The sequence below is a fragment of the Algoriphagus sp. genome (assembly GCF_046296635.1).
Classification (GTDB): Bacteria; Bacteroidota; Bacteroidia; order Cytophagales; family Cyclobacteriaceae; genus Algoriphagus.
Map to the genome: position 1 here is coordinate 57,672 of NZ_JBKBKZ010000019.1, position 43,531 is coordinate 101,202.

Genomic DNA, 43,531 nt, shown 5'->3' on the forward strand with positions numbered 1-43,531 from the left:
GCTTGGGTGATAATGCCAAGGGTAAGCGCGTCCTTAAGGTTCTGAGGATTGGCGTCGTATCCTGTGATGATGAGCTCAGGGAATTTTTGTCTGGCTCCCAAACCGAAAGAACCTCCCAAAAGGCCAAGACCAATGATGTGTATTTTTTGCATAGTCGTTATGATTTGATGCGATTGATAGCTTCCAGGATTTTGAATTCGGGCATGCAAAGCGAAATTCGGACATAGCCTTCCCCTGCAGGTCCGAAAATTCTCCCCGGAGTGATAAATATATTTTTCTCGTAAAGCAGGAAATCTACCAGTTCGTCGGCAGTTTTTCCCTCTGGGACTTTGCACCAAACGAAAAGCCCAGCAGTATCTTTTTTATAGCTCAGATTCATCTGATCGGCAAGTTTCCAAACCAAATTTCTCCGATTTTGATATTGTTCATCCAAATCAGAAAACCAATTTTTTCTTAAACTCAAAGCTGCTATGGCTCCTTTTTGGATTCCAAGAAACATGCCTGAGTCCATGTTGGATTTGACTTTGAGCACAGCCTCAACCCAATCTGCCCTGCCGCAAAGCATTCCCACTCTCCAACCCGGCATGTTAAATGTTTTACTCAGCGAATTCAATTCCAAGGCAACATCCTTTCCTCCAGGAATGGATAAAATACTTAGTGGTTCCGGGTTCAGTATGTGGCTGTATGGATTGTCATGAAGCAAAACGATGTCATGCTTTTTTGCGAAAGCAAGCAATTCGGTGAAAATTTCTATGCTTCCGATAGCCCCAGTTGGCATGTGTGGATAGTTAATCCACATGATTTTGACCTTACTCAGATCAAGCATTTCCAAGTCTTCCAGATTTGGTCGGCCTTTTTTCTCCAAATCCAAACTGTAAAAAATCGGTACAGCACCTAGCAAATCCGTCACAGAAGTATAAGTCGGGTATCCTGGATCAGGAATCAAAACTTGATCTCCAGGATTCAGAAACGCCATACTGAGGTGCATGATGCCTTCTTTGGAACCCATCAGCGGAAGGATTTCCTTCTTGGGATTTAAGGTCACGTGATATTCTCTTGAGTAGAACTCTGCCATTGCTATCCGAAGCTCCGAGATGCCTTGGTAGTTTTGATAGCCATGTGCTCGTGGATGCTCCACCGTGCTTTTCAGCGAATCAATCACCATTCGATCCGGCGCCAAATCTGGGCTTCCAATTCCCAAATTGATCACAGGTTTACCGTCTGCTATGAGTTGATTTACCTCTCTTAGCTTCGCTGAAAAGTAATACTCTTGGACTGTTTCCACTCGATTTGCAAAACCCTTCATGCCTTTCTGCTGGTATATTCTCCGAAAATTTTCACTCCTCCAAAATCCATTTCCGCCAAGCGCATTGCCTCTTTAAACTTAAAATAATCATCAAATTCTGCATCTATAAAAAATGCGTATTCCCATGGTTTTTCGATCACTGGAATGGACTGGATTTTACTCAAATCAAGTCCTTTTTCAGCAATCATTGTCAGAAGTTTGGCCAATCCACCTTTTTGGTTTTGAATGGTTACCTTAAATGATGCCTTATTTGGGATTACTTTTGATTTGATTTTTTCTTTTTGCAAAATAATGAATCGGGTAAAGTTGTCATGGATAGTCTGGATATCGCGAGACAAAATCTCCAATCCATAAATTTCGGCCGCTATTTCACTGGCAATGGCAGCCACTCCTGACAACTTTTCCTCCAAAATCCGTTTGGCTACCGAAGCCGTATCCACATCATCAAATTGCTGAATTTGAGGATACTTCGCTAAAAATGCCTTGCACTGCAAAATTGCCATAGGATGAGAGCGGACTTCTTGGATTTCCTCGATTTTTTGTCCTGGCAAAGCCATAAACTGATGTGCAATCGGCAGATAAAACTCATCCCGAATGCTCAATTCATAGCGGTCGATCAAGTCGTAATTGGGCAGAATAGCTCCTGCAATAGAGTTTTCAATCGCCATTACCCCAAAGTCAGCTTCGCCTTTTGCGATGGATTTAGCGACAGGTTCAAAGGTGTTGAAGGGGATAATCTCAGCTTCTGAGCCAAAATTAATCAAGGCAACTTGATGGTGAAATGATCCCGGAACGCCTTGAATGGCAATTTTCAAACTCATAACTCCACTTGTTTTTCCCTGGAAATTGCAAGCAATTCACAATGTTTCCAGAAACTTGGATAAGATTTGTTGACTACTTCGGGATCTTCTATCAATACATCCGTTTTGGTCAAAAGAGGCATAAATGCCATCGCCATCCGATGATCATCATAGGTGTGGATTTGCACTTGGCGTGGCATGGTCACAGATGGGATGACTTGGTAGACTCCCGGTTCGATTTCTTTTAGGTCGGCATTGAACTTGGCCAATTCCTGCTGTAAGGCGAAGATTCGGTCGGTTTCTTTGATTTTCAAACTTTCCAATCCGGTGAAAATCGCATTCTGACCTAGGATAGCGCAAGTCACAGCCACCGTTTGAGCCAAGTCTGGACAATGCGTGAAGTCCCAGTTTTTCAGCCCTTTTACAGCTTGTTTTTTGAGTAAAACTCCTCCTTTTTCAAAGGTGCTTTTGATTCCAAGATGATCCATGATCTCCACGATCTTGGAGTCACCCTGCAAACTGTTTTCTTTCAAGCCTTCCAGAAAAAATGCTCCAGAATCCGCACAGGCTAATAAACTGAACCAATAGCTAGCTCCAGACCAGTCACTTTCCACAGCAAAAGTGGTAGGTTGATAGCTTTGATGCGAGACTTTGATTTTGTTGTTTTCCCAAGTGTAGTTGATCCCAAACTGAGCCATGAGCTCCAGCGTCATTTCAATGTAAGTTTGGCTGCCGACTTTTCCTTCGAGTTCGATTTCCAAACCCTTCGGTAAGATAGGGGCAATCATCAGCATTGCGGAGATGTACTGACTGGAAACGTCTCCTCGGATTTTGACTTGATCTGATTTTTGCTCAGGAAGACCATGGATCGCAAGCGGGGGATAGCCTTCGATATTCAAATAGTGGATTTCAGCACCGATGGTTCTGAGCGCATCCACCAAAATTCCAATGGGACGCTCGCACATTCTGGCAGTTCCGGTCATGACCTTTTTCTGATTGGTTACCGAAGCATAAGCCGTCAAAAATCGCATGGTCGTTCCCGCATCAAGTACGTCAAACAGTGGAGGATTTTTCTCCAGCAATCGGATCATGGTCTGCGTATCTCTTGCTTCGGCGAGGTTTGTAATTTTATTTTCGCCTTCAGTCAACGCATCAATCACCAAAGCACGATTGGATTCACTCTTGGAAGAGGGTAGTGGAATGCGCGAAGGAGTGAATTCGCTTTTTTGGTTTAGGCGAAGGAGGGTCATGGTTTGAGTAGTCAAGGCTCAGGCCGTTTTAAGATTGTGATAGTATAGGATTGCTTCCCTGATTTCCTCGCGTTTGATCGGAATATTATAATCGCAATCACCTATTGAATTCAACAGAGAGAAAAGTAGGGTGCTTCCTTCGTTCTTTTTGTCCTGAAGGCAGAGATCCAGAATTGGGTCCAGTTGATCTGTCGAGAAATCAACTTTCCCGTAAATCTGAAGCATCATTTTGGTCAGTTGATTCAATTCCTCGAAACTGAAACCGATTTTCTGAAATGAGAGAAATCCCTCACAAATCATCCCCAAAGCAATCGCTTCTCCGTGAAGTAGGTGATTTTCGGAATCCAAAAAATAGGATTCAAAAGCATGTCCAATCGTATGTCCAAAATTCAGGATTTTCCGAAGTCCAACTTCTTTTGGGTCCGCTTGGACTACAGCCTTTTTGATCCCAACGGAGTGCATGATCAAACTTTCCCAATCTTGGTTTTCCCAGTTTTCGGATTTTAGTTTTTCGAAGTAAGCTTTGTCACGAATCAACCCATGTTTTAGAATCTCAGCATAACCGGATCGAAGTTCTGCCTGTGGCAAAGTTTTTAAAAATTCAGGAGCGATGATGACCGTCTCAGGTTCATTAAAGACTCCCAAATGGTTTTTCAACCCATTAAAATCTACTCCCAATTTTCCCCCGACACTTGCATCTACTTGCGAAAGCAGGGTAGTAGGTATATTGATGAATCTGATTCCGCGTTTATATAAGCTGGCGCAAAAGCCACCCATATCTGTAATCACCCCACCTCCAAGATTCAGCATCAGCGCTTTTCGATCCAGTGATGCTTCAGTCATTTCTGCCCAGATTTTGGAGCAGGTTTCCAGATTTTTGTTGATTTCTCCAGGGTTGACACTTATAAAAACAGAGTCATTTGTCAGTGCCTCAAAAATTGTTGGCAGACAGTTCGACTGAGTGTTTGCATCCGTCAAAACTACCAAGCGGGAGTAAGATAGACTTGCTAAGGCTCCTGAAAGGGTATTCGCAGCTTCGGAAGTGAAAATTATGGGATCCAAAATGAAAGGGAGTTTTTCAAATTTAAAGTTAAGGAAAGCAGCCGCTAACAGGGACTGCCTTCCAAGTTTGAGAGCAGATTATTTTTTAATAGGCTCAGCCTCTCGCAGTTGTTTTTCTTGTCGTTTTACTGATTCCTCGTGGATACAATAAAGCAACTCCTTCATGAATTTTTCGCTCAGTTTTTTTGCTACCCCTTTAGTTGTGCGGCTTTCCATTACATCTTTCCAGCGATCTGACTGAAATACAGTCAAGTGATGCTCCCGCTTGTGGGCCCCTATTTGATCAATTATTGCAAATCTTTCCTGAAGTATGTCTAATAGTTGGTCATCCAAATGGTCCACCGCACGACGAAGATCCTGAAGTCTTTCATCAGGTTTCATGTTTTCCAAAGGCGTTTTGAAATCAATCGAGCTGATCATTTCTCGCAGTCTTGCCGGCGTTACTTGCTGTTTGGCATCAGACCAAGCTTTGTCCGGATCGTGGTGAGTTTCGATCATCAATCCATCCAAACCAAAGTTCATCGCACTTTGAGCAACTTCGAGAAGTCCCTCTCTTTTACCCATGATATGTGATGGGTCATTGATTACTTCCATTCCGGTCCACTCACGCTTGAGGTGAATTGGCATAGACCAGTTTGGCTTGTTTCTATAGCGCTTATCGTAGGCATCAGAGAATCCACGGTGAATTGCAGCAAGTTTATCGATGCCTACAGCGTACATTCTTTCCAATGCGCCCATCCAAAGTTCAAGATCCGGATTCATCGGGTTTTTGATCATCACAGGAATGTCGACACCTCGAAGTACTTCTGCAATTTCCTGTACTGCGAAAGGATTGACTGTGGTTCTAGCTCCAATCCATAGCACATCCACTTTATGCTTCAGGGCTAGTTCGGCGTGTGAAGCATTGCCAACTTCGACTGTAATTGGGATGTTGAGATGATGACGGACGATCTCCATCCACTTCAAACCTTCTTCACCTACACCTTCAAAAGATCCTGGTCTTGTTCTTGGCTTCCAGATCCCTGCTCTGAATAGCTGAGGAATCATGTGGACTTCTTTCATCTCTTTGCAGATCTGTTCGATCTGTTCTGGAGTTTCGGCAGAGCAAGGTCCTGCGATGATCAGCGGGTTAGTCAATCCCAATCCCCAGTCTTTAATTTGTTTGTGCGGCTTCATAGATTTGTGCGGTTTAAATGAAAAAAGCCCGACTCTTTCGAATCGGGCTTTTGTGTGTTTTATTTTCTTTTAGTTTTTGGCTAGCATATACACAGCTCCGATTCGATTTTGGCTTCGAAAGTAAAAATAGAAGAAAGTAAAATAGATCGCTGCTGTGATTAACATGTTTCAAATGTAACGGAGTGATTTTTAAATACAAAATTATTTTTTTGTGATTATGTTGAAAAGTTTTGATCGAAAGACTCAATTGTTTGCGATTATTTTAATTTCAATACTTTCGAAAGTTATATTCAGAATATTTGATCGAAGTTTTTGATTTGACTTAATTTTAATTTTTTAAATTAACAAAAGAAAAATTTTATTTTAGGTTTAGATTAATTCAGATCGTTTTGAGAATTGATAAGAACAATATTAGCCCCATTAATCGTTACCTATCTAAGATTGGGTTAACTAAGATTTATGAATTATCGTGATTTTTTTGAAATCAGGCCAGACAAGAGATTTGGTCGACCATGCCTAAAAGGTATGCGGATAAGTGTTTATGATGTTCTCAACTGGTTGGCCAATGGTATGACCAAAGAAGAAATAATGAATGATTTTGAGGAGATCTCCGAAGAAATGATCAATGCATGTTTGGAATTCGCTGCCGATAAAGATCATTCCTTAATTCTTTCAACCTGAAGCTTTTTTTGACCAAAATATATCTCCCAAGATCCTGAAAGGCACTATATGGTAAGAAGTACCTCTCCTGCATGTAAGGTATGTAGGATTAGAAGACTCATCGGATTTAGATATTTTTCTGTTTGTCAAAGCAAATGGGTATTCGATCGTTACCTTTGATTCAGATTTTTTCGACCTGAGTTTGATAAAAGGTCACCCACCAAAAATTATTTGGATAAGAACAGGAAATCTTACCACTGATTCAATTTTAAAAGATTCTTTTGAAGTATTCACAACAAATCTTTGAATTCATTCAATCAGAAAGCGAGGGAGTTTTGGAAATAATTTCACGGTAATATTTCGAAGTACGACCTTCCCAAATCCCGAACAAAAGCAAAGCGCCTGAGGTTTTTTTGATATCTTTGCCACCTTATTTGAGTGATATGCCCGTCATACCCAAAATTTCTTTTGAAAATCTGGAAGTAGCATTTGCTTCTAAAAGCAATGCCGATCTCAGGAAAATGTACCTGATTTTTGCTACGCTAAACAATAATCTCATCTCTGACCTAGGAATCGGTCTGGCGAATCTAGCTTTCAAACTCAAAATCCCTGTCAAAGGAATCATGAAGAAAACCATGTTTGGGCACTTCTGCGGGGGAGAAACCATTGCTGAAAGTATTCAGGCCTGCAAGCATTTGGCGAAATATGGGGTTCATTCAATCCTGGATTTGTCAGTGGAGGGAAAGGGAGATGAGGAAAGTTACGACGCCACGACTGAAGAAATTTACCAGACTCTAGTAGAATCTGCCAAGACAGATTACATGCCTTTCGGAGTATTTAAAGTAACAGGTTTGGGCAATTATCACCTAATGATCAAAATTCAAAATGGCGAACAACTCACAGGCGAAGAGTTGGTGGCATTTAACCGAATGAAAGCTCGGGTAGATCGGCTTTGTAAAGCTGCACATGATTTGGGATTGAAGATTCTGGTGGATGCAGAGGAAAGTTGGTTCCAAAATGCGATTGATGACTTGGCTTATGGGGCCATGGAAAAATATAACAAAGAGCGCTGCGTGGTGTACAATACGTATCAGATGTATCGTCACGATTCTTTGGAGCGGTTAAAGAAATCAGCTGAGATTGCAAAAGCCAAAGGTTACCTATTCGGAGCAAAGCCTGTTCGTGGAGCTTATATGGAAAAGGAGCGAGAGCGTGCCGAAGAAATGGCCTATCCTGATCCCATCCAACCGGATAAAGCAGCGACTGATCGGGATTACAATGCAGCCATAGCGTATTGTGTTGAGAATGGGATTTACCTCGTCTGCGCTTCTCACAATGAGAAAAGCAATCTGGATCTGACCCATTTGATGAATCTTCGCGGAATCGATCCAACTTCTGATCGGGTTTATTTCTCTCAGCTTTACGGAATGAGTGATAATATTTCTTTCAATTTGGCAAAAGCCGGGTACCGTGTGGTGAAATACGTGCCATATGGTCCAGTGGAAAAAGTAATGCCATATCTTACTCGTCGTGCTTCCGAAAATACCTCGATCGCTGGTCAAAGCAGCAGAGAGTTTGATCTGATCAAGCGGGAGATGCGAAGGAGGAGGAGTTTGCAGTGAGAAGTGGTCAGTTTGCAGTGGGTGTCAGGCTGACACTTCGACTCCGGTCAGTGTGACAGTAGACGAAGTCATTTTAGTTAGGAGTAAGTAGTAATTAGTGAATAGTAAGTGGTGTTGCGATAATTGGATGGTTTTAATCATCGGACATCGGTCATCCGACACCCGACAAAAAAAGAATTTCAATTATCAAAAATAGAAAATGCAACTTTTGAGCGAACAGGAACTCGAACGCAGAAAAGACCGGGAAGAATTGATGGCCTTAGGGATCAATCCCTATCCGGCTGAGTCTTTCCCAATCAACGTCACTGCGGAGGATATCCATAAAAACTACGAAAACAGAAAAACTGACCATAAGAACATCTCCATCGCAGGTCGTCTGATGAGCCGTAGAATAATGGGTTCGGCATCTTTTGCCGAGATCCAAGACTCCACTGGAATACTTCAGATCTACGTTCGTCGGGATGATATCTGTCCGGACGATGATAAAACTCTATATAATACAGTTTTCAAAAAGCTTCTTGGATTAGGCGATTTCGTTGGGGTGAAAGGCTACATTTTCACTACTCAAACTGGTGAGATCTCTCTTCATGTCACGGAATTGAAGATTCTTTCCAAGTCTGTTAAACCACTTCCAGTGGTGAAGCGGGACGAAGAAGGTAATGTCTATGACGGATTTACCGATCCCGAGCTCCGCTACAGACAGCGCTATGTGGATTTGACTGTAAATCCAGAAATCAAATCAACGTTCGTCACCCGTGCCAAAATTATCTCCAACATGCGTCGATACTTTGATGATCACGGATGGCTGGAAGTGGAAACCCCGATCTTACAAAGTGTGCATGGTGGTGCAGCTGCGAGACCTTTTTCGACGCATCACAATACGCTGGATATGCCACTTTTTCTGAGAATTGCCAATGAATTATATCTGAAAAGATTGATCGTCGGTGGTTTTGAAGGAGTATATGAGTTTGGAAAAATGTTCCGAAATGAAGGAATGGACCGCACGCACAATCCGGAATTCACTTCCATGGAAATCTATGTGGCCTACAAAGACTACATCTGGATGATGGAAATGGTGGAGGAGTTGCTGGAGAAAGTGACTGAAACCATCCATGGCAAGACCGTAGTAAAAGTAGGGGAACGAGAGATTGACTTTGCAGGGCCTTACCGAAGACTGACGATGTATGATTCCATTTTGGAATTTGCAGGAGTGGATGTGAGTGAACTTGATGAGGCCGGAATACGACAGGTTTGTGTGGATTTGGGGATTCAAGTGGACAACTCCATGGGTCGCGGCAAGTTGATTGACGAAATCTTCGGTGCCAAAGTGGAGGAGCATCTGATCCAACCGACTTACATCACGGATTATCCGATTGAGATGACGCCTTTGGCGAAAAAGCACCGCAGCAAGCCGGGATTGGTGGAGCGATTTGAGCTTTTTGTCAATGGAAAAGAAATAGCAAACGCCTATACTGAGCTAAATGATCCAATCGATCAACGCGAGCGTTTTGAAGAGCAGTTGAAATTAGCAGCGAGAGGTGACGACGAAGCCATGGCAATGGATGAGGATTTCCTTCGTGCCTTGGAATACGGTATGCCTCCGACTTCAGGTTTGGGGATTGGCATCGATCGATTGACGATGCTTTTGACAAATAAGACTACGATTCAAGAAGTGCTTTTCTTCCCTCAGATGAGACCTGAGAAAAAAGCTGTAGAAATGACCGAGGATGAAAAAGTGATTTTTGAACTCTTGAGTAAAAATCATCCTGCATCACTAGCGGAATTGAAAACCCAATCTGGCTTAAGTGGAAAGAAATGGGATATTTCCATGAAAGGACTTTCACAAAAAGGACTGGTGAAAGTGACTAGAGAAGGGGAGAAATTGACTATTGATTTGGTATAAGGATTTCTAAATATGAGAAAAACCGAAGGTGACTTCGGTTTTTTTGTGTTTTTGGCACAAAGATTTTTTTCAACGCAAAGACGGAGAAGCCGCAAAGAAAAAACGCAAAAAGGGGGAAGATGAAGTTATTCAATATTAGAGCCTCGACTTATAATCCAATTTTTTCCATGCCCATTTTCGAAACTAGATTTTCGATCACGTGATTTTCTTGGTATCTATAGACAAATTGGAACCAAAAATGACAAACAATCCAAATTCCGAACAAATAAAGATATAGCCAATTTGGCTTTTCAAACATTGGGAGGATTGCATAGAATCCGATAAACATAGCAGCGATTAGTTAATGCTCTACTCTTATTTTTGTTTTGAAATTTATTTTCAGTCGATTGTCCTCAATCTGGCTTAAAAAAGCTTTCACGCTGATTCCAAATCCAAATGAACCTATAAATAAGGTACCGTATGAGACATCTGGGGACAACTCAATCTCGTCAAAAGTCACCACCTCGTAGTTGATGGATTTTTGATCTTTAAGAAATTTGAAAAAAAAATCTTCTCTTGATCCTTCAAAAACAAAGCTTTTGTCAATTTTCAGAAGCTCAATAATTTTTCTCATTGTCCAATATTGGTTGTGCCCCAACTTCCATTTGTTTTTTGATTTTCTGCAGAAAATACATCGAAAATTTGCACGAATAAACTCCTTTTGAATCAAAATTTATTTCGCTTGAATCAAAAAATCGGTTTAGAACTAGGGAATCTCAAATTTTCATCGTTCGTTCTTATATTTGATTATGTTAAAATTGAACCCAAAACAACAAAGCCAGCTAGATGCCATCTGCAAGAAGCATTTTGTAGCAAACTTATTTTTGTTTGGTTCGGCTGTTTCAGACTCTTTTTCAGCTTCAAGTGATGTGGATTTGGCGGTTTTATTTTCTGAAAACCTTTCACCTATTGAGCATGGGGAAGCTTTTTTTGCTCTTAAAGATGAATTGGAGACCTTGTTTTTGAGGAAAGTGGATTTGGTTTCCTACAGGGTAGTAAAGAATCCTGTTTTCAAGCGTGAACTGGATGAAACGAAAGTCGAGCTCTATGCCGCCTAGTAAGATTTTGAAATTCATCCTTGACATTGAATCAGTGATCCAAGAATTGGAGCAAGTGATTGAAATAAACTCTAGGGATTACTCAAAATTCAGTTCAAATTTTATGGCTGTAAGAACTGTAGAACGGGATTTGGAAATTGTTGGCGAAGCAGTTAGAAAGATTACTCTCCTTGATCCAACTATTAAGATTTCAAGCTCTAAACATATTATCGGGTTACGAAATATGATAGTTCATGCATATGATTCAATCGATCCAACTACACTTTGGAAAATTTTGATGAAGGATCTTCCAATTTTAAAGGAAGAAATTAGAAATATAAAAAATAAGTAGATTATCCTTTTCCAAAATTCTGGATACAGGAAGGTTTCCAATAGAATGATTATTCAGTAATTGAAATTATTTATATTGAATTGTTATGAAGTCTAGATTGATTTCCTTTTTATTTTTTATGTTCTCGATAAATTGTGCCTCAAAAAAGGAGATAGTCCATAAATCCTATAATCATTTAGTAGAAAAGTTAGTAAATGACTTGATTAAAAGTGGACAGCTTGATAATCGAGCTTCAATAATCGGGCATACTTATCCTTTTGCATACTATACTTAGAAATAGATTTCCACCATCAGATTTATGGGGATGGTAGAGCCTTTGTATTTGAATTGAAGAAAGGATCTTGGAAAAATGTAAAGTTCATTCCAACTTGGATTAGGTAAAAGCTGATCCAGGAGACGTTTTTTCCGCCGCTTTGTGTGCCTGCTACTCACAGCTATCCATATGCAAATGGTTAATTGTTTTCCTTAAATTTTCAGCAATAATCTGATTGTCAAATCATTTCATTAATTCAAATAAATTAAAAACAAACGTGATTGATGACACTCACGTGGGCAAAAAAGACTTCACATTTGTATTTAATAACTAACTGAATAGGGATAATCGAAGCTTCAAAGAGTTGGGCAAAAAAACACGTGAGCGGACACTCACGTGGGCATGAAAACTAATATTGTAAATTGGCTCAAAATCTGATTTTTAGGACATCTTCCGTCGCTTGTGCTGAGCGGAGTCGAGGCATCGGTCTTCCAGCCCCTAAGCTTTTGTAAATTCGTCTATTGATAGAATATCGGATAATCAGATAAATTTCCTACTTCTTCTGACTCTCAGCGTAACCAAATACTTTCTTCAGCAATGGGCTGGTTCGGGCATTGATGTTTTCACGGATTTTAAGCTCTTCTTTGGCGATTTCAAGAAACAGTCCGTCAATTGCTTTTTGAGTTACGTAGGCTGTCAAGTCTGTGTCTACTTTTTTCACGAGAGGAATTCGATTGTATTGGGTCATCGCATCACTCCAGTATCTGGTAGCGTCCACTTTCTTCAAGCTGGTATCGATGATAGGTGAAAACCTCTGAGTGAGGGATGAGGTGGTGCTACCTTTGAAATACGTCGTTGCAGCATTTTGCTCTCCAAGCAGGATTTTTTGCACATCCTGAAAACTCATCTGCTTGATGGCATCGGTAAAAATTGGTTTGGCAGCAATAGCAGCATCTTCTGCGGCTCTGTTTAAGCTGGTAATCACCTGATCTACCATCGATCCCATTCCAATAGAACGAAGGGTGTTTTCAACATTTTTCGCTTCCTCTGGAAAAAGGATTTTAACATCCAAATTCCCCAAATAACCATTTTCAAGTGAAAGTCGCTCCGCACTGATTCCGGTTCCTTTTTCCAAAGCCTCTTTCAGGCCCATAGAAATCTCAGCCGTAGTGGGGTTGGAATTCACTTGTTTTAAAATATCTGTGATTTGGGCAGAGGAACAACTGGCCTGAAATAGGAGTGCTCCAGAGAATAAGATCCCAAGGGAAAGTCTTTTGAATGATCGCATAAATTGATTTTTCGGTAATTTCCTAGAGGAACGAAATAATCGTGCCATTAGGTTTTTGAGTTTGTAAAAAATAGAATAGTATGCTTTAAAAACATAAATTAACATCGAAAAATTTATGATTTTTCAACAATATGGAAGTGTTATCGATGATTGGCAGTTCTTCATTTAAATGATTACCCTGTTTTAGAAATAATTTTCGAGAAAGTAATTTTGAATTAAACCCGAAAAATCAATGAGACCATACATTTTCTTCATCATGTTAATATCCCCCTTTGTTTTGAAATCTCAAACTGGAATTGAAAAAAACGGGGTTGTTGAAGTCGAGGCGGAAAATTTTAACAATCAGACATTGGACGAAATCAGAAAATGGTATCTCATAAAAGGCAAATCAAATCCAGATACTTTAGAGTCCAGAAAATTAAAAGAGGCATCGGGCAATTCTTATATAAAAATCCTGCCGGATACCCGTATAGGTCATAGTGACCCTTTGATTAATGGTGAAAATTTCAGCAATGAACCCGGAAAAATGGCAATCATATCCTACTCAATAGAATTTCAAAACACAGGGAGATATTATGTATGGGCTAGGGTGTTTTCTACAGGAACTGAAGACAACGGTGTTCATGTGGGATTAGATGGGGAATGGCCTGAATCGGGGCAAAGAATGCAATGGTGCGAGGATAAATTTAGTTGGACATGGGCAAGTAAGCAAAGAACCCAGGAGGAGCACTGTGGTGAAGAAAGATTAATTTACCTTGACATTGAGTCTGCCGGGATTCATCAAATTATGTTTTCCATGCGTGAAGATGGGTTTTCGATGGACAAATGGCGGATGGTTCTCAATTATGATCAAACCTATGACTACTAATTACCCTATCACCTTAAGGCTTTTTTTTATCCTTTGCCTACCAATATTTCTATCTTTTTCCTTTTCAAATGGAAAGGATCCACAAACCGATGATGAGAATCCAAGAATACGGCCCTATGTAAAGAATCCCAGTTATTGGCAATATAAAAATCAACCGGTTTTATTACTTGGAGGAAGCTCAGATGACAACCTTTTTCAACAAACTTCCCCGGAATTGATTGAAGAACTTGACAGACTGGTTCAATTTGGAGGAAATTATCTTCGCTGTACCATGTCGAGTAGAGATTCGGGAAATGTATTTGCTTTTGCTATTGACCCAAAATCCGGATTGTTTGACCTAAACAAGTGGAACGAGGAGTATTGGAGTAGATTTGAATATTTTTTAAGTGAAACCCAAAAAAGAGAGATAATTGTTCAGGTAGAAATTTGGGAAACCTATGATTTTTATTCACGAAGTTCGCATGTTATTGATGGACAAACAGCATGGGGAAGAAATCCTTTCAATCCAAAAAACAACATCAATTATACCGCCCAGACATCTGGGTTGCTTGAGGATTTTACTTCCAATGGCTTTGAGTTAATTAACTCATTTTTCAACACCGTCTTGCCTCTTGTCATTCCTTTTGATTTTGAAAAAACCTATACTGTATTGGCATTTCAACAAAAGTTTGTTGACAAATTATTGTCAATAAGCCTTAAATATGACCATGTGTTGTACGTAATTGATAATGAGACTAATGCAGATCCAAAATGGTCGATCTATTGGTCACAATACATTAAGGATAAGGCTGAACAGGCACAAATACAGATTGAGGTTACTGAAATGTGGGATACTTTTGACCCCACGGGCGGTGCCGTTCCAGACGCTATAGTACAAGATCCTGCCAACCACTTTTTTACTCTAAGGTCTGGGGTAGCCAACACTTTGTACGACACGGAAAATTTTTCATTCGTAGATATTTCAAATCATAATGCGCAAGTGGGTGAAACGCATTATGAGACTGGACTTTATGTTTGGAATGAAATACAAAATTCCGGCAAAATAAGGCCCATAACCAATACCAAAATATATGGCAATCTTGGTGGGTGGGCAGGCAATATGACTGATGCGCAGGAAAGGTTTTGGCGTAATATTTTTGCTGGATCTTCATCAGTACGTTTTCATAGACCCACTGTAGGAATCGGACACAGTGATTTGGCCCTGTCACATATAAATAGCATGCGTATGCTGACAGAAACAATAGACATATTTACTTGCAAACCGAGTAATGGTTTGATGACTGGTAAGGAACCTAATGAAGCTTACTGTTTGGCCAATGAAAACAGTGAAATCCTTGTTTTCTTTCCAAAAGGGGGAGAAGTAGTATTGAATCCTACTAAGGGCAGGTATGAGGTACAATGGATGGATATATTAAGCTCGATATGGCTTCCGTCGACATATCTCGATCTTCCAGGCAACCTAATTACTCCATCCGATGGTTTCTGGGCAGTTAAAGTCAAGAAAATAGATTAGTTGAAAATAAACCCAAGGTCAAAAAACCTAAAATTCCTCTTCTCCAAATAGATGGTACATTTTGAAACCAAGAAAATTTCTAAAAAATTAATCTGGAATAAATTTCTTTATTTTTAATATTTTGTCCAATTTTTATGCTTTTAATTTTTAAAATTGCAATAAATTCACGTTTTTGTTGTGAAAATAGAAATTATGAATTTGCGAATAAATTCAGAGTTTGGGACGCTCAGAGCTGTCTTAATGCACCGACCGGGCAAGGAAATTGACCGACTGACACCTTATAATAAAGAATTCCTTTTGTTTGAGGATGTGCCATATCTGGAGGCTCTTCAAAATGAGCATGACACATTTTCCAATCTGATCAAGGAATCAACTGGAGCTCAGGTGTATCAACTCAGAGAACTACTCATCAGAGTTTTATACGATCAACAAATTCTCCTAAGATTGATGCAAGAATCCCTGACTCGCTCTGGGCTTTCACATTTGGCGGAAGATATTTTGGAGCGCTATTCTACGGCTGAGTGTGCCGGTATTTTGACCGCTGGTCTCAAAATTCATGAACTCAAGCGGAAAATTCCTAACCTGAACCCCGGAGAATTGCTGGATTATGCCTTTGCTATTCCACCTTGTCCAAACCTATATTTTCAGAGGGATCCGATGGCTTTGACCCCAGGCGGAATTATTTTTTCGTCCATGAAAATGGAAGGCAGGCAGCGAGAGGCGGATTTGCTGCGGACGATCTTTGAGCATCATCCTGATTTCAAAGAACATGTCAATAGGTTGTATCCAATTAATGGTCATGACTCGCCTCCGAGTATCGAAGGGGGAGATGTGATCATTCTTTCCCATGAAGCCGTTGCAATTGGTAATTCCGAACGGACAGATGAGAAAGCAATTTATCATGCTGCCAAGGCACTTTTAGCCGAGGGTTCTGTGAAGCGAGTTTATGAAGTCCACCTTCCTCAGAAGCGTCAATACATGCACTTGGACACGGTATTTACCATTTTGGATGAAAATCTGGTTTTGACCTATCCTGATGCAATGAATGCAGTTTTGCAGACTTCTCTTTATACTTTGAAAGAAAACAATGGAGATAAAGTGTCGATCAAACGGGAAGTCTTAAAAGAATCCTTGTTGACTGTCCTAGCACGGGAAATATCCCACTTGGAAGTATTGCACACGGCAGATGGCAATCCGGATTATTCCATGAGAGAACAGTGGTTTGATGGTGCAAATGTCTTCGCCATCGGACCAAGACGGGTAATTTCTTATAATCGAAACATCCATACCAATCGAGCGCTGAGAAATATGGGAGTGGAAGTTTTGGAAATTCCAAGTTCGGAGCTAAGCCGAGGTCTGGGAGGCCCTCGTTGTATGACTATGCCACTTAGCCGTGCGCGAGTTTGATTTCAACAGTACAATCCCCTTTAATTTCTCGAAAACATCGGACATCGGTTATCCGACTTTTTTCTAAAAATCAAAGAAAGATCTTCTTCTAGAGACTTTTAGGTCTTGAAGAATGCTGGATTTGACTCGAATGTCGATGTTGTAGGAGGTAAATCTTCCAAAAGGAACCCAGTTTAAATTCATCTGCCAGCAGTGAAGATCGCGGGCAATTCCTATCATGGTTTGGGTAATGGCTGCTGCCTGCACATCATATCCAGTATTGAAATTGATTTTCCACTTTTCAGAAAAAGAGACATCCCCGCTGATGTTTAGGGTTTGGGTGATGTTTTCATTATTGTTGATCTGACGGGAATAGGCAAGATTGTAGCCTAAAGTCAAATTCCACGGAATATCCCAATCGATATATTGGCTAGGATCGGAGACGATCCGATTGATTTCATTTTGTGCAAACTCATCCATTACCCCGCCGCGCTGAATAAAATCCTGAGTAAGTTCGTCTCGCTTTTCTCCGGGCGATTGGCCACTTCTTGGATTGATGGATGCATTCATATTCAGAGATGCATTCCGGATCATCCCTATGCCTTGCCCATTTTTCCAGGCAAACTGATTGATACTTCTAAACGTCGAAGTTCCATTTTCCTGAATCGTCTCTCGTACTGCGTAGGGATCGATATTACTTGTCAAGTTGACGGAAAGTTTTCGATCAAAAAAGCTGGTTCGGGCAGAAAGCTGCAATGGAGAAAGCTGGAAGGAATCAGCTGCAAAATTGTAGGCTGTATTGATGTTAAAAGACTCCAAGATTGGTATTTTCTTAGTTGCAGTTTCAGAAGTGCTGTCCTTGGAATTTAGGATTTTTGCTTCAATCACGTTTCTAAGGCCAAGGCTTAATGATCGTGATTCTCCCAAAGGCGCACCGCTGAAAACAAAGCCCTGATGCCTTGAGAAGCGCTGAATTCTTCCGGTATTATCTGTTTGAACTTCCTGATAATAACCATAAGAAGGATCCGAGAAGTCCGGAGTGAAATTAAAACCAAATGTCGGTGCTAAATGGTGTCTTATCGTCTGGAGTTTACTGCCTGGCTTGAAATTGTAAAAGCCATAGAAGTTGGTGCTCATCGAAAATGACGTGGTGTAGAAACCTACTCTATTAAATCCATCCTCTACAATTCGATCTACTCGTTCCTCGGATGGGTTGTAGTAATAATTGATCCGTTGCAAATACCAGAGCTCGTTGTAATCGACTGAAGCAGTTCCTGTGAAATAGTTGAAAAGTGTAAAGTTGGAGGACAGAGGAATCGAGTTTCTGGCACCGTTGGTAGCATTTCTTAGCAGAAGTCCGAAATTGTCTGCATTGAAAGGAATAGTATTCGGTCTTCCGCCAAGTTCCGGATTGTTTACTCCGATTTCTTGCTGCACACGATTGGTGATTGTGTTTTGCATGTTGAAGTTCCAGGCCACGTTCAGGGTTTTCAGTGGTTCAAACTTTACATTTCTGAACGGGTTCTGCCGGTTCATATTCACTGCAACAGTAGGTAAATCAAGTCTGACTTCTCCTGTTTGCACACTTTGAGAATGTCTAAAATTTGCTGACATCGAGAACGGAGTTCCTGAGAAAGACTTGGAATAAGAGATATTAGAGCTCAAATCTGCATTCACGTTGTTGGCAAAATTGTTCACGTTGACCACGTTATTGAAATAACTGGTCGAGCCTGCATTCACTGAAGCCGAAAACTTTCCTGTGCCCCGGGAAATTGGGGAATGATTCCACTGCACTCGAAAAGTATTGTAGTCCACCGGATTGAGCTCAGTTTCAGGGCTTACAAACTTTTGAAAATCTACGTTGAATCCTCCGCTGTAGCGATAGCGCTTGGTGTAGACGGCTTGAGATTTTAGTCCATAACCACCTTTGGAAAAAATATCCCCGGTGACTCTAGCGTGGATGTAGTCGTTAATTGCAAAATAATACCCAAGATCACGAAGGAAAATTCCTCGCCGCTGCTCTTTACCATAAGATGGAATAATGATTCCCGAGGCTTTTTCATCAGGAGTATCTGGTATAATTCCAAAAGGTAATCCAAGTGGAGTAGGGATCCCATTGAAATATAGGTTGAAAGGACCTGAGACCACCTGTTTTCCCTGAATCGATTTAATTTTGTTGGAGGAGATGTGCCAGTGCGGCTTGGTGAGTTTACAGGTAGTATAATATCCATGGTCTAGGTAGATACTTCCGTCTGCCGTCTTTTTAATTGTTTCGCCTCTCAAGACTCCATCTTGCTGTTCAGTGACCACATCTTTAATTATGGCTTTCTGAGATTTGAAATTGTATCTTATTTCTTTTCGAATCTCATAGACTGTGCCTTTGTCAGTGAAAAATGGATTTCCTGATACTGCCCCCAAACTGTCTATAATACCGGTGGCAAAGAGTTCGGAATTTTTCCAGTCAATGACGATACGGTCTGCCTCCAATTTCATGTCACCGTATTCAAACCAGGCTTTTTTGTAGAGGTAAACCTTATTTTCCACAAAATCTGTAATGATGCTATCCTCAGCAAAATAGAGAATATCTGTTTGGATATCGCTTGTGGGCATCATTTTTGCCGAGTCGAGTTTAACCAAAGTGTCTTGCCTTGCAGCAAGGGTATCAGCGAGAGGAAGGGAGCGCGTAGGTGGGGTTAAAGTGTCCGGAGCTATCAGGACCCTTTCCCGAGGCGGCTGAACAGGTCGCTGAGCCAACGCAAGTTGCGGAGTAATCCAAAGCCCTGAAATAAGTAATAAAAGGAATTTGAAACCCGACACTGCTGTAAGCGCTTTGTTTAATTTGTTAGAAATATTGCGTAAAGTTAATTCGATTGCCCTCATGGAACGGATGAATAACAAAAAAATTCTCTTAAGTTTTCTTATAGCTATTCCCTTTTTATTTGGAGGATTTATCCCCAATGAAACGATGATGCCTGCTTTTCGGATGAAAAAAATCGTCTTGGATGCAGGACATGGTGGAAGTGACCCCGGAAATATCGGGTCGAAGGTCAAAGAAAAGGATATCAACCTAGCTGTAACTCTTCTTGTTGGTAAATACATCAAGGAAAATATGCCTGATGTGGAAGTGATTTACACTCGGAAGGATGATAGCTTTCCCACACTAAAACAGCGTCCAAATATCGCAAATGTGAACAAGGCTGATCTCTTTGTTTCGATTCACTCCAACGCCGCAACCAACAAATCTGCCTTTGGTACTGAAACTTTTGTGATGGGTACCAAATACTTTGAGGCAAATTTTGACATTGTGAAAAGAGAAAACTCAGTAATTTTCCTGGAAGAAAACTATAAGGAGGATTATGAAGGATTTGATCCTACATCCCCGGAGTCATACATGCTATTTAACTTAACTCAAAAAGCCTTCATCGGAAACAGTATTACTTTGGCTGATCATATCGAAACGCAGTTTAGAGATCGTGTCGGCCGAAAGAGTCGTGGGGTAAAACAGGGACCATTTTATGTGCTTTGGACACCTTCAATGCCTAGCGTGCTGGTGGAACTTGGATTTTTATCCAACCTAGAGGAAGAAAAGTTTCTGATGACCAAGGAAGGCAAAGAGTACATGGCATCAGCAATTTACAGATCAATTAAAGATTACAAAGAGCAAATCGAATCCAATTAATTCCTAAAATTTCTGAAAGCATTCAAGCCCTTTTCTGTGAAGAAAAGGGCTTTTCTGTATCTTGCTATCCAAACTTCCCGAACATAATGGAAGTTTCTATAATCATAAACCCAAATTGACTAATGGATTCCCGAATGGAAACAAGCAACCCGACTTTTCAGGATTTAATTTTAAAACTTGCTGCCAAAACTTCTGAAGTAAAACTCGGCGGAGGCCAAAAAAGGATTGACTCTGAGCACGCCAAGGGCAAGTTGACTGCAAGAGAGCGGATAGATTACCTGATCGACACTGACTCCAGATTTTTAGAAATCGGCACATTTGCGGCTGATGGAATGTACGAAGAGGAGGGCGGTTGTCCTTCCGCAGGCGTAGTTTCAGGAATTGGATATGTAAACGGGCGAATGTGTGTAATAGTGGCCAATGATGCTACAGTCAAAGCTGGTGCTTGGTTTCCCATGACTGCCAAAAAGAATCTTCGTGCACAGGAAGTCGCCATGGAAAATCACCTTCCCATCATTTATCTAGTGGATAGTGCGGGAGTTTTCCTTCCCATGCAAAATGAGATTTTTCCTGACAAGGAGCACTTTGGTAGGCAATTCCGGAATAATGCAAAAATGTCAGCCATGGGGATTGTCCAAATCGCCGCCATCATGGGAAGCTGTGTAGCGGGTGGCGCTTATCTTCCGATTATGTCTGATGAAGCGATGATCGTGGATAAGACCGGATCTATTTTTCTAGCTGGGTCTTATTTAGTGAAAGCTGCAATCGGAGAAAGTGTAGACAATGAGACGCTCGGAGGGGCAACCACCCACTGCGAAATCTCTGGAGTGACGGACAACAAATACGACTCGGATCAGGATTGTTTGGATGCCATTCGTAAGATCTTTGGGACTTTGGGAGAAAATCCAAAAGCTGGATTTGATCGAATTGAAAGCAATGATCCGGGAATCCCTGAGGAAAAACTCCTTGATATATTTCCCATGGAGAGAGGAAAGCCATACGATATGCTGGACGTGATTGCAGGTATTGTAGATGGTGGAGAGATCGACGAGTACAAGAAAGATTACGGAAAAACTATTATCTGTGGTACAGCTCGTATCGAAGGCTGGGCAGTGGGAGTTATTGCAAACCAGCGCAAAATCGTCAAAACGTCAAAAGGTGAAATGCAGATGGGTGGAGTGATTTACTCCGACTCAGCGGACAAAGCTGCGCGATTTATTATGAACTGCAATCAGCGAAAAATCCCTTTGGTATTTCTTCAGGATGTCAGTGGCTTTATGGTAGGTAGCAAAGCAGAACATGGCGGCATTATTAAAGACGGTGCAAAAATGGTCAATACCATGGCCAATTCTGTTGTGCCGAAGTTTACTATCGTACTTGGTAATTCGTACGGTGCAGGTAATTATGCTATGTGTGGCAAAGCTTACGATCCACGCTTGATTTACTCTTGGCCTACAGCCCAAATGGCAGTGATGTCCGGTGCATCCGCCGCAAAAACCTTACTTCAAATCAAAGTGGCTTCTCTAAAAAAGAAAGGAAAAGTAATTTCTCAAGAAGATGAAACTCAGCTTTTAGAAGAAATCACCAATAAATACAATGAAGAATTGAGCCCATACTACGCCGCTTCCCGACTTTGGGTGGATGGTGTCATTGATCCACGGGAGACCCGCAAGGTGATCAGCATGGGAATCGAGGCGGCAAATCATTCACCGATTACAGAAAGATTTAATGTCGGTGTGATTCAGACTTAAAAAGTATCAAGTATCAAAAAAAGAGGCGAGAGGCAAGAGGAAAGAAGCGAGAGGCAAATTAGATCACGTAATTCCATATTACCACTTCACAATCTCCCTCTTCTTAAGGAGAGAGCCTGTCCCGAGCAGCGTAGCAAATCGGGAGCGCGGGGTGAGGTAATGAGTATCAAGATTTTAGTATCAAGAGAAGAGGCAAGAAGCGAGAGGCAAGACAATGGAATCAACTGCTAGTTGACCACTGCGAATACTGTAAACTGCGACTGGAAACTGATCACTGCCAACTGATCATGGCTTCGACTTCGCTCTGCCTGACACAAATTCCAACTGGCCTTTGCGAATTGGAAACTGAACACTGCGACTGCCAACTGCCAACTGATTTGTTCGCTGGCGAACAAAAATGTTCGACAAAGTAAAAGTCCAAAACTCGTAAAATAGCCTCAGGAGCTTATTCTGAGGCTATTTTTATGGCATAATAGTGGGAAAGGTATTCAGGTGAAATTGAAATTTAATTTCTATTCATCTTTCAATTTTCCAAAACAATCAAAGGGAAATTCATCAAATACATAATCACAAATTCAAAAGACCAAGTAAGAATCAAATCTTTTCTTCGGTCTTCGGTCTTCTAGCTCAAGACCTCTCGTTAACTTGAAGAATTACTAATGATCAATTAATAATTTTCCAATCCAAAAGCCATGTGGAAAAATTACCTGAAAGTCTCCTTTAGAAACCTGAAAAAGCGAACGCTTTATACGGGAATAAATCTCTTGGGCCTAACTGTAGCCTTGGTCAGTTTTTTTGTAATCACGCTCTACATCTATCACGAATGGAGCTTTGATCGAATGTACTCCGGTACGGATCGAATTTATAAGTTCAATCAGGAATTCACATCAGGTGGAGAAAGCCAATTGGTTGGTACTACTCCTTCAATTTTGGTACCCACATTGATTGAAGAATTTCCGGAGGTGGAGACCGGAACTTTGGTGTTTGATTTGAGCATATTTTCCTCAGTCTTGGTAGATGCAGGAGAAGGCAATCACGAGGAATCCAGATTTGCCTTTGTAGATGAAAATTTCTATAAAGTCTTTGACTTTGAAATAATTGCGGGGCAAAAAGGAAACCTCCTAAATGAGCCAAACCAAGTGGTACTGACCGAAAGTACTGCCAAGCGCTATTTCGGTTCGGCCCAAAATGCAGAAGGTAAAACACTGAAAATTGACAGTAAAGACTATCAAATTACTGGTGTGATGGAAGACTTTCCAAGTAACAGTCACTTGGACTTTGATTTTTTGGCTTCTTTCAAAACTCACCGCCACGGTAAAAATCCCGAATGGTCTCCAAGTAATTACTACAGTTATGTAAAACTTCGGCCAGATGCAAATTTGAGTCAGTTTGAAGCCAAACTCCCTCGGATGGTCGAAAAATACTTGGGTGAAGAACAGCGGGAATATGGTTTCCAGACTGCTTTTTTGACTCAACCAGTAACGAGTATCCACTTGGGTGATCAAACCCTTAGCACAGTGAAACCGGGAACAGACATTAAATACTTATACATTTTTGGTATTGTCGCCATCCTTCTGATTGCTATCGGCATCATCAACTATGTGAATTTGGCAACCGCCGAAGCAACGGAGCGAAACAAAGAAGTAGGACTTCGAAAAGTGATGGGGGCTGATCGTGGGCAGCTTTTTGGTCAGTTTGTATCCGAATCAATGATTTTAACTTTTGGAGCGGCACTTTTGAGCTTATTAGTGATCTACATGATTGCTCCACAGTTTGTGAAGATTGGGGGAGTTCCATTGAATTTGAGTTTGCTATTTTCCCTCAAAGGAATGTTGTTCTTAGCGGCTTTGGTACTAGTGATTGGATTATTGTCAGGCATGTATCCATCCATTATTCTATCCGGTTTGGAACCGATCAAAGCCTTGGGTAATAAAGTCAAAATCGGAGGAGGGGCTTGGGTCAGAAAATCATTGGTGGTCTTTCAATTCTTTGTGTCCATGGGACTTTTGATCTCCACATTTGTGGTGAAGTCTCAACTGGATTTCATGAAGGAAGTCAATTTGGGTTACCAAAAAGAACAAGTGGTAGCTCTGCCCTATCATTATAATATGCGGAATTCTATCGAATCTGTAAAACAGGAAATGCTCCGCACAGGTGCTGCAGAGTCTGTTTCATTGGCAGCTGATATGCCGATTCATATCAAGGCTTCCTATACCATATTTCCGGGAGGAGACAACCAAACTGAATTTATGATCACAGGATATTCTGTAGACAATGACTTGGTCAATACACTAGGATTGAAGATTTTGGCAGGTGAAAATTTCACTGAAACTGATCTTTCCAGATCTGTTGCTTATGATTCTACACTTGAATTGCCAGTAATTCTAAATGAATCTGCACTTCAACGCTTAGGTTGGAGTCCTGAAGAAGCAATTGGGAAAAAAGTCGATTTTGGAGGTGGTTTGGCTCATGTAAAAGGGGTGATTAAGAATTTCCATTTCAATTCCCTGCATCATCAGGTGGGTCCATTGGTGATTTTCATTGACCCGGATCAGGCGAATGTATTGCTTGTAAAAATGCCTGCTGGAAACCCTGCATCGCATCTGGCATCTTTGGAAAATACCTGGAAAAACCTTGTGCCCAATCGACCTTTCAATTACAAATTTATCGATCAGGAATATGCCCAAATGTATCGCTCAGAACAGCGGGTAGGGGAGATTTTCGGATTGTTTTCTGGGATTGCGATTTTCATTGCCTGCATGGGGTTATTTGGGTTGGTCTCATACGTGGCTTTAAGAAGGACTCGGGAAATCAGCATCCGAAAAGTGTTGGGAGCAACTCAAGGCGATGTGGTCGGAGTGCTCTCAGCTGATTTCTTCAGGCTTTTAGCCATATCCGCTGTGCTGGCAATCGGCTTTGGAATCTGGTTTAGCGATTCCTGGCTTTCAGCTTTCGCCAATAGAGCATCTATAGGATTAGGGCCATACTTGACAGCTATTGGGATTGTTTTGGTTTTAGCGCTGATTACTATTGCCTATCGGAGTTGGAAAGTCTTTTCCATGAACCCCTCAAAAACCTTAAAAAGTGAGTAAATGACCGATGAAGGATGACCGATGTCCGATCCTCCACGGCGGACAAGTGTCCGATGACCGATGTCGGGTGTCGGGTATGATAATTTCAACTTCCAGTCATCCAAACCTCCAAACCTCCAAACTTCCTAACCTCCAATCTTCCAATCTTCCAATCTTCAAATACCAAATGATCCAACTCAAAGAAATTGATAAATACATTGAATCGCGTTTTCAGCGAGTGTTTATCCTCAAAGGAATTAACCTGAACATCAACGAAGGCGAGTTTATCACCTTGATGGGACCCTCAGGTGCGGGAAAATCAACCTTGTTGAATATCCTTGGTTTGCTCGATGAGGATTATGCCGGCGAGTATTTTTTCGGAGAAAAAAGTATCCGTAAAATGAAGGATAAAGAGCGGTCCAGCCTTCACAAGAGTGAGTTTGGATACATCTTTCAGGCCTATCACCTGATCGACGAACTTACGGTTTATGAAAATATAGAGACGCCTTTGCTCTATCGGAATGTCTCCTCAGGGGAGCGGAAAAGTATCATTGCCAATCTTTTAGACAGGTTTAATATGGTGGCGAAAAAGGATCTCTTCCCAGCTCAACTTTCAGGTGGACAGCAGCAGCTTGTCGGTATTGCCAGGGCCATTGCAGGACGACCGAGAGTGCTCTTGGCTGACGAACCCACAGGCAATCTTCATTCCGCACAGGCAAAAGAAATCATGGAGATTTTCCACGAATTACATGCCGAAGGCACCACCATCATTCAGGCAACACATGCCCGCGAAAACGCCGATTTTGGCTCGCGATTAATCACTTTAGTAGACGGAAGAATAGAAACTGATGAAGCCATTGCAAAGTAAAATACCTGTCCTTGTACTTTTAGGTGCATTTTTCTTTTATGGAAAAATCCAGGCCCAAGAAACAATTTCATTGAATTTTGAAATCGCTGTGGATCTTGCTCTTAGTAAAAATCTGGAATTCAAGATCCAGGAAAATAACATGGATATCCTTCACAGAGAGAGGCAGGTGGCCATGTTATCGCATTTACCAACTGTTGGAATCACCTCAAATTTTTTACGCCAAACCGGTCAGCAATTTCAGCAGATCGAAGGTGAAATAGTGGTGACCAATGTATCTAACGATATCATGACGGGAAATCTAAGTATCAACATGCCTCTGTTTAATTCAGGCAGAAGAATACTGGATACACAGTCCGCAAATTTGGCTTTGGAAGCGGGTGAGAAGGGCTTGAATCGCGCCAAGCAACAGGTGGTTTTTGAAGTCTCCCGGAGGTATCTTCAGGTACTATTAGATCAGGAACTTGTAAGAATCTCCGGTGAAAATCTGGAAAATCAAAAGCAGCAGTTGTTGCAGATTGAAGGGTTTGTCGATGCTGGTTTGCGGACCATTTCTGATTTATACAATCAACAATCTGAAGTGGCAAGACTGGAATCCTTGAAAGTCGATGCCGAAATTCAATATGAAAATGATCTTTGGCTTTTGACGGAGTATCTACAACTTGACCCGGGAGTTGTGCCATCACTTGAGCCAGTAGAACCAATACGGGAAATCAGCTCCCTTGAGGGAATGGACATGTCGCAACTTTATGACTTGGCCAAATCAAATCGTCAGGATTTAAGGCAACAGACTTTGTTGGCAAATTCATTTAAAAAGGATATGCAAGCCATAAAAGCCATGTACTTTCCCAGATTGACTGCTTTTTATAATTATAATACATTCTCTACCTCTTTAGATGATCGAAGTTTGCGAGAGCAGTTTTTGAGGGTTTATCCTCAAAACACGGTTGGATTAGGTCTTGCGATTCCAATTTTTACCAATTTTCAATCGAGGTTGGATGTGAGTAGGAGTAGAGTAGCTTATGAAAATCAAATGCTACAAAAGGAAGCCATTGATCGAAAAGTTTACCAAGAAGTAAGATTGGCCTACCAAAACTATCAAGCAGCCATTCGAAAAGAGAAAAATTCCCAAGTCCAGGTTTTGGCAGCCGAGGAGGCATTTACGACAGTGAGCGAACGGTTTAGATTGGGTCTTTCGAGTTTTGTTGATATTTCGACCGCCAACCAAACAATGGTCAGAGCCCAAGTGGACCTCGCCCAAGCAGTTTATACCCTCTACTTCCAAGAGGTCTTGATGAAGTTCGCTTTAGGAACTTTAGAGATTTAAGGTTTAAACCCTAGACACAGAAAGGATTGCAAAGAATTTCACCAAGGAGATCTCAGAGAAAGAGGTTTTATAAATTTGTTCTTAAACCAATCTCCAAAAATTACTGGCTCGACTTTCCTTTTTAAAGGTTACAAAGTTTATTCTCTTCACTATGAAAACTGACCACTGCCTACTACTGAAATATTATCCCGCTGATAGCCGTAGAAATGGGCGCTGACCTGCCTGCCGCCGGCAGGTCCTCGCGGATTATTTCTCACAGATGGCCACAGAAAAAAGACACAGATTATCACAGATTTCCTTAGCTGGCGAAAAAAGACTTTAGCTTTTTCAATGGTAAAAAAAACTTTGCGTTCACGGCGCCTCTGCGGTGAATTAAAATACTTAAGACAAAATTTTTTAAAAAAAAAGACAAGCCCATGAGGCCTGTCTTTTTTGGTTGATTGAATTGTGGTAGTTGGTAATCTTAAAGCATTGAAAAGAACATATCCAGATCAGGGATCAAGACAATTCTGGTTCTTCTGTTAAGAGCCATGTTTTCTTTAGTATCGTTTTCTGCAAGCGGCATATAAGATGCTCTTCCGGCTGCGATCATTTTTTCCGGTGCAACTTGATACTTCAGTTGAAGCATTCTGACGATCGAGGTAGCCCGTTTTACGGACAAATCCCAATTGTCTTCCAAGGCAGGAGTAGAGATGGTCCTAGAATCTGTATGACCTTCTATCATCACCTGAAGGCTTGGTTCAGCATTGATCACTTCAGCAAGTTTCTTAAGCAAAGGATCTGCTTTAGAATTAATTTTGTAGCTCCCTGTGTTAAAAAGTAGTTTGTCGGAGATTGAGATCATCACGACAGTTTTGTCGATAGAGATCTGTACATCATCATCATCACCCTGAGAAGAGATGTTTTGTTTGATATTATGGCTAATAGCAAGATTAACAGAATCTTCTAAAGTCTTAGCTCCAGCCAATAAAGTAGGATCAACTTTCGAAAGTGTCTCCTTCATCTTTGCCTTGGAGTTTTTGGACATTACCGCTGCACCTTCGATGCTTAACATCCCGCTGTTTGTTTCAGTCAGTTTATCATTGGTCTCTCTCAATGAATTAATTCTAGAATTGTACTCTGCGACCCGAGCCTCAATTGCTGACATTTTTTCTTCCAACACAGCCTTTTCCTGATTGGTCATGGCAAGTTCTGTTTGGGTTCTGAAAAGGTTACTTTCAAGTGCTGTGTATTTCTTTTTTGATACACAGGAGACGGTTAGGCCAAGACCTATAACCCCGGCTAGAATTAGTGATTTTTTCATATGATTATAATTTGGTTTTTAGAGGCCACTTGGAATCTCGCATATAGCCCCCAGATAGCTATCGGGGCCATCGGGGCATCCCTGTGGGGGACATTTTCGTTATGCTCGATTTCACAGCTTATTTTGTTAGATCGAAATACCAATCCCAAATTATCCGCCATTCTTTTTAATCAATATTCTAGGGAAGAATCCAAACGTAAAAACGCTTATCTAGCTCTTAAATCGCAATTTTCTTTTGATTTTCAGCCAAAAACTTGAAATAAAAAAAGTCCTGATTTTTCAGGACAATTTTGGTAAATATGTGGATACCATACTCAATGTGAGGAAAAAATGGGATTACTCCGTCAGTCTATTTACAATTTTGAATTCGTTCATTACTCGGTAAGCAGCCCTTGTGATGTCTGATTGAAAGGTGGGAGATTCCGCATCAAATTTTGCTGCAGTATAACCCTGCCAGATTGTGTTTCCTTTTTTTGAGTCAATAACATATATGACCAGCATCCCGCTGTTTTGTGCATATTTTACTTGATTGTAAGTTTCATCTTTTTCCTGCTCCCGCTCAATTTCACCTTCATTGTTGCGATAGGTCATTCCAGTCCTGTTAAGCCAATAATCAAATTGTGGCTGCACATAACCCCTGTATCGGATTGAGTCTGAAAAAATTTTGTAGCTCACTAGCATGTCAGGTTTGCTGATTTGCTCTCGGTACCCTTGCGAACCTAGTCTAGCGCCAATAGTAGAATTAAGAACACTAACTAGGGTTGATGACTCATTTTCAGAAGATTCAATAAAAGCGAACGTTTTATATTTTTTGAATGAACCCGAGTAATTATAATCGTAATCGGTCACATAATCCTTAGAGGAGAAGCAAGATGTGATAATTACTGAGAGGAGGACTAGGAGGATTGAGGAAACTTTCATGGTTGACTTTGTATTTAATGTTCGGATTTTTTCGAAAATAAAGTGGTTTGGGTCTAACCTTTGAATTTTAATTATTGTTTGGCCAAGTGCCTATTTTTCAGGTTTCTAATCAACGTAATTTATCACAATACGCTCAAAAAAAGTACAGATTTATTTTAAAAATCTTCATAATAATTTTTGTTAAGGATTTTTTCTCGAAAAAAGCTGATGAAAAGCAGTGAATTGAAGTTGGGTCTTTGAAAATAGATTTGTGCTTTGCTCCATGATCCCAAATTGAAGAGCAAGTACTGATGAAGTCCTATATCCCAATCCCAGGTACAATCTGTTTCTGTCAAAGAATTGAGAATTTTCGGTTGGCTTTTCACCATTAATAAATAGTTCATCATATAGCTGTCCATAGATTGCTCCCTTTTCAGTGAGTTCTTTATTGTTGAGTGGCACATTGACAAAGATTGCGTAGCGAAATCTTGTCCTTATGTTCAGTTCTTCAATCCATCTTTGTTCAAAGCGATAGCGGTGCATTATCCCAACTCTACCAAGCTTTTGCCTTAAAATTACCTCCTGATAGACTCTGTTTTCATGAAAACTATTAGAAGCTTTGCCGGGAATGTCCGTTGTAATGGATGCATAGCCCGCCAGAAAACTCACCTGTCCTGATTTGAGATTGTATTGAAGTCCGGTTCTTAGGAGCAGTTGTTCAAGATCACCCAGTTTATTATGGTTGCGGTATTGTACTTCGCCATGAATTGCCCAGGGAGAATCCGTAAATCTTAAATTTCCGAAGTACATGTACCAAGCACCCAAATCATTATCTATCTGAGAATATACGGGGTTAATCAAAAAGCAGATCAGTAGGGAAGCCAATAATTTTTTCATCCCCCAAATTAGAAAATGAAAAGGTCTTTTTTCCTATAATTCGTCTACCGGAAAAAAGAGCATATAAATTTTAAATACAAGCCTTAAGCCCAACAGAAATGGGGGTTGCTTTCAATCCATAAGCCTTTTCAATTTTTGAAGAATCCAAACAGTAATCTTCGGCGGTCTGATACCTGAGTTCTTTGACTTCTTTGAGAACGGGGATGAATAATCCTAGCGTAGCTACAAGCCAGGACGGCATTACTTGGAGTTTTTTGTTCGTACCGAGGTGTTGGTTTAAAATGGCTGTGATTTCTTGTCCACTAGGATAGCTTGGGTCTGTTGGAAGGTTCCAAGTTTGGTTCCAGGAATCGGTTTGCAAAGCGAGAAATGCCGTGGCTTTCCCGGCATCCGGAATGTAAGTGAAAGAATGTTTTTTGTCCCCGGCATATAGCCACTGAGGAGTCTTACCTGCTTTCATTTTGTTGATAACCAATTCATTTAAAAAGCTATTGCTTGCTCCTGGACCATAAAAGTCACCTGCTCGAGCAACCAAAGCGGTCAATCTTCCAGACTCCACTTCAGCCCAGAGCATTTCTAAAATTTGCTTTCTGACTTTACCCTTTTCACTCGTTGGATTCAGCGGCGTTTCCTCAGTGAGATGGCCAATTTGGCTTGGATCGAGTGCGTACATATTGTCAAAAAAGACCAGCTTAGCCCCAGTGGCAATGCAGGCATCTAGGGTGTTTCTCATGATTTTAGGCCAATCGCGTTGCCAGTCAGGAACAGAATACTTTATTCCAGCAAGGAGAAAAACCAAATCCGACCCACTTACTGCATTCAAGACTTGAATTGAATCAGTCAAATCTGCCGAAACCAGTTCATCGGTTGTATTAACAGCTTTAGGATTTCGACTGACCTGTCGGATTTTAAGGCCTTTGCTGCCAAGTTCAGTAGAAATTACTTTAGCAATATTTCCGTTTGCTCCTAGAATAGTATAAAGGTCCATCGGTTGAAAGTTTTATAAAATTTACTGAAAACTTCAAAAAAAATCAGGTTTTAACAATTTGTTAACTTTAGAAAAACAGGAATGTGAATCTTCAAAAAGGTTTATTCTTTCTGTCAATTCGTTTGCAGTTCGCCATGTCGCTGGAGTACCAAAATGATCTAAGTTTGGGATTTTTTAAACTAATCCTCTAAATTGATTAAAACTTTTTAGCGATGACTCAGGAAAAAAAAAACTGTCTTAATTGCGGAAAACCGATTCAGGGCCGCGTGGATAAAAAATTCTGCGATGACAGTTGCAGAAACACCTACAACAATCAGCAAAATGCGGACAGCACGAACCTCATTAGAAATATCAATCATACTCTCAAGAAAAACCGGAATATCCTGGAATCGATAATACCGAAAGGAGAGGAGCTTTCAAAAACGACCAGAGAAAGATTAATGCGTCTAGGGTTCAATTTCAAATTTTTCACTCATGTCTACCAAAATAAAAAAGGAAATCAATACCATTATTGCTACGATTTTGGATTTCTCGAACTCGAAGGCGATTGGTTTTTGATTGTGAAAGGGAAAGAGATATTATGAGTGTCAAGTATCAAGACGTTAGTATCAAGACCGAAGAAGCAAAGAAACAAGAGCCAAAAAACAAGATTTAAGAGTTAGAACCTATTCCGTAGTTTGATTTGCCCTGTCAATTGAATTTCCACCAATAATGATAACCATGACAACAACGACAACCATGAGAATCATGAGAACCCCGACAACAATACAACCATGCTCCAACCTCGACAACCATTACAACAAGGCTAACCAGTTCTCTCCCTTTTAATTAAAAATCTAAACTTTTTTGAGGATTTTTTTTAAGTTTACGAAAATTATGATACCACCCTTTTAATTATTTTATGAGTAAAACCATCACCACATTGAGTCTTGGACTCATTTTTTTGGCTTTGGCAGCCTGTGTCTCAAACGAAAAAATCATCTACTTGCAAAATCTTGAGGGCAAACAGGAAATTCCTGATGATGAACTGATATCTTACCAAATTCCTGAATACAAGCTTCAATACAATGACATTATCGATGTCAATATCCAGACAATTGATGATATGATCAAAAATGGATTTAATAATCAATCTGCCTTAATGGGGAATCAGCAGATGCAAATAGCCAGTCAAAGCGGGGGAGATATATACTATATGACAGGTTATACAGTGGACCGAAATGGAAATATTCGTCTTCCTATAGTTGGTTTGGTAAATGTCAACGATAAAACTATCGAACAGGCGAGAATTCAAATTGAATCGCAGCTTAGAGAATATGTGACAACAGAACTCTATGTGAAAGTTAAATTGGGAGGAATCCGCTATTCTGCCTTGGGAGAATTTCGACGTCCCGGAAAATTCGTTGTCCTTCAGGACCGAATGACTATTTTCGAAGCAATTGCAAATGCGGGTGACCTTAGTCCAATCGCAAAACGTGACGAAATTTTATTGATCAGACAGTATCCTGAAGGCACCAAACTTCATAGACTTAATCTGAACGATCGTCAACTAGTCAGGTCACCTTATTATTTCATCCAGCCTAATGATCAGATTTATGCTGAACCAATGAAAGTTCGTGAAATCGGAGCCGGCGAAAATGCCGCTCAATCTTTAGCCCTAATTATATCTGCAATTACAGCAGCAGTCCTAATCATCAATGTTGCTACCCGATAACAATGTATCCTAATTCCCCTCAAGTAAATCAAACCCAGCAATCCCCTTTTATGATAAATCAGGAAGATGAGATTGACTTGAAGGTCATCCTTTTTAATTACCTTCAGTATTGGTCGATTATTGTGATTTTTATGTTTGCTGGCATTCTTGCTGCATTTCTATTCAATCGCTACTATACTCCAGTCTATAAGGTAGAATCAAGTATTCTGGTCTCTGATGATAAACCATCCTTGGGAATGGATCTCTTTGAGTCTTCAGGTTTGCTTCAGGGCAAAAATAATATTGAGAACGAAATAGGGATTTTGAAGTCCTTTAGTCTTGCCCAAGAAACCATTGATGCACTTAATCTCAACGTTCAATATTTTCAAGAAGGTCTTATTTCCAACTCGCAGATATACGGAAATGTACCAATTCTTGTAACTGTTGATTGGACTCAGCCTCAATTGGTTGGAGGGATGTTTAGATTGGAAATCTTAGATGAGACTACCTTCGAATTAACGATTGAAGATGACAAATTTTCAATTTTCAATCCAAAAGATCCCTATTTCAAAACGAAATTTGAAGAAAACTTTCTAACAAAAAGTATTTTCACTTTTGGTGAGAAATTAGAAGGTCAAAATTTTTTCTTCAAAATTGACCAACTTACAGGGGTTCAAGGTGATGTAGTTTTATTCAAAATCATTGATACACCTACACTGGCCTTGTCCTTTCAAGAAAAACTTTCAGTAGCACCTACCAACAAGCAGTCTTCTATTTTGAATCTGAGTTTGGAAACTCCTGTGAGAAGATTGGGACAGGATTACATCAATAAATTGATGGAAAGGTACCTCTATCGTGAGTTGGAAGAAAAAAACCGGGCCTCAGAAAATACAGTTGATTTTATCAATCAACAGCTAAGCGGAATCTCTGATTCCCTGCGGTTTTCTGAGAATAAGCTTCAGCAATACAGGACAGAAAACAAAACATTTAACCTTTCTCAAGAAGGTTCAGTAATTTTTCAAAGGCTACAGGAATTGGAAAAAGAGAAGGGACAAACTGAAGTTAGCCTCAAATATTACCAAACCTTACAAAACTACCTGGCCAATAATCAATCCGGGGATCTAGTCGCTCCTTCTGTTATTGGGGTCACGGATCCACTCCTGAACTCCTTGGTTCAGTCATTAAGTGAACTTCAAGCAGATCAGACAAGACTTAAAGCGAATTTCTCCGATCAAGCTCCCGCAGTGAGGGAAAATGCTACAAGAATCCAAAATGCAAGACGCGCTTTACAGGAAAATGTTGGTTCAGCCCTTCAAAATACCCAAAATGTGCTTTCGGATCTGAACAACCGCATCCGAATGGTTGAAAGAGATGTGAATTCACTACCTCAAACTGAACGTAATCTTTTGAGCATTACCCGACAGTTTACAATCAATGAAAATATTTATGTCTATTTGCTTCAAAAGAAAGCAGAAGCTGAAATCACTAAAGCCGCCAACATGCCAAAAAACAGCATCTTGGACTTTGCAAAATCGGGACAACAGCCAATCGCACCTAAGCGTTCTTTAAATTTGTTGATCGGTCTGATTTTGGGTTTAATTCTGCCTATTGGATTTATCACTGTTAAGGATTTTTTAAATACCAAAATCGAAGATCCAAAAGAACTTGAAAAGCAGCTCAAGGTTCCGCTGATTGGGATGATCGGAAGAAACAATTCAGAGGATGCTTTGCCGGTTTTCAACAATCCGAGATCAACGGTCACGGAATCCTTTCGTTCCCTACGTGCTGATTTGGCTTATTTAAGTCCTCAAAATAAAAACTTGACACTGCTTTTTACTTCTTCAATATCAGGTGAAGGAAAAACTTTTGTTTCCTTGAATATGGCATCTGTTTTCGCCCTCATGGGTAAAAAAACAGTGTTAATTGGCTTGGATTTAAGGAAGCCTAGAATTGCAGAGGATTTTGGATTGATTAATGACAAAGGCGTGAGTACCTGCTTGAGTAGCAATACTATCTGGCAATCTGTGGTTAAGAATTCGGGCTACGAAAATTTGGATGTAATTCTTTCCGGACCCATACCTCCCAATCCATCCGAACTCCTTTTGCAGGATAAATTCAGGAAGATAATTTCAGAGATCAAAGAAGTTTACGATGTGGTAGTATTTGATTGTCCTCCAGTAGGATTGGTATCTGAGACAAAAGAGCTATTTTATTTCTCCGATATAAATTTCTTTGTATTTAGACAAGGCTATTCCATGAAAGCAAATAGTCAAATTTTGAATAACCTGGTTGAAAAAGGGGGAGTCAACAAGATTTATGGAATCCTAAACGATCTTCATATTGACAAAGGCTACGGCTACGGTTACGGGTATGGCTACGGGTATGGCTATGGAAATAATTCTTATGGGTATCATGAGGAGGCACAATTACCCTGGTGGAAACGAGCACTCAGATTAAAATAATGCTGAATATTTGAATTCGGGCTTTCTGAGCGGTTTTGGTAGTGGGTAAAAACGATTTATCGGGATTAACTCAAAGTTTGATTTTTGGGCCCTCTTTCATCTTAGGACTCTGCAATTATTCGGAATAAGGTTTCCAATCTTTCGGTCTTTAACTTCTGAAAACTTCGATCAATTGTAGAAATTGTCTATCGGAATTTGATTTTAACGTAAATCAATTAATTTTTAACGCTTATCCACTTAAATCTAACGTTTAACTATTGAATTCTGATATCCATTACCTTTCACCTAATTTCAAATTGTTTAATTGTAAAGCATAATAAAACCTTTCATTTTATCTCTTATGCGCTCAAGATTCAAGTATTTGGATTCATATATTAAAAATTTATTTTCGGGATATAAGGCCAAAACCAAAGAGATCAAAGGAATTGAGATCTCATACCAATATGTCGGTAATCCCGTCTTGTTTGATCCTATCACCATGCTGAACGATTTGAAATACAAGCTTAAAAATGGAGAATCAACTCATGGAAAATTGTATGTCAGGTTAAGTGCCCTAGTGGAAATTGACAGCATCTCCTGCGAGAAACTTAATCCTACCGTGAAAGCTAAGTTTAAGAAAGCTGGGGGCAATTTTGAAGTAATTCGATGTGTGAAAACGCTGGAATCTGTTCATCACAGCAGGTACGAATTTTTACTCAATAAATCAGTATTCTGTTCATTTCAGCGCCGGTATGATTATGGCAAAGACTATTCTTCCATTTTGGAAAATATTTCCTCATTTATAGTTTCGACCGATAATCGATTCAACTTTTGGAAAAACGATCAGAATGAAGCGCTATACCTCGAACACTTTGGCCACACACACCTTTGGGTTATTAACAGTTTTTCAGATCTCGAAAATGCCTGGTCAAAAATTGAAGACTAATTCTCCCTTTAACTCCTTGATCATGAAATCTCTTATCCTAATGGATGAATAAAATAAAAATTTGATTGAATAAAAGGGGTGTAGTTTAAGACCCTTGCCTTATATTTACGCATACCAACAAGTACAAAAAAGCCTCAATTTAGAATTCTTTGGCTTTTTTTTGTGAAACCCAAAATATCTGTTATAAACAGCATATTTCTAGTTGTTTATTTTCGATAAGTCTTAATCATTCAAAATTGGACGAAGAAGTTTTTGGAATAAGAGAGTAGTTTTTCCCTTTGAACAATTCCAAATACTTTTTAACTAATTTTGATTCAGTTGGGACTGAAAGGGCGAAGCTGTACAAAATTTGTTTTCTTATGCTGGAATTGTTTAATTTTCTGTTTTGTGTATAAAGCAAAAATTCCAAAATCCTTCTAAAAGACGAATTAGCCATTTCATTGGATTTTTCGTGTACCTATTTGTCAAATAGAAAAGTTACTATCATGATCACCAAATTTTTATTCATGGAGATAATAAACAAACTTAATTCACTGGATAAATTCAAAATTACCCCAAAAAATCATCCAAATAACAAAATGAACAAAAGTTGAATAGCTAATTTGCTTATTATCAACTCAAAGTCGATTTACTAGTTGTATAATTAGATAATTAGAAATAATCAATTCAACAGTTAGTTACTCACAGCTGCATTTAAATTTAATCCACTCAACTTTTTATATGAAAATCATTAACGTCCTTCTCTCTGGTGGCGTAGGTTCAAGGCTTTGGCCTTTGTCAAGAAAATCTAGGCCAAAACAATACCTCCCGATATTTGAAAAGCAGACACTTTTTCAGAAGACAGTTATCCGAAATCAAAGATTAACAAATCAGATATTTGTTGTTGGTAATTGCGACAACTACCAACTTTCACGTGCTGACCTTGGAAATTTAGGCGTAACTCAATACCAAGAAATTATCGAAGCATGCCCCAGAAATACCGCTGCGGCCATTGCATTCGCAGCATTTCAAGCCAGTCTCCAAGATATTTTATTTGTAACTCCATCAGATCAATTGATTGATGCCAATGAAGACTACAGGCTGTCTGTCAGTAGAGCTATTCAACTCGCAAAGGACGGTTTTATAGTGACCTTCGGATTGAAACCAACAAAACCCGAAACAGGCTACGGGTATATAGAGGCTCAAGGTGAAGATGTCAAAAGTTTCCGGGAAAAGCCAAATCTTGAGACTGCTGAAAATTTTCTGAAAAATGGAAATTTCTTCTGGAATTCGGGCATGTTCTGTTTTCAGGCAGGAGTCTATTTGGAGGAATTATTGAAATTACAACCTGAGCTGTTTCATGCTTCAAAAAAAGCATTTGAAAGTGCCATCAATGGAATATTAGACTACGAGCTTTCCATGCAAATCCCTTCCATTTCGGTTGATTATGCTGTAATGGAGAAAACCAATAAAATTAAAGTTGTTTCCTCACTATTCAGTTGGTCAGACATGGGTTCTTTTGAGTCGATTTATGAATATTTGAAGAAAGAAGGTCATCCTATTGATGAGTCCGGTAATATGGTCATCGGTACTACAATTTATACAGAGTTTGTTGGTATGGCCAACACCATCCTGATCCAAACCCCAGATGCTATTTTAGTACTCAGTAAAGATAGAGCCCAGGACGTTAAAAAAGTCTACGAACAACTCCAAATAGAAAAACCGGAGTTGGTTTAAATGATTGTCAAAGAACCAAGAAGCAAGAAACAAGCGAGTTCAGGCCCATTTGAACTCTGAACCTTGAACCTCGACCTTTCGACTTCGCTACCAATGACAGAGTATGTATTATTTGGTAAATTGTTGAAAAACTAAATAATCATTCGATATGTCATCTCCATTTTGTTAATCCAAGGTTATTCAGACTCAGGTTGACCCAATGAACTCGGAACCTGGACCAGCTGAACCTCAACAATTAGTCAATTCACCAACCACCAACCCATGAAAAGAATTCTCGTCACCGGAGGAGCCGGATTTTTAGGTTCGCATCTCTGTGAGCGATTACTGAATGAAGGAAATGAAGTACTCTGTGTCGATAATCTTTTTACCGGTAGAAAGTCCAATATTCACCACCTTTTAGATGATAAGAATTTTGAATTTCTCCGCCATGATGTGACTTTTCCATTGTTTGTGGAGGTAGATCAGATCTACAACTTGGCCTGTCCTGCCAGTCCGATTCACTATCAGTTTGATCCGGTTCAAACTACCAAAACATCAGTAATTGGAGCTATCAATATGCTTGGATTGGCTAAGCGTCTCAAAATCAAAATCCTTCAGGCCAGTACCTCGGAAGTGTATGGAGATCCTGAAGTTCATCCACAGCCTGAATCCTATAAAGGAAGCGTCAGCACTACGGGAATTCGTGCTTGCTACGATGAGGGAAAGCGATGCGCCGAAACCCTCTTTTTTGATTACCACCGCCAACACAGGGTTGATATCAAGGTGATGCGAATTTTCAATACCTACGGACCACGAATGCACCCAAATGATGGGAGAGTGGTTAGTAATTTTATAGTTCAAGCAATAAAAGGGCAGGATATCACCATTTTCGGTGACGGAAAGCAAACACGAAGCTTCTGCTATGTGGATGACAATATCGAGGGCATGTACCGCTTGATGAATTCAAGAGATGGATTCACCGGACCGGTCAACATCGGTAACCCAGGTGAATTCACCATGCTGGAACTTGCACAACTTGTCATCGAAATGACAGGAAGCAAAAGTCAACTGAAGTTTTTGCCCCTTCCACAGGATGATCCTATGCAGCGCCAACCCGTTATTGATTTAGCTAAAAAAGAACTCGATTGGGAACCGAAGGTGAACTTCAGAGATGGATTGGTGAAGACGATAGCTTATTTTGAGGAATTGTTGAAAGGAGCATAAGCAGCTCGGATTAAAGATACATCTGCCTGCGTTGAAATACAGTAGAGATATGCACTGCGAAATATACTTGCTGCGAAATAAAAAAAGGAATAGGCTTTCGTTTAAATATAAACAAAGAATCTTCCTTTAAGCGCATATAAATAAAATAAGCTCCGAGAGATAGAACTGCAGTGAGATAATAAAAGAGAAATAGGCATCCGACGAAATAATATAAAAATTAATATGGATATACGGTATTCTGAAAGTAGGCGAATTTTCTAGAGGTAAGGGTTGGATACTTCGACTGCGCTCAGTACGAGTGACCGGAGACCACACCATTCCTCTTCGTCTGTGACGTAGCGCGCAGGCAAAGAGGGTCTGAAAATTATAATTGGTCCATTTTCCAATAATTCAGTCTGATCTACTAACTAAGAATTGGATAATAAAAAAAATTTATTTTTCTAAGTTCATTGAGATAGAGTGTTTACTCCATCGATTAGACTGATTATAAAAACCAAAATTTTATCTTGGGTTCCTTAACCCCCTGCAAGTTTTAACAATTACTGAAATTTATACTGATCAATGTGTGAGACCATGGCTACTGCATTGGTCTAACTCAGCACCGAGTATAATGGCAACCATACTCACATTTATTCAATAAAACTTGATCATTGCTTTTAACCATAATTATTGATATTCATAAACTAACTATACGTTTATTACCAATCATCACAAAGTCTATTTAAAAAAACAACTACAGGTAAAAAATAAAAGGTGTTATAATTTAACATAGTCAAAATATGGTCCAAAATCCCTGAATAAAATAATTCCTCTTTATAGGGCTTTTTAGTTTGAAGATAAATGAAATTTGTCGACAAATATTACAGTCTGAATCTCCTGAAAAGTAGGAACACAGAATATGATAAAAATTATATCCTCTTGATTAACAATAGACTAAGAGGTGTTTTTGAAAAATTTAATCGTACTCTCTCACAAGTATTTCAAGCCATGATTTTCAATACATATAAGGCAAAAGAAAAGCCGTTTGTTAATTTTAAATATCTCTCGTGTGAAGAGTGAGGATTGCTAGTCACATTGTGGGCAACTCAAGCCCCGAATCAATTTTGAAATGTCAAGGTTTTCGAATTAAACCCTTAGTATAACTATTAATTTGTAATAATACTTAATATTTTAATTCTAAACTTTCTTTAAATCCTCATCGAATTAAATTCTAAGCTTTAACCCTTCTCATCTTTTTTCATGCTTACCCAAATACAAAACAGTAAAATTGCCATCATCGGCCTAGGCTATGTCGGCCTTCCGTTAGCAGCAGCATTCGCTGAAAAATTCAAAACCGTAGGTTACGATATCGACCCCAAGCGGGTGGATGAACTTCAAAAAGGGCACGACCGAACCTTAGAAGTAGAAGACACCGAACTACAGAAAGTTTTGGTGAAAACTTCGCTCGAACTTGATGAGAAGGGCAGTGGGCTATTGGTCACTGATGCCATTGGTCCTATTTCTTCCGCCAATATTACCATCGTCACCGTCCCAACCCCAACAGACAAGCACAATCGCCCGATCTTAACTCCCATGCTGAAGGCTTCCAAAGCCATAGGTAAAATTCTGAAAAAAGGGGATGTGGTGATTTATGAATCCACCGTCTATCCGGGAGTTACTGAGGAGGAATGTGTTCCAGTTTTGGAAAAGGTGTCTGGTTTGAAATTCAATGAAGACTTTTTCGCAGGCTATTCCCCGGAGCGAATCAATCCGGGTGACAAAGAACATACCGTCACCAAGATTCTAAAAGTAACCTCAGGAAGTACCCCAGAGGTCGCTGAGTATGTAGATCAACTTTACAGGTCAGTGATCACGGCAGGTACTCACAAAGCATCCTCAATAAAAGTAGCGGAAGCTGCCAAAGTGATCGAAAACTCTCAGCGGGATATCAATATTGCCTTTGTCAACGAACTCAGCAAGATCTTTAATCTGCTTAATATCGATACTCAAGAGGTCTTGGAGGCTGCGGGTACCAAGTGGAACTTCCTGAATTTCAAACCAGGATTAGTTGGTGGTCACTGCATAGGTGTGGATCCATTCTATCTAGCTCAGAAGGCACAGGAAGTGGGATATCATCCGGAGATTATCCTTGCAGGTCGTCGACTCAATGATTCCATGGGCAAGCATGTAGCCACAGAGACCATCAAACACATGATGCGCAAGGATATCAAGGTAATCGACGCCAAAGTACTAATCCTAGGATTTACTTTTAAAGAAGACTGCCCGGATGTCCGCAACACCCGTGTGATCGACATTTACAATGAGTTAAAGTCCTTCGATATGGATGTCTGCGTCTATGATCCTTGGGCCGATGCTGCAGAAGTAAAGCATGAATATGGCATCGATATCATCAATGGTGGAGCTAAGCCTAACTTGGAAGACTATTCAGCGATTATTTTAGCCGTTGCCCACAAGGAGTTCAAAACTTGGCAACTCCAGAAGTCAGATACTCAAGTGATTTTCGATGTGAAGAGCGTATTTGAGAAGGAAAAAGTGGATGCGAGGTTGTGATTTTTTAGAAGCAAGATACTAGAAGCTAGTTTCTAGTATCAAGACTTAAGTATCAACACGAAAGAGCCTTCGAGTACATTTGAACCCTGAACCACCAATTCAACAGTTCCGAACTTACCCAATTCAACAATAAACTTATTCCGAAATAGTTGTTCAAAGTTCAATGTTAAGGTGAACACTGAACTTTGAACTCTGAACCCATATCACCCCCTTGCCCATAAAACCCAACACCCCAATCTACGTCGCCGGCCACCGAGGAATGGTAGGTTCAGCAATCTGGAGAGCTCTAGAAGCCAAAGGATATTCCAATCTGATCGGAAGAACCTCAGCTGAATTGGACCTTAGAAATCAAGAAGCGGTTTCTGATTTTTTCCAAACTGAAAAACCTGAAGTGGTAATCGATGCAGCAGCAAGGGTAGGAGGGATTTTGGCTAATAATAATTACCCATACCAATTCTTAATGGAGAACATGCAGATTCAAAACAATCTGATTGATTACTCCCTTAAAGCAGATGTTCAGAAATTTATCTTTTTAGGTTCGTCTTGCATTTATCCCAAACTAGCTCCACAGCCCTTAAAAGAGGAGTATCTGCTAACTGGACCTTTGGAGCCAACAAATGAATGGTATGCCATTGCAAAAATTACAGGAGTAAAAGCTTGCGAAGCTATCCGACGAGAATTTGGGAAAGATTACATTTCTCTGATGCCAACCAACTTGTACGGACCAAACGATAATTTCGATCTTAAAACTTCCCATGTACTCCCCGCCATGATCCGAAAGTTTCATGAGTCAAAAGAAAACGGAAATTTGCCAGTTGAAATCTGGGGAACTGGTACGCCGATGCGTGAATTTCTTCATGTAAATGATTTGGCTGATGCGGTGGTTTTTGCCCTGGAAAATAAATTCGAGGACAACCTTTATAATGTAGGAACAGGGGTGGATTTAACCATAAAAGACTTAGCAGAACTCGTTCAAAAAACCGTCAGCCATACTGGAGAAATCAAATGGGATTTATCCAAGCCGGATGGTACGCCACGTAAATTGATGGATGTTTCTAAGATGGAAAATAAAGGGTGGAAAGCCAAAATTCGCTTGGAAGAAGGTATCGCACAAACCTATCAGTGGTTCCTTGAGAATCAGGATTCATTCAAGCAAGTCAAAATCTAACTCTCGCAGGCTTGCGGATTATTTACACGGAGTTTAAAAAGGAGTTTGACACGGAGTTTCACCGAGTGCTCGCAAGCTCGCGGATTAGTTTCACAGAGGGATCATGGAGAAGCACGGAGTGCTCGCAGGCTCGAGGATTATTTACACGGAGTTTAAAAAGGAGTTTAACACAAAGTTGCACGGAGTAAAATCAGAAACAAATTTAACTCCGTGACACTCAGTGATACCTCCGCTCAACTCCGTGTAAAAAAGAAACTCAGTGTTCAAAAAAAAAACTCCGTGCGACTCCGTGAAGACTCCAATGAACTCCGTGTAATAAAAGAAGTAACTCCGTGAGACTCCGTGCCAACTCCACTGAACTCCGTGTCACAAAAATTAATGCTAATAAAAGAACAACTTACTGAAGAGATTTTGAAATGTGCTTTTAAAGTACATTCTAAACTTGGTCCAGGTCTTCTTGAATCTGCTTATCAAGTATGTCTAAAATATGAATTGGAGAAATTAGGATTTGTAGTGAA

The 43,531-nt window shown here is 40.1% G+C and carries 36 protein-coding genes (1 of these 36 running past the window's edge); 23 read left to right on the forward strand and 13 right to left on the reverse strand.

Annotation, left to right across the window (positions count from 1 at the left end; all coding sequences use genetic code 11):
- From ACK4HU_RS14325 to ACK4HU_RS14350, 6 genes are all read right to left on the reverse strand, one after another.
- Positions 1–152 carry the 5' end (the start) of a prephenate dehydrogenase gene (locus ACK4HU_RS14325; protein WP_409807852.1) on the reverse strand. Its footprint begins 697 nt before the window's first position, so 152 of the gene's 849 nt are visible here — the first part of the coding sequence; its start codon is at positions 150–152; its stop codon lies beyond the left edge, outside the window.
- 5 nt (positions 153–157) lie between these two features.
- The gene (locus ACK4HU_RS14330) at positions 158–1,306 is read right to left on the reverse strand and encodes a pyridoxal phosphate-dependent aminotransferase (protein WP_409807854.1); all 1,149 of its coding nucleotides are present in this window, start codon (positions 1,304–1,306) and stop codon (positions 158–160) included.
- Complete coding sequence (locus ACK4HU_RS14335) at positions 1,303–2,127, reverse strand: prephenate dehydratase (protein WP_409807856.1); 825 nt, start codon at positions 2,125–2,127, stop codon at positions 1,303–1,305. Before ACK4HU_RS14335 ends, ACK4HU_RS14330 begins: the two co-directional genes overlap by 4 nt.
- Positions 2,124–3,356: a 3-phosphoshikimate 1-carboxyvinyltransferase gene (locus ACK4HU_RS14340; RefSeq protein WP_409807857.1), complete on the reverse strand. Its 1,233-nt coding sequence runs from the start codon at positions 3,354–3,356 to the stop codon at positions 2,124–2,126. The genes ACK4HU_RS14335 and ACK4HU_RS14340 overlap by 4 nt, the downstream gene beginning before the upstream one ends.
- Before the next feature lie 18 nt (positions 3,357–3,374).
- Entirely contained in the window at positions 3,375–4,418 is a 1,044-nt protein-coding gene (gene aroB / locus ACK4HU_RS14345) for a 3-dehydroquinate synthase (RefSeq protein WP_409807859.1), read from the reverse strand.
- A 78-nt stretch (positions 4,419–4,496) separates the two neighbouring features.
- Complete coding sequence (locus ACK4HU_RS14350; protein ID WP_409807861.1) at positions 4,497–5,594, reverse strand: chorismate mutase; 1,098 nt, start codon at positions 5,592–5,594, stop codon at positions 4,497–4,499.
- A gap of 459 nt (positions 5,595–6,053) precedes the next feature.
- Here ACK4HU_RS14350 and ACK4HU_RS14355 point away from each other — a divergent pair, with 459 nt between their 5' ends.
- The 4 genes from ACK4HU_RS14355 to lysS all read left to right on the forward strand — a co-directional run bounded on the left by ACK4HU_RS14355 (position 6,054) and on the right by lysS (position 9,779).
- Positions 6,054–6,275 carry a DUF433 domain-containing protein gene (locus tag ACK4HU_RS14355; RefSeq protein ID WP_409807862.1) on the forward strand — a complete coding sequence of 74 codons (222 nt, stop codon included), beginning with the start codon at positions 6,054–6,056 and terminating at the stop codon, positions 6,273–6,275.
- A 118-nt stretch (positions 6,276–6,393) separates the two neighbouring features.
- The gene (locus tag ACK4HU_RS14360) at positions 6,394–6,561 is read left to right on the forward strand and encodes a DUF5615 family PIN-like protein (RefSeq protein WP_409807909.1); all 168 of its coding nucleotides are present in this window, start codon (positions 6,394–6,396) and stop codon (positions 6,559–6,561) included.
- A gap of 136 nt (positions 6,562–6,697) precedes the next feature.
- A complete protein-coding gene (locus ACK4HU_RS14365; protein WP_409807863.1) occupies positions 6,698–7,876 on the forward strand; it encodes a proline dehydrogenase family protein in 1,179 nt (392 codons plus the stop codon).
- Between the two features lie 199 nt (positions 7,877–8,075).
- Positions 8,076–9,779 (forward strand): lysine--tRNA ligase, encoded by a 1,704-nt coding sequence (gene lysS, locus ACK4HU_RS14370; RefSeq protein WP_409807864.1) that lies wholly within the window; start codon positions 8,076–8,078, stop codon positions 9,777–9,779.
- Positions 9,780–10,119: 340 nt separating this feature from the next.
- Here the strand turns inward: lysS and ACK4HU_RS14375 are convergent, their stop codons facing one another.
- On the reverse strand, positions 10,120–10,392 hold the full coding sequence (locus ACK4HU_RS14375; RefSeq protein ID WP_409807866.1) for a hypothetical protein: 273 nt from the start codon (positions 10,390–10,392) through the stop codon (positions 10,120–10,122).
- Positions 10,393–10,567: 175 nt separating this feature from the next.
- Between ACK4HU_RS14375 and ACK4HU_RS14380 the strand changes: the two genes are divergently transcribed.
- Both ACK4HU_RS14380 and ACK4HU_RS14385 read left to right on the forward strand, forming a co-directional pair.
- A complete protein-coding gene (locus ACK4HU_RS14380) occupies positions 10,568–10,876 on the forward strand; it encodes a nucleotidyltransferase family protein (RefSeq protein WP_409807868.1) in 309 nt (102 codons plus the stop codon).
- On the forward strand, positions 10,866–11,207 hold the full coding sequence (locus ACK4HU_RS14385; RefSeq protein WP_409807870.1) for a DUF86 domain-containing protein: 342 nt from the start codon (positions 10,866–10,868) through the stop codon (positions 11,205–11,207). The genes ACK4HU_RS14380 and ACK4HU_RS14385 overlap by 11 nt, the downstream gene beginning before the upstream one ends.
- A gap of 806 nt (positions 11,208–12,013) precedes the next feature.
- Here the strand turns inward: ACK4HU_RS14385 and ACK4HU_RS14390 are convergent.
- Positions 12,014–12,748, reverse strand: coding sequence for a DUF4197 domain-containing protein (locus ACK4HU_RS14390; RefSeq protein ID WP_409807871.1), 735 nt, complete (start codon positions 12,746–12,748; stop codon positions 12,014–12,016).
- Between the two features lie 232 nt (positions 12,749–12,980).
- On the opposite strand from ACK4HU_RS14390, the gene ACK4HU_RS14395 reads away from it, so the two are divergent.
- The 3 genes from ACK4HU_RS14395 (at position 12,981) to ACK4HU_RS14405 (ending at position 16,536) form a co-directional block, all read left to right on the forward strand.
- Entirely contained in the window at positions 12,981–13,616 is a 636-nt protein-coding gene (locus ACK4HU_RS14395; protein WP_409807873.1) for a hypothetical protein, read from the forward strand.
- Positions 13,606–15,129, forward strand: a complete 1,524-nt coding sequence (locus ACK4HU_RS14400; RefSeq protein WP_409807875.1) for a hypothetical protein — start codon at positions 13,606–13,608, stop codon at positions 15,127–15,129. The genes ACK4HU_RS14395 and ACK4HU_RS14400 overlap by 11 nt, the downstream gene beginning before the upstream one ends.
- 192 nt (positions 15,130–15,321) lie before the next feature.
- Positions 15,322–16,536: an arginine deiminase family protein gene (locus ACK4HU_RS14405; RefSeq protein WP_409807877.1), complete on the forward strand. Its 1,215-nt coding sequence runs from the start codon at positions 15,322–15,324 to the stop codon at positions 16,534–16,536.
- A gap of 63 nt (positions 16,537–16,599) precedes the next feature.
- On the opposite strand, the gene ACK4HU_RS14410 is transcribed toward ACK4HU_RS14405, so the two are convergent.
- Positions 16,600–19,395 carry a putative LPS assembly protein LptD gene (locus tag ACK4HU_RS14410; protein WP_409807879.1) on the reverse strand — a complete coding sequence of 932 codons (2,796 nt, stop codon included), beginning with the start codon at positions 19,393–19,395 and terminating at the stop codon, positions 16,600–16,602.
- On the opposite strand from ACK4HU_RS14410, the gene ACK4HU_RS14415 reads away from it, so the two are divergent.
- The 5 genes from ACK4HU_RS14415 (at position 19,394) to ACK4HU_RS14435 (ending at position 27,208) form a co-directional block, all read left to right on the forward strand.
- Entirely contained in the window at positions 19,394–20,194 is an 801-nt protein-coding gene (locus tag ACK4HU_RS14415; RefSeq protein WP_409807880.1) for an N-acetylmuramoyl-L-alanine amidase, read from the forward strand. The genes ACK4HU_RS14410 and ACK4HU_RS14415 overlap by 2 nt on opposite strands.
- Before the next feature lie 134 nt (positions 20,195–20,328).
- Positions 20,329–21,945: an acyl-CoA carboxylase subunit beta gene (locus ACK4HU_RS14420; protein ID WP_409807910.1), complete on the forward strand. Its 1,617-nt coding sequence runs from the start codon at positions 20,329–20,331 to the stop codon at positions 21,943–21,945.
- A gap of 692 nt (positions 21,946–22,637) precedes the next feature.
- A complete protein-coding gene (locus ACK4HU_RS14425) occupies positions 22,638–25,037 on the forward strand; it encodes an ABC transporter permease (RefSeq protein WP_409807882.1) in 2,400 nt (799 codons plus the stop codon).
- 166 nt (positions 25,038–25,203) lie between these two features.
- Positions 25,204–25,884, forward strand: coding sequence for an ABC transporter ATP-binding protein (locus ACK4HU_RS14430; RefSeq protein WP_409807912.1), 681 nt, complete (start codon positions 25,204–25,206; stop codon positions 25,882–25,884).
- Entirely contained in the window at positions 25,865–27,208 is a 1,344-nt protein-coding gene (locus tag ACK4HU_RS14435; RefSeq protein ID WP_409807883.1) for a TolC family protein, read from the forward strand. The genes ACK4HU_RS14430 and ACK4HU_RS14435 overlap by 20 nt, the downstream gene beginning before the upstream one ends.
- 463 nt (positions 27,209–27,671) lie before the next feature.
- Here ACK4HU_RS14435 and ACK4HU_RS14440 read toward each other — a convergent pair whose 3' ends face one another.
- The 4 genes from ACK4HU_RS14440 to ACK4HU_RS14455 all read right to left on the reverse strand — a co-directional run bounded on the left by ACK4HU_RS14440 (position 27,672) and on the right by ACK4HU_RS14455 (position 31,296).
- The gene (locus ACK4HU_RS14440) at positions 27,672–28,511 is read right to left on the reverse strand and encodes a flagellar motor protein MotB (protein ID WP_409807885.1); all 840 of its coding nucleotides are present in this window, start codon (positions 28,509–28,511) and stop codon (positions 27,672–27,674) included.
- A 336-nt stretch (positions 28,512–28,847) separates the two neighbouring features.
- A complete protein-coding gene (locus ACK4HU_RS14445; protein ID WP_409807887.1) occupies positions 28,848–29,432 on the reverse strand; it encodes a DUF4136 domain-containing protein in 585 nt (194 codons plus the stop codon).
- A 180-nt stretch (positions 29,433–29,612) separates the two neighbouring features.
- Positions 29,613–30,308: a DUF2490 domain-containing protein gene (locus tag ACK4HU_RS14450; RefSeq protein ID WP_409807888.1), complete on the reverse strand. Its 696-nt coding sequence runs from the start codon at positions 30,306–30,308 to the stop codon at positions 29,613–29,615.
- A gap of 70 nt (positions 30,309–30,378) precedes the next feature.
- On the reverse strand, positions 30,379–31,296 hold the full coding sequence (locus ACK4HU_RS14455) for an NAD-dependent epimerase/dehydratase family protein (RefSeq protein WP_409807890.1): 918 nt from the start codon (positions 31,294–31,296) through the stop codon (positions 30,379–30,381).
- Between the two features lie 212 nt (positions 31,297–31,508).
- On the opposite strand from ACK4HU_RS14455, the gene ACK4HU_RS14460 reads away from it, so the two are divergent.
- The 9 genes from ACK4HU_RS14460 to ACK4HU_RS14500 form a co-directional block, all read left to right on the forward strand.
- The gene (locus ACK4HU_RS14460; protein ID WP_409807892.1) at positions 31,509–31,880 is read left to right on the forward strand and encodes a DUF2116 family Zn-ribbon domain-containing protein; all 372 of its coding nucleotides are present in this window, start codon (positions 31,509–31,511) and stop codon (positions 31,878–31,880) included.
- Positions 31,881–32,197: 317 nt separating this feature from the next.
- On the forward strand, positions 32,198–33,010 hold the full coding sequence (locus ACK4HU_RS14465; RefSeq protein ID WP_409807894.1) for a polysaccharide biosynthesis/export family protein: 813 nt from the start codon (positions 32,198–32,200) through the stop codon (positions 33,008–33,010).
- 50 nt (positions 33,011–33,060) lie between these two features.
- Positions 33,061–35,451: a GumC family protein gene (locus ACK4HU_RS14470; RefSeq protein WP_409807896.1), complete on the forward strand. Its 2,391-nt coding sequence runs from the start codon at positions 33,061–33,063 to the stop codon at positions 35,449–35,451.
- A 340-nt stretch (positions 35,452–35,791) separates the two neighbouring features.
- Positions 35,792–36,376 carry a hypothetical protein gene (locus tag ACK4HU_RS14475; RefSeq protein WP_409807898.1) on the forward strand — a complete coding sequence of 195 codons (585 nt, stop codon included), beginning with the start codon at positions 35,792–35,794 and terminating at the stop codon, positions 36,374–36,376.
- Between the two features lie 720 nt (positions 36,377–37,096).
- The gene (locus ACK4HU_RS14480; protein WP_409807900.1) at positions 37,097–38,092 is read left to right on the forward strand and encodes a mannose-1-phosphate guanylyltransferase; all 996 of its coding nucleotides are present in this window, start codon (positions 37,097–37,099) and stop codon (positions 38,090–38,092) included.
- Between the two features lie 261 nt (positions 38,093–38,353).
- The gene (locus ACK4HU_RS14485; protein WP_409807901.1) at positions 38,354–39,295 is read left to right on the forward strand and encodes a UDP-glucuronic acid decarboxylase family protein; all 942 of its coding nucleotides are present in this window, start codon (positions 38,354–38,356) and stop codon (positions 39,293–39,295) included.
- A gap of 1,239 nt (positions 39,296–40,534) precedes the next feature.
- Positions 40,535–41,845, forward strand: coding sequence for a nucleotide sugar dehydrogenase (locus ACK4HU_RS14490; RefSeq protein ID WP_409807903.1), 1,311 nt, complete (start codon positions 40,535–40,537; stop codon positions 41,843–41,845).
- 217 nt (positions 41,846–42,062) lie between these two features.
- Entirely contained in the window at positions 42,063–43,013 is a 951-nt protein-coding gene (locus ACK4HU_RS14495; protein ID WP_409807914.1) for a GDP-L-fucose synthase family protein, read from the forward strand.
- A gap of 378 nt (positions 43,014–43,391) precedes the next feature.
- Positions 43,392–43,531, forward strand: a 140-nt coding sequence (locus tag ACK4HU_RS14500) for a GxxExxY protein (protein WP_409807916.1), incomplete at its 3' end; no start/stop codon positions are given.

What these genes read in the sequence shown, in the direction of transcription:
- ACK4HU_RS14475 (WP_409807898.1), top strand. Translation starts at nt 35,792, where the DNA reads ATGCGCTCAAGATTCAAGTATTTGGATTCATATATTAAAAATTTATTT.
- ACK4HU_RS14380 (WP_409807868.1), top strand. Translation starts at nt 10,568, where the DNA reads ATGTTAAAATTGAACCCAAAACAACAAAGCCAGCTAGATGCCATCTGC.
- ACK4HU_RS14440 (WP_409807885.1), bottom strand. Translation starts at nt 28,511, where the DNA reads ATGAAAAAATCACTAATTCTAGCCGGGGTTATAGGTCTTGGCCTAACC.
- ACK4HU_RS14335 (WP_409807856.1), bottom strand. Translation starts at nt 2,127, where the DNA reads ATGAGTTTGAAAATTGCCATTCAAGGCGTTCCGGGATCATTTCACCAT.
- ACK4HU_RS14375 (WP_409807866.1), bottom strand. Translation starts at nt 10,392, where the DNA reads ATGAGAAAAATTATTGAGCTTCTGAAAATTGACAAAAGCTTTGTTTTT.
- ACK4HU_RS14480 (WP_409807900.1), top strand. Translation starts at nt 37,097, where the DNA reads ATGAAAATCATTAACGTCCTTCTCTCTGGTGGCGTAGGTTCAAGGCTT.
- ACK4HU_RS14340 (WP_409807857.1), bottom strand. Translation starts at nt 3,356, where the DNA reads ATGACCCTCCTTCGCCTAAACCAAAAAAGCGAATTCACTCCTTCGCGC.
- ACK4HU_RS14470 (WP_409807896.1), top strand. Translation starts at nt 33,061, where the DNA reads ATGATAAATCAGGAAGATGAGATTGACTTGAAGGTCATCCTTTTTAAT.
- ACK4HU_RS14395 (WP_409807873.1), top strand. Translation starts at nt 12,981, where the DNA reads ATGAGACCATACATTTTCTTCATCATGTTAATATCCCCCTTTGTTTTG.
- ACK4HU_RS14435 (WP_409807883.1), top strand. Translation starts at nt 25,865, where the DNA reads ATGAAGCCATTGCAAAGTAAAATACCTGTCCTTGTACTTTTAGGTGCA.
- ACK4HU_RS14385 (WP_409807870.1), top strand. Translation starts at nt 10,866, where the DNA reads ATGCCGCCTAGTAAGATTTTGAAATTCATCCTTGACATTGAATCAGTG.
- ACK4HU_RS14415 (WP_409807880.1), top strand. Translation starts at nt 19,394, where the DNA reads ATGGAACGGATGAATAACAAAAAAATTCTCTTAAGTTTTCTTATAGCT.
- ACK4HU_RS14430 (WP_409807912.1), top strand. Translation starts at nt 25,204, where the DNA reads ATGATCCAACTCAAAGAAATTGATAAATACATTGAATCGCGTTTTCAG.
- ACK4HU_RS14460 (WP_409807892.1), top strand. Translation starts at nt 31,509, where the DNA reads ATGACTCAGGAAAAAAAAAACTGTCTTAATTGCGGAAAACCGATTCAG.
- ACK4HU_RS14365 (WP_409807863.1), top strand. Translation starts at nt 6,698, where the DNA reads ATGCCCGTCATACCCAAAATTTCTTTTGAAAATCTGGAAGTAGCATTT.
- ACK4HU_RS14420 (WP_409807910.1), top strand. Translation starts at nt 20,329, where the DNA reads ATGGAAACAAGCAACCCGACTTTTCAGGATTTAATTTTAAAACTTGCT.
- ACK4HU_RS14350 (WP_409807861.1), bottom strand. Translation starts at nt 5,594, where the DNA reads ATGAAGCCGCACAAACAAATTAAAGACTGGGGATTGGGATTGACTAAC.
- ACK4HU_RS14445 (WP_409807887.1), bottom strand. Translation starts at nt 29,432, where the DNA reads ATGAAAGTTTCCTCAATCCTCCTAGTCCTCCTCTCAGTAATTATCACA.
- ACK4HU_RS14455 (WP_409807890.1), bottom strand. Translation starts at nt 31,296, where the DNA reads ATGGACCTTTATACTATTCTAGGAGCAAACGGAAATATTGCTAAAGTA.
- ACK4HU_RS14425 (WP_409807882.1), top strand. Translation starts at nt 22,638, where the DNA reads ATGTGGAAAAATTACCTGAAAGTCTCCTTTAGAAACCTGAAAAAGCGA.
- ACK4HU_RS14355 (WP_409807862.1), top strand. Translation starts at nt 6,054, where the DNA reads ATGAATTATCGTGATTTTTTTGAAATCAGGCCAGACAAGAGATTTGGT.
- ACK4HU_RS14485 (WP_409807901.1), top strand. Translation starts at nt 38,354, where the DNA reads ATGAAAAGAATTCTCGTCACCGGAGGAGCCGGATTTTTAGGTTCGCAT.
- ACK4HU_RS14450 (WP_409807888.1), bottom strand. Translation starts at nt 30,308, where the DNA reads ATGAAAAAATTATTGGCTTCCCTACTGATCTGCTTTTTGATTAACCCC.
- ACK4HU_RS14405 (WP_409807877.1), top strand. Translation starts at nt 15,322, where the DNA reads ATGAATTTGCGAATAAATTCAGAGTTTGGGACGCTCAGAGCTGTCTTA.
- ACK4HU_RS14490 (WP_409807903.1), top strand. Translation starts at nt 40,535, where the DNA reads ATGCTTACCCAAATACAAAACAGTAAAATTGCCATCATCGGCCTAGGC.
- ACK4HU_RS14465 (WP_409807894.1), top strand. Translation starts at nt 32,198, where the DNA reads ATGAGTAAAACCATCACCACATTGAGTCTTGGACTCATTTTTTTGGCT.
- ACK4HU_RS14410 (WP_409807879.1), bottom strand. Translation starts at nt 19,395, where the DNA reads ATGAGGGCAATCGAATTAACTTTACGCAATATTTCTAACAAATTAAAC.
- ACK4HU_RS14330 (WP_409807854.1), bottom strand. Translation starts at nt 1,306, where the DNA reads ATGAAGGGTTTTGCAAATCGAGTGGAAACAGTCCAAGAGTATTACTTT.
- ACK4HU_RS14400 (WP_409807875.1), top strand. Translation starts at nt 13,606, where the DNA reads ATGACTACTAATTACCCTATCACCTTAAGGCTTTTTTTTATCCTTTGC.
- lysS (WP_409807864.1), top strand. Translation starts at nt 8,076, where the DNA reads ATGCAACTTTTGAGCGAACAGGAACTCGAACGCAGAAAAGACCGGGAA.
- ACK4HU_RS14390 (WP_409807871.1), bottom strand. Translation starts at nt 12,748, where the DNA reads ATGCGATCATTCAAAAGACTTTCCCTTGGGATCTTATTCTCTGGAGCA.